We start from the raw sequence: 57,671 nt of genomic DNA, 5'->3' as shown, positions 1-57,671 counted from the left end.
CATTCCAGTACAGGGGATATACGGTGGTATCAATGCCCTTGCCCAGCAGTGGCGGCATTATTTTGCAGCAGTGCCTGAAAATGATTGAACAGCGGGATATCGGCAAAATGGGTTTTCATTCACCACAGGCCGTGCAGCTCATGACCGAGGCAGAAAGAAGGGCTTATGCAGACAGAGCCGCATTTATGGGCGATGAAGACTTTGTAAAAGTGCCTGTTAAAACCTTAACGGGCAACACTTACTTACAGGAAAGAATGGCAGACTATATACCAGGCAAAGCAGGTAGCAGTGAACGGGTGCACGCGGGAAAGCTGCCTCCCGAAAGCGAGGAAACAACCCATCTTTCTATTGCGGATAAATGGGGAAACGTAGTGGCCGTTACCACTACACTCAATGGGTCGTATGGCAGCAAAACGATCGTGAGCGGCGCGGGTTTTTTATTGAATAATGAGATGGACGACTTTAGCGTAAAGCCGGGTGTACCCAATATGTATGGCGCTCTGGGAACCGAAGCCAATGCCATTGAGCCCAATAAAAGAATGCTGAGTTCTATGACCCCAACAATTGTGTTAAAAGATAATGCTCCTTATTTGGTAGCAGGCACGCCGGGCGGCACCACCATCCCTACTTCTGTATTTCAAACCATTGTAAATATTATTGATTTCGGGCTAAGCGCTTCCGATGCGGTAAACAGGCCTAAATTTCATCACCAATGGATGCCGGACGAGTTATTTGTTGAAAATGATTTCCCTGCTGCGGTAACGGATTCTTTACAAGCCATGGGCTATACCATAAGCGCGAGGGGTAATATTGGCAGAACGGAACTGATTAAAATAGAAAAAAGTGAAACAGGCAGGGGATATACTTTTGAAGCCATTGCTGATAAATGCGGTGACGATTCGGCGGAAGGCTATTAAAGGATGCGCAGTAAAAGAAACCTGTGGTAAAATGCAGCGGAAAGGGGGCGTTTACAGGAGTGTATTACATTAAAATAATGTAACTTGCATTATTATGGCTCCGTCTAAGAAATACGAATATACCGGTCCGGAACCTAACATGCTGGAAGATCCCGCCGAAAGCTATAACGTAAAATCTTCTCAAAGTAAAGGTTTCGTTTTTGAATCGGAAGACGACCGGCTCATAACTGATGCCACAAGACCGGCTATTGAAAAATTACAACTCTTCACGCAAATGATACGCAGGAACACCATGTTCAACAAGCTCAGGCGTAAATAAAGTATACATATGCAATATAAGCGCTGATGTATGGACGTAATGGATGAAGCTTTAATGGATTTTTGGAGAAAACTAAATGAATCCCATGTTAAATTTATTATGGTGGGAGGATTGGCTACCCGTTTCCATGGCTACAATCGTACAACCGATGATTTGGATATGTGGATAGAAGATACTTTACAGAACAGGCGTAACTTAAGAAAAGCGTTCGCGGCATTGAATTACGGAGATTTTCCCACCATAGAAACTATGCCGTTTGTACCGGGGTGGACAAGTTTTCATGCCGCCGGAATTGTGCTGGATATTATGACCTCAATGAAAGGACTTGAAGAAATGTCGTTTGACGATTGTTATCAAAAGGCTGAAATAGCAAATATTGAAGATGTACAGGTACGCTTTCTTCACATTAACCACCTTATCCAGAATAAGAAAGCGGTCAATCGTTCCAAAGACCAGGTAGATGTTGAATATCTTGAAAAGATAAAAAAACTATTAGACAAATGAACGGGGTTATGAAATCTGCCGGTTTCACAAAAGCATGTGTAAGCCTGTACGGCATTTATTCCGATACTGTTTTTTGCTGGTAAATACTCAGTTCCGCAAGTTTTTGAAAGGGATCCATCATATAGGTGAGCAGGCTGTTGTCTTCCAGCAATTCCACTATCCTGAATCCGCGGTATGCTGTACCCCAGCTTCCACCAAAATGGCCATCAAACAGAAATGGTATATTGCCTAAAAATTTTATTCCATCCTGGTCGTGATCATGACCATTAAATACGGCGCTTACATGGGTTGAGTTAGACAGGAGTTTTTGGAAATGCGGACAGTCAACCGCATGTTCAGTCCACTTTACAGGAGTTATATGGAGAAAGATAAAAACATTCCGGGCATCCTTATATGCTTTCAATTTTGCAGTAAACCAATCCTGGTCCGGACATATATACTTTCCTTTTTCATCTGCCGTAGCGCCCAGCAATAACACGTTATCTTTCAAAACCACATCATGATTGATACCCATTTTCCAGGTTTGATTCCATAATTCCCCGCTTACCATATCATGATTTCCCTTAGTAACATACACAGGCATCCGGCATAGCTTTATTGCTTCCGAGGCAGGCTGCAAAAAGGCAGGATCATTATGGATGATATCGCCGTTAATAACGCAAAAATCTATTGGGTTCGTTAAATGAAAATTATTGAGCGCATTTGTCATGGTAGAAAAATATGCTTCAAAAGGCGTATTACTTTCGCCATAATGTCCATCGGAAGTTACAGCAAAGCGCAAAATACTTTTCTTACGAATGGCAGCGGCCTTTACCGGTGTAACCATTCCGCCTGGCATCAGCAATAGCATGGAGGCTGATATGTTTTGTACAAATCTTCTTCTTTTCATAGCCCGTGCAATATAAAAATAAAAGACATTTTCTACTGTATTGTAAAATAACAATACCTGTGGTTATGCGAAACAACCACAGGTGAACACAATATACAGTAAATGATTTTTATGATCCGAACAACCCTTTTACTTTATCCATTAAACCACCGCCGCTGTTACCGCCTTTATTGAAGACCGATAATAAATCCTGCAAATCGGTATCGCCATCCCCGTCAAGGTCGAGCGCGCCGCCTTTTACTTTTGAAAGCAGATCCTGCAGGTTGAGCCCTGAAGTTTTTCCGCCGGAAAGATTGTTGAATAAGCTTTGGATGTCGAAACTACTGTCGTTAGCATCGTTTGTTTTTTGTACCAGGCTGCTTAAAACACCGGGTACTACACTGCCGGCAATATTTCCTGCAGACTGGTTATCCAAACCAAACTTATCCATAAGATTTTGAACAAAACCACCTGAAATTTGCCGGGTAACATTGCTGTTTTCCACTCCCCCATCCTGGCCTCCGAACATTTTTAAAACATCTTTCAGTCCGCCCTGCGAAAGCAATCCCTGCAAGCCGCCGGTAATGGAATTAGATGCCTCTGCGATCACTTCATCATTTTTTTCATTTGGAATAGCCGGGTTGCTTACAATAGCATCTCCTGCATATTGTTTTACAAGATTCAAAAGATTGTCTAACATAATAATTGTTGGTTTTATGTTATTTAAGTTAGTGTTTTTAAGCTAAAGGTTGCTTGAACGGATGAATATTTCAGTTATTTTTTTCTGCCTTAATAAACCATCTGAAAAATATTTACTTCAACTTGCATATTAGTTATTTCAACCGGTTGTAATTTCAGGCTGCTTAATTCACTATAATATCTCATTATTATGGATACTACCGGCAGCGTTTTCCTGCAATCTGCCATAAAGCGGGTAAACTATTATAAACAACTTAGCGAACGTACTTTTGACCAGTTGGAAGAAAAGGATTTTTATTTTCAGCCTAATGGCATATCCAACAGCCTGGCGGTTATTATACAGCATATGAGCGGGAATATGCTGAGCAGGTGGACTCATTTTTTAACCGAAGATGGCGAAAAAAGCTGGCGTAGCCGGGATACGGAATTTGAAGACCAGCATTATTCTAAGCAACAACTCATGGTGCTTTGGGAAAAGGGATGGCTTTGTTTTACGGGAACATTAGAAAGTTTACAGGACAATGATCTTTTAAAAACAGTATATATCCGTAAAGAACCGCTGCTTGTAATAGACGCCATTAACCGGCAACTGGCACATTATCCGCACCATGCGGGGCAGATCATTTACATTGGGAAAATCATTAAAGGCACGGAATGGAAAAGCCTTTCTATTGAAAAAAACAAGTCGGAAGATTATAATGCCATGATGGCGCAGAAAGCCTGAATACGGTTCAACTGCCGGTATTTCGCCCGGTACAGGAAAGAACTGCAGGCTTTCTGTTTTGCGGAGCATCCATAGGAGGCTCTGAAAACCATAGCGGCTGCAATTTATACAGTAAAATTTCCATCTATACCTTTACATTTGCGCTCTAATTTCAGGTTTAGCCTTTATGAAGTTTACATTCAGTGTTTACGCCGTTCTTTTTTTCGTTACCATTTGCACCCGTGCCCAGGTTTCGTATGGCATATTTGGAGGAATACAACAAACAGATGCCCATGTTAAAATACCAGGCGGGCCTGCAATCCCGGCTGCTTCGGGCTATGGGTTCCATGCCGGGAGCATGCTAAAGGTTGGATTTGATAAAAATGTATACTTTTCGCCAGGGTTATTATACAGCCTTAAAGGAGTTACCATACATTTTAACAACATCCTGCAGGATTCTGTAACCTCTTCAAAGCTGCAGATACATTATATAGAAATACCGTTATTATTACGTTTTGATACCAGGGCAAACGGAAATGGCTTTTTCTTTTTGTTTGGTCCTTCGGCATCGGTGGCCATTACAGGAAAAGAAAGCAGTACCTATTTAAATAACAGTAAAAAAGACCGGCCCATGCGGTTTGCCAATACGGCTTATGGGCGCTTTGAAATGAACCTGGTAGCGAAAGCAGGATATTATTTTAAAAACAATGTATTGCTTGCAGGCGGCTACAGTTATGGATTGGGAAGCATCATTAATGATGATGGTTACGCAAGGATTGTTCCGCGAATGATTACCCTAAGCGTGGGTTATTTTTTCAGAAAAAAGTAAGGAAGCCTGGCGCATTGCTGTAAATTGATATAAGTTAACCATTTATTTATGGGCTGGCGCAGGAGCAACTGTTTCAGAAATGCAAATGTTGGGCTTTCCCGCTGCTATTGAATTTGCACATCAAAAGGGTTTACCTATTTTTACAAATCAATTTTCCAGCCTGAAAACTACGCGCAAAATATTAAAGGTTCTATTCCTGTCATTGCTGTTCCTGATTGTAATGACGGCTATCCTGATTAACGCTGCACCCGTACAAAACTGGCTGGTAAAAGCGGTTACACACAGGCTGTCGGAAGATATGGGTACTAAAGTCGCTATCCGGCACGTCAACTTCACCCTCTTCAATACAATGAACCTTGAGGGGGTATATATTGAAGATCAGCAAAAGGATACGCTTTTATATGCCGGAAAGATAGCGGTGCATATTACCGATTGGTTTTTTTTTAAGAACCAGACAGAGCTTAAATATATAGGATTAGAAGACGCGACCATTCATTTGCACCGGGCAGATAGTGTATGGAATTACCAGTTTCTGGCAGATTATTTTTCATCGCCGCCTTCTGCTCAAAAGAAAAAACAAACCACCCTGCTGTTAAAAAAAATATCGCTTAAAAATATTCATATAAGGCACAGGGATGAATGGCGGGGGCAGGATATGGAACTTGATTTGCACCAGCTTGCCCTGGAGGCAGACGAAATTAATTTCACAAAAAAACGGGTTAACATCAGCGTTCTTGAAATGGATGAGCCTGTTTTTACCATATATGATTATGCCGGGCGGCGTCCTGCCCTATCCATACCCATTGCCAATAATATACAAGATACTGCTGCAACACCTTTCAATGCCGGAGGATGGAAACTGCTCATTAATGAACTAACGCTGAACAATGGCGTGTTTAAAAGCAACAGGGATGTGCAGCGTAAAATATATGATTATTTTGATGCCAGCCGTATTCATTTTTACGCCATTAACGGGGCATTTAAAAAAGTGGCACTCATTCAGGATACTTTGTTTGCAAACATAAGCCTGAGTACAAAAGAGAGATCAGGCTTCGTGGTTAAATCGCTTACTGCTGCGTTCAGGATGCAACCCGGCGCCATGATATTCGATAGTCTTGATATCAGAACCCCCTTCAGCCATCTTACCCGTTATTATGCCATGCGGTATGATGATTTTAACGATGACATGAGCGATTTTATCAGCAACGTAAAATTAGAAGGCCGGTTTAAAAACAGCACCCTGCACAGCAAAGACATTGCCTTTTTTGCTCCGGAGCTTAAGGGCTGGAACCGGCAGATAAGAATAGGAGGAGATATTAAAGGCACGATAGATAATTTGAATGCTAAAAATTTTATTGTTGAATCGGGAAAAGACAGTTACCTCAACGGTAATATAAAAATGGCCGGACTGCCCGATATGGATTCTACTTATATTGATTTTAAAGCCAATGATTTTCGTACTACTTATGCCGACCTGACAGGCATTTTCCCCGATTTAAAAAATATTACCGATCCCCGCTTAAGCGAAATCCGTTATATCGGGTTCAAAGGAAACTTTACAGGCTTTATCCGCGACTTTGTTACTTACGGTACTATTCAAACGAACCTCGGCGCCATTACTTCCGATTTGAATATGAAATTTCCCGCTAAAGGAAATGCGGCTTACTCCGGGAAAATATCAACGGATAATTTTGATATGGGAACTTTCCTGGGCGTAAATAGCCTGGGTGCTGTTTCTTTTAATGGAAAAGTGAAGGGCAGCGGTTTTAGCGCTCAAACGCTGAATGCGAACTTAGATGGCATATTCTCTCATTTAGCATATAATGATTATGCGTATGAGAATATTGTAGTAAAGGGACACATGGATAAAAAACTTTTCCGTGGTGCTGTTCATGTCAACGACCCTAATGTGATTATTGCACTTGACGGCGATATTGATTTTAATACAAATAAACCTGAATTTAATTTTTTTGCCGATATACAAAGGAGCAATTTAAAAAAGATGGGATTTGCTAAAGAAGATGTGAATGTAATAGGCAAATTTGACATGAATTTTAACGGAGACGATATTGATAATTTTCTGGGTACCGTTTCTTTATATGATGTTGCCGTTACCAAGGGCAACCAAACATTTGTTTTTGATACCCTTACCTTAAGTTCACAGTTAATAGATCAGCAAAAAATATTACAACTGCGCAATACCGAAGCTTCCGCGTTTTTGATGGGAGACTTTACGATTCGCGAATTGCCCGAAGCGGTAAAACAATTCCTGAATAAATATTATCCCGCTTATATACCTCCGCCCAAAAAAGCAATAAAAGGTCAGAATTTTCTTTTCCAGCTTGATGTAAAAAATATAGACCAGTACCTGTCGCTGATCAATCCCGCGCTCAGAGGATTTAACAACAGCACCATTGTTGGCTCGCTTAATTCGGCAACCAATCTTATGGCTATCAGCACTATGATCCCTTATGCCGCCTATAAAAACCTTGCTGTACAGGATTTCCGGCTAACGGGTTTAGGCAATATGGACAGTTTGAAATTAACCGGCGTTATAGGCAATACCATTGTAAATGACAGTCTTCAATTTCCCGGAAGTAAAATATCCATTGCCTCCAGCAATAATGTTTCCCAGCTTAATATAAGCACTGCCGCAACGCAAACCATCAATGACGCGCGGCTTTCCGCGCAGATCACTAACCTGGAAGACGGCGTAAAAATACATTTTGATCCATCGAGCATTGTGCTGAACGAAAAAACCTGGAAAATAGATGAGGGAGGTGAATTAACGCTGAGCCGTTCTTATATTGATGCCAGAAATATTAAATTCAGCAATGGCGAGCAGGAAATTGCTGTGGTAAGCAAACACTCTGATATTGGAACATGGGATGATATTATTGTTGAAATGAAGAAAGTGAATATTGGCGATTTTATGCCCTTCATTGTGAAAGAACCCCGGATGGAAGGGATTGTGTCGGGAACGGTTACCATTGAAGACGCTTTTCGCGATATGTATATATCTTCCGAACTCAATGCGGAACAATTCCGGCTGGAAAATGATTCCATAGGAAAGATCACCATTACCGGCGCCTGGGACGACAACAATAAGAAAGCAACATACGAGGCGATATCGAACAATAAGAATTACCGGTTCAGCATTGCGGGCTCGTATGATATCGTAGATTCCCTGCACCAGCAAATTAATGCCAACGCCAATTTTGATTATACCAATATTCACTTCCTGGAAAAATACCTGGGTTCCATATTTGGTAGTATGAAAGGCTTTGCCACCGGCAATCTGCGTATGAAGGGCGATATTAATAAACCCGATTATACCGGCACTATTGATGTGAAGAATGCAGGATTAAAAGTATTGTATACGCAATGTTATTACACTTTTGATAGTGCAAGAATTATTTTTACCCCGGGCAAAATAGATTTTGGTACAATCTCTTTACATGATACGCTTCCTCAAAACGGTAAAAACGCGCTCAATACAGCCCAGCTCACCGGAGATTTACAGCATTCTAATTTCAACGATTTTGTATACAACATTTCTATCAATACCAATCGTTTGCTACTGCTGAATACCACAAGATCCGATAACAGTTTGTTTTACGGGAAAGCGATTGGCAAGGCCAACTTCAGGTTCAGAGGGCCGGAAGATGATATGAGAATGACCATAACCGGCGAACCTGTTGACAGCTCCAGCATTTATATTACATCGTCTTCCTCTAAAGAAAGCGGCAGTGCAGATTATATTATCTGGAAGCAATACGGAAGGGAAATGAATGTTGACTCTTTGGGCGCAGGCGCTTCACAGCTTAATATTGATCTTAACCTTACCGCTAATAATTATACCCGCATGTTCATGGTGCTTGATGAAGTAACCGGCGATATAATAGAAGCAACGGGCAGCGGCACATTAAAAATGCACACAGGCTCCAGTTCCCCGTTTACGATCAATGGCAAGTATACCATAGACAGGGGATATTACCGCTTCAGCTTCCAGGAGATATTTAAAAAACCGTTTGTGCTGTTACCCAATGAAGGAAGCTATATACGGTGGGACGGCGATCCTAACCAGGCTGAAATCAATTTAAAAGCAAAATACATAGCCAGTGATGTAAAGCTCAGTTCATTGTATGCAGAACAGGGACAAACTACAGATCCTGAGGTAGGCAGGTTGAAAAGTGAACGAACAGATGTGGATGTGCTTTGTACATTAAAAGGCTCATTAGGGAAACCCGATATTTATTTTGATATTGCCTTAGCCGCAAACAGCGATGTAAAAAACAGCCAGCGTTTGCTTGGCGATTTACAGCGTATCAATAATGATGATAATGAAAAGAATAAACAGGTGGCCTACCTGATCGTATTCAGGAGTTTCGCCCCCATTGGTCAGTATAATGTGCTGCAAACCGATGCCACTACTTTTGCTTTCAATACCATTTCCGAATACATTTCGGGGTATCTTACCAGTTCCCTTAAAACCATTTTATACGGCATCTTTAAAGACCCCACGCTTAGTGTAAATTTTAATTATACCAGGGCTTCTATTGACCCTGCAGGTACGTCTTCAGGTAATACCGTAAATCTTACGCGGGATAATATCAGCCTTCAATTCATTAAATCGTTATTGAACGATAAGCTGGTCATTACTTTTGGAAGCGATTTTAATTTCGTGAGCAGCGGTTCTCAACCTGCCATAAACGCGGAAGGCACTAATTTTCTTTTCCTGCCTGATATTACCGCAGAATATAAAATTACGCCCGACGGGAAATTCAGGGTAAGCTGTTTTTACCGGAGTAACTTCGATGCCTTATCTACCACAGGTAAAAGAAACCGGGCCGGTGGAAGCATTTCTTTCAGAACGGAGTTTGATTCTGACCGCATTCGGAGGAAGAAAATACAGATGAAAGAAAAGAATGAGGAGGGTAAAGAAAGCGATTCAACGGTGGTGAGGCTCAATTAAATGAACCGCTTATAAAAACCTTATTTCCGCTTCCCGCTCTTTTCTTTGCGGCTTGCTTTTTTGCCCTTCCGGCTTTTTTTTGTGAATCAATAATCCGTAAGATGCCAGTGAAACGGAAATAATGATGGAAATATAATAAATGAGAAAACTGTCATGCACATCGCTTCTGTCGGGGACTATATAGCTAAAAATAAAAGTAATAACCGATATGCCATATTCAAACAGCAGGGCAAAATAAATAAACTGCAGGGTATATTCTGTATTGTAGTGTTTTATCCCATTAATATAATGTATAATAATCCATATAATATACATCAGGATAATGATCAGCCCTCCCCCTACCATCAGGGTTTCAGCAAAATCCTGCAACCGGGTAATAACGGTTAACAGCAGCACCGCGCACAAAAAAGCCGGTAGCATTTTTTTTATACTTCTTCGTATGGTTTCTACCTTAACTGTTTTGTAAAGAATGAATAGCATAAAGGGGGCATCAGCAAGATTAAATACCCGCTCTGTAACAATCATTAAGTTGCTGTTGGTAAATGTTTCACTCATGAACAGCAAATTAACTGCGCCTGCCAGCACCCAGTACACCGCGAACCATACGAATGCCTGGTATTTTACCAGCCGCTTTACAATTAAAACAAAAAAGGGTATGAAAAAAGAAGCGGCTGCTATAGCAGCAATGATTTGATATATATAGGGTGCGTCTTTCACTTTTTACAGGGTTAATATATAAGCGGTAAAAGCTATTCTTTATTGCTATTATATATTATTGTAGCGTTTTTACCCAAGGATTGGATTGCGGGAATTACTATGCATCGGTGGATAATAACATAAAAACCAACAGGTTTTAAACTTCATAAACGGGCATACCCCGGTATGGAATGCGTTAACTTTGCTGCAAACTTCATGCATGGCAATATTAATTACAGGCTCAACAGGATATATTGGTTCAAAGCTTACTGCACAGCTTGCACGGCAGGGTAACGCTATACATCTTTTATGCAGAACAATTCCCGCTCTGCCCGGATCGGAAAAAGCCAATATCAAAATTTTCAAGGGTGATATTACCAATCCGGAGTCGCTTAAACCGGCGCTGGAAAATGTAGACCAGGTTTATCACCTGGCCGCTTATGCAAGGCTTTGGGCTAAAGACGCTTCCGTGTTTCAAACCCTTAATGTAAAAGGAACGGAAAATGTACTGGCTGCCGCAAAAGCTGCCGGCGTATTAAAAGTTGTATATACTTCAACAGCGGGTGTAATAGGCCCCTCAAAAGATAAGCCGATGACAGAAACCGACCCGCGGATCACCGGCTTTTTTAATTTGTATGAATCTACAAAAAGTGAGGCGGAAGCGGTGGCGCTGGACTATGCAAAACAGGGACTGGCTGTTTGTATTCTTAATCCCTCCAGAATATATGGCCCCGGTTATGATACAGGCAGCAACCCGGTAACCAAAATTGTTGAATTATATATGAAGGGAAAATGGAAAGTAATACCCGGTAACGGAAATGATATAGGTTCCTATCCTTTTATTGATGATGTGGTAGACGGGCATACCAGGGCCATGGAAAAAGGGCGAAGCGGTGAACGTTATATTTTGGGAGGGGTAAATGCAACGTTTAATGATTTAATGGCTATCATAAAAAAATATAGCGGCGTTGAAAAGCAATTACGCCATGTTCCCTTCTTTGTGCTGAATGCGCTTAGCCGCATAATGCTCTGGAATGCAAACATTACGGGAAAATATCCCATGATCACTCCCGATTGGGTGGCAAAATATAAATACCACTGGGCTTTAGACAGTAGTAAAGCCGTGAACGAACTGGGCTACAAAATAAGACCTCTTGAAGAGGGTATAAAAGAAACGGTGGAATGGATAAAACAAAACAGGCAATAAAGGGGAAGTATTTTTTGCATGCTTTTTGCCTTCTCTTTTAAAGGATTTTAATTTAAATTTGCGGGAAAATTCATTCCCTCCCTCCTGAAAAAAAGCTGGTCGTAAAAAACTGAGCAATGAGTACGGATATCTTAAAAGCGAAGAAGCCTTATTTTGCAAAAGACAGCGGAGATATTTTTTCCCGCCTCAGGCAGGAAGCTAAAAAAATAGTTACCCGCCTGTCTCCGCAAAGAAGAAAAGAAATAATATTCAAAGCCTTTCTTTTTCCTTTTGTATACTTTTTGTTTTGGGCACTGGCGTTGTGCTACGGAACCAACCTGTGGGTGCTGTTTGGCTGCTATGGGTTAATGGGTCTTACTATCGTTTTAAACTATCTTAATGTTATTCATGATGCGGTACATCATACTATTTTTAACAGCCGCCGCATAAATGATATGTACACTTACCTGTTTGATATCATGGGTGCTAATAGCTTTATCTGGAAAACACGCCATATCCGTTATCATCACAACTATCCCAATGTAAATGGATGGGATACCGATATAGATCAAAGCGCCCTTGTACGTATAGTGCCGCATGCTACGTTTTCTCCTATGCATAAATACCAGCATGTCTATCTCCCCTTCATTTACCCGCTGTTTTTATTTAACTGGTTGCTCGTTCGCGATTTTAAGGATTTCTTCAGCAAAAAAAGAACGGTACAAAAACTCGTAACCATTCCCCGTGCTGAGTATATAAAGTTATTGGCATTTAAAATATTTTTCCTGTTTTACTTAGTCATCCTTCCTAAAATCGTTTTAGGTGTTTCATGGCTGATGGTCGTTAGCGCATTTTGTGTACTGATTCTTTCTGCCAGTATTTTTGCACTTATGGTATTGCTTCCGCCCCATGCCAATACGGCATCTGAATTTCCTCTTCCGGACAGTGAGCAGCAATTACCCTATGGCTGGATGCTACATATGCTTAAAACAACAAATGATGTGAATGGTGAAAGCTGGTTTACCCGGTTTGTAATGGGTAATTATAATTATCATATTGCGCATCATCTTTTTCCCAATATCCATCATACGTATTATCCTGAAATCACCCGTGTTCTGAAGCAGTTGTCGGATCAGTACAACCTTCCTTACAGAAGTTATCCGCTGTTCACATCTTTAAGCAACCATTACCTGCTGCTCAAACAAAACAGGGTCGAATTTGACATTTGGGAGGAATCTATGTAAGCGAAACCCATTACCACTGAAAGAATTTTCCCTCAACTTACATTACACAATTGTTTGCCTGTAAGTTTGCTCAATTAAGTATTGTAATTTGTGCAAAAACAACCACTATGTACCTTGCATGGGAAAATCAGACAGCTATTATTACCGGAGCAGCTTCAGGACTGGGCCTGGCAATTGCCGGAAGGCTATCGGAACGTAAAGTAAAACTGGCGCTATTTGATAAGGAAGAAGATAAATTACGTATTGCTGCCAGCCAACTAAAATGTGAAACTGAACTATTCACTTTGGATATTACTGATGAAAACGCGGTACGGATGGCTGTTGACAAAGCCGCGAAGAGATTTGGGAAAATTGACATCCTTGTTAACAGTGCCGGCATTACAGGAGAAACCCATATTAAAAGCCATGAAATTTCCACCGCCAACCTTCAGATGGTTCTTGCGGTAAATTTTATGGGCAGTTTTTTTACTTCAAAATATGCGTTACCCTACATGCTCCATAATAATTACGGCCGTATTCTGCATATTGCTTCCATTGCCGGAAAGGAAGGAAATGCCGGCATGCTGCCTTATTCCGCATCAAAGGCGGCGGTAATTGGCATGACCAAGGTGCAGGGTAAGGAATATGCAGAAACCAATATTACCATAAACGCGTTAGCGCCTGCCGTTATCAGAACCGCACTGGTAGATGCTATGCCGGAGGCGCAGGTAAAATATATGACGGATAAAATACCAATGAAACGATGCGGTACCCTGGATGAAGCCGCAGATATGGCCTGTTTTATAGTATCTTCCCAAAATAGTTTTAGCACCGGTTTTACTTTCGATTTATCCGGCGGAAGGGCCACTTATTAATTGCTTTTAAAAACACATGATGAGAGATACACAACTAAATGCTGCTGAAATCAAAATTGGCGTAGTAGGCCTGGGGTTAATGGGATGCAGCATAGCCACCTGCCTGCTTATGGCCGGGCACCCTGTGGTGGCGGTAGCGCCCCTTCCCATTGATCTGAAGTTTGCGCTTAAGCGTATTACAAAACACCTGCAGAGGTCGCACAGGGAGAAGCTGGTTACCAACGCGCCGGATTTTTACTTGCAGCGTCTTATAATAACCGAAGACTATGCTTCATTAGAAGGCTGCGCATTGGCAATTGAATGTACGCTGGAGAGCCTGGATATAAAGAAGATTGTATACGGCAAAATTGAAGCGGTTATTGATAAGAATGCTTTACTGGCCAGTAATACATCGGCTATTCCCATAAGTATACTGCAGCAGCAAACCTCCCATCCTTCAAGATTCTTTGGTTTGCACTGGGCCGAACCATCGCACACCACCCGGTTCTTAGAAGTGATATGCGGTAATGAAAGCGATATAACCAAAGGCGAATATTTATATGAACTGTCTCACTTATGGGGTAAAGAGCCCACATTGGTGCGTAAAGATATCCGTGGATTCATTACCAACCGGATCATGTATGCTATGTACCGAGAGGCCATATCGCTGGTAGAGCAGGGTTATGCTACAGTAGAAGATGTAGACCGGGCCTGCCGGAATAATGCAGGCTACTGGATGACCTTAGTAGGTGTTTTTCGATGGATGGATCTTACCGGTGTGCCTGCTTACCATACCGTAATGAAAGACCTGTTCCCTACTTTAAATAATAGCACGGAGGTTCCAAAGCTTATTGACGATATTGTAAAAAGCGGTGGAAAAGGCGTTGCCAATGCGCATGGGTTTCACTCCTATACTCCTGAAGAAGCAAAACTTTGGGAAGAAACGTTTACCGCTTTCAGTTATGATATTAGGAAACTTGCTTTAAAATACCCGGAAGACGTGGTGAAAAAAAAACTAAAAACACTTCAAAAGAAAAATACAGGGCTTAAAACTTAACCACTCACTACTCACCACTTACTACTTACCACTCTTTAAAACCATATATATGTTTATCATAGACGCCCACCTTGATCTTTCTATGAATGCCCTGGAATGGAACAGGGATTTGAAACAACCCGTTGCCACTATACGGCAGCGCGAAAAAAATATGACGGACAAACCTGACCGTGGTAAAGGAATGGTATCCCTTCCCGAATTACGAAGCGGCAGAATTGGTTTGGTAGTGGCTACCATGATCGCAAGGTTTGTAGAGGTAAACAGCGCATTACCCGGATGGCACTCTCCCGAACAGGCCTGGGCGCAAACACAGGGTCAAAGGGCATGGTATAAAGCTATGGAAGACGGTGGTGAAATGATACAGATTACCAATGCGGGCGGGTTGGAAAAACATATTCAACTATGGAATGATACTGCGATACCCGACCATACCAAACCGGTGGGCTATATTTTAAGCCTGGAAGGGGCTGATTCATTAGTTAATCTTTCCTACCTCGAAAGATCATATCAATACGGGTTAAGAGCGCTTGGCCCCGCACATTACGGCCCGGGGCGTTATGCTCCCGGCACCGGCATGGAAGGACCGCTGACCAGGGCCGGTGTAGAGCTGGTTAAAGAAATGGACAAGCTGAATATGATCCTCGATGTAACGCATTTAACCGATGAGGCTTTTGTGCAGGCGGTTGAGCTGTATAAGGGACCGGTATGGGCAAGTCATCATAATTGCAGGGCACTGGTTCCCTACCAGCGGCAGCTTACCGATGAGCAAATAAAAATACTGGTTGACAGAAATGCCGTAATTGGCGGCGTACTGGATGCATGGATGCTGAAACCCGGATGGGTGAGAGGAAAAAATGACCCCCAAACAGAAAATATTACGCTTGATGTATTGATAGATCACTACGATCATATTTGCCAGCTTGCCGGCAATACGGATCATATTGCTATTGGAAGCGACTTAGATGGCATGTTTGGACAGGAACAATCACCGTATGATATGGATACAATTGCCGACCTTCAATTACTAAAGGCATTGCTAACAAAACGTGGGTATTCGGAGCAGGATATAGAAAACATCTTCTACAAAAACTGGTTGCGCTTTCTGCAAAAAGCATGGGGAGCGGGAATTTGAGATTTGAAATTTATGATTTGAGATTAAAAATATCCAATGCTTATCATCATTTCCGCACAACCTTGCACCCTGTAACTTGGAACCTGCAACTTGGTACCCTGCTTATAAAGTAATCGCCGTATTATCTATCACCTTACCTCTTTCGGTACGCATGGTTCTTGCCGGAAATTTGCTTATGACCCTGTAGTCATGGGTGGCCATAACAATAGCTGCGCCATAGTCTTTAGAAATATGAAAGAGCAGTTGCATGATTTCGTCTGAAGTTTCGGGATCAAGATTTCCCGTGGGTTCATCGGCTAATATAAGCTTGGGGGAATTCAGCAAAGCGCGGGCCACATCTACCCGCTGTTGTTCACCGCCGGACAGTTCAAAAGGAAATTTAAAGCCTTTTGTTTTTAAACCCACTTTATCCAGCACATCGTTAATTTTTTCTTCAATAAGCTTTTCGTCTTTCCATCCTGTAGCGCGTAATACAAATTTCAGGTTATCGTGTACATTACGGTCGGTGAGCAATTGAAAATCCTGGAATACAATACCCAGGTTTCTTCTTAAAAAAGGTATTTTTTTCCAATCCATGTCCCTTAACTTATATCCAACCACGCTCCCCTCTCCTTCTTTCAGCTTTAAATCGCCGTACAATGTTTTCAACAGGCTCGATTTACCGGAGCCCGTTTTACCCACCAGGTAAACAAATTCTCCTTTGTTTATACAAATGTTTACGTCCTGTAAAATAAGCGAGTTTCCCTGGTAGATATTCGCGTGTTCCAGCTCTAAAATAGTTTCTGCCATAATACAATCCTCAAAAAATAAAAGTTACCGTTTACTGCATTTTTGCAAAGAACGCATTCTTTACGCTAAGAACTAAGGTAAGAATTAATTTTTTTTGTATTAAACTAAAAAAATAGTTGTTAAACTAAATAATTAGTTTATCTTTGCTCCCGGTATTAAAAATAATTTCAGATTTTAAAATTATGAGTGCAGTTAAAAATCTTACAAAAGCGGAAGAGCAGATCATGCAGGTGTTATGGAAACTGGAAAAAGCGTTTCTGCGCGAGATCATAGATGTCATTCCGCAGCCGAAACCGCATCAGAATACAGTAGCAACCATATTAAAGATACTGGTGGAGAAGGAATTTGCAGGGATTGAGTTGTATGGGCGCATGCACCTGTATTATCCTTTAGTTAGCAAAGAAGCCTATTCTAAAAGCACGATCAAAAATATGGTTAAAGGCTATTTTGAAGGATCGTTCAGTAATGTGGTTTCTTTTATGGTGAAAGAAAACAACCTGAGCGTGGAAGACCTGGAACACCTGCTGAAAGAGCTGAAGAAGCAGGGAAAATAAACACTATACCATACACCATAAACTTCAAAACCTATGCTTGCGATAGCATACTACATCTTAAAAGTTATTATTTGCTCAGGAATTTTATATGGCTATTACCGCCTTGCCCTGCACAATAAGATATTTCACCGCTGGAACCGGTTTTACCTGCTGAGCGCAGTGGTTATCAGCCTGAGCTTTCCGCTAATCAAAATAAATATCTGGCGCAGCGCTGCCGAAAATGACGGACAAATCATACGCTTATTAAATGTAGTAACTACCGGTGACGAATATGTGCATGAAGTAAGCCGCAACGGTAGCTTCCATCTCAGTGGGGAAGCAGTGGCGATGATGCTATATATGGTTGTGTCGTTTGCTTTGATAATAGCGCTGTGCCATGCCTTAGTGAAATTAAACCGCCTGGCAAAACGCAATCCCTTACAAAAGATACATCAAATTAATGTGGTACAAACAGATGCAAAGGGTACGCCATTTTCTTTCTTTCGCTATATTTTCTGGAACCGGAATATTGATATGCACTCGGATGCGGGGAAAAAAATATTTACACATGAAATGGTGCATGTAACGGAAAGGCACAGCGCCGACCGGCTGTTTATGAATATAGTGCTCATTTTTTTCTGGTGCAATCCCTTTTTCTGGCTTATGCGGCGGGAAATGAATATGATACACGAATTTATAGCCGACAGCAAGGCTATAGAAGATAAGGATACCGCTGCTTTTGCCGCTATGATACTACATGCCGCTTATCCGCAGCAGGCATTCGGACTCACAAGCAGTTTTTTTTCTTCATCCATAAAAAGACGTTTACGTATGTTAACACAATTGCAAAATCCACGTATCAGTTATATTGGCCGCATACTGGCCCTGCCCCTGCTTGCTTTTATTTTTGCAGCCTTCAGTATTAAAACGAAACAACTGTTACCGGGCAGTAATGAAACAGCATCCCTGCCATTGGAAAAAACAATTACAGTAGTAATAGATGCCGGACACGGCGGAGAAGACGGCGGAGCCATTAGCATAGAAGGGATTCGTGAAAAGGATATTACACTTTCCCTTACGAAGAAAATAAAATCACTGAATACCAATAAGGATGTTAAGATAATTCTTACCAGAGACAGGGATATTACACAACCAGTGCGTGATAAGGTTGACTTTGCAGTGAAGCAAAAACCCGATTTGTTTATTTCATTTCACGTAGGCTGGGCAAACCCTAAATGGAGTGATCCGGCTACTTCCGGATTTGAAATATATCTCTCAAAAAACCAAACAGATTATACCAACCAGGCGCAGTTATTGGGAAGCCTGGTTGCCAATGAAATAGAAAAGAACTATGGCGTGGCTCCACAAATTAAACAAAGGACAGGAAAAGGTATCTGGGTTTTGGATGCGCCCACTGTTAATTATCCCTCATTACTCATTGAATGTGGCTATATGAGTAACCAAAATGATCTGGCTTTCATTACAAATGAAGCGAATCAGGAAAAAATTGCAAGAGATATTTTGAATGCGATTGAGCAATTTGCGAAAGCAAAAGAAGATGAAATAGTTGCCTTGCAAAAAGAATACCGATCTTCTATGCATACTTATCCGCCAAAGCAGGAAAACAATATCGTTGTTTTAAATAGTAATATTTCCATAAAAAAAGATTTGAAGACTGCTATAGACACGCTTCCTGCAAACATTAAATCGGTTGATATTACAAAGGATAACCAGGTTATTATTATTTATAAAAACAATAAGGCTGAAAAAATAACAAAAGCAGAAGCGATTAAACGGGGCGTTGTTCCTGTTGCCAAAAACGATTTGGTTGAAGTTCCTGTAGGCTCTGCTACTAATTTTGCAATTTCCCGTGATTCTGTTTTATATTTTGTTAACGAAGTAGAAATTTCCGGAGATAGCATAAAAATGATAGTTCCAGATGAAATCTACAGCATTGATGTATTAAAAGGAGAAAGCGCTGAAGCTAAATATGGAAAAAAGGGGAAAAATGGTGTACTTAAAATTACGATGAAAGATAAACCTGGTGCCTTGATAAATCCCCCGCAATCAGGTGGTAAAATATTTCAAAAAGTAGAAGTGGAAGCTACATTTCCGGGAGGTGATGCAGCATGGGTAAAATATATTTCCAGTGCAATTAACAAAGATACTGAAGCGCTGCAGAAAGAGAAAAAAACAGGAACCTGCGTGGTACAATTTATTGTAGATATAAATGGAACTATTTCCGGAGTTGAAGCTTTAACCATGAAAGGATCAAAACTTTCTGAAGTGGCAATGCGTGCCGTAGAAAGCGGCCCCAAATGGATACCTGCCATGCAGAACGGGCATAAGGTAAAAGCGTATCGCAGGCAACCAGTTACTTTTCAGCTTGCAGGTGAATAATATAATTCAGTTAATGCTAAGAAAGACAGCGTCCTCATCCCACCATTTCTTCCTTAGCTGTTTTATTATATTGTTCCGTTAGCTTTCGCTGTAATTCAAAAGGCACAGGCGTATATTCGTGAAACTGCATTTTAAACTTAGCCCTGCCCTGTGTTATTGACCGTAGTGAAGAAGAATAGTCGTTCATTTCGGCCAACGGCACTTTAGCAATTACTCTTGTAAAATTTTTTTCCGCATCTATACCTTCTACCAGGGCCCGGCGGGTTTGCAAATCGCCCATAACGGCACCTGTTATCTCTTCCGGGCATAATACGTCTACCTTGTAAATGGGTTCCAGCAGTTGCGGCGCCGCCAGTTGAAACGCGTTTTTAAAAGCCATCAGGCCTGCTATTTTAAAAGAAATATCATTGCTGTCAACCGGGTGCATCCTGCCATCGAATACCGAAACCCTGATATCTCTTACGTAAGCGCCTGTTAGCGGTCCTTCCTGCATTTTTTCCATTACGCCTTTTAGTATGGAAGGTAAAAAGCGCTGGTCAATAGCACCACCTACAATACAGTTGTAAAAAACCAGCTTACCGCCCCAGGGAAGCTGCTGCGTATCTCTTCCCCTTACATTCAACCCGGCTGGCTCGGGCATGCCTTCATACCAGGGTTCTATACGCATATGCACTTCTCCAAACTGCCCTGCCCCTCCCGATTGCTTTTTGTGCCGGTAAACAGCTTCTGCGGCAGTTCTTATCGTTTCCCGGTAAGGGATTCCCGGCGCTTCAAACGCAACGTCTACCTTATGCTGATGCTGTAGCTTCCATTTAATAACTGCAAGGTGCATATCTCCCTGGCAGTAAATAATCGTTTGCTTTAATTCGGACGAAACCTTAACAATAAGCGTTGGATCTTCTTCCCTTAACTGGTGTAAAGCGGTCGACAGTTTTTCTTCTTCTCCCTTTTTTACTGTTCGTACCGCGATACTCATATTAGGTGCAGGAAATTCAATGGGTTGTAATGCATAGTTTACATTCCGGTCATGCAATGTATTATTAACATGCGTATTTTTTAATTTCAGCGTAGCCCCTATATCGCCGGCGCTCAGCTCACTAACATTGATCCGTTTATTACCTTCCATCACAAACAACTGGTTCAGCTTTTCAGATACGCCGGTAGTTTCATTAATAAGATCCATGCCTGATTTAAGCGTACCTGAAAATACTTTCATAAAAGACAGTTCCCCAACATGGGGTTCTGATATCGCCTTATAAATAAAGGCACAAACCGGTTTGGAGGCATCACAGGCAATATCTTCTCCCCTCACAGAAATCTGCGGCGGCATTTCATTGGCGCTGGGACAAACATTATCAATAAAACCCATCAGGCGTCCGCTTCCCATATTGCGCTCTGCCGAAAGACAAAACAGGGGAAAGAGATCGTGATTGATCATGGCCTTCTTCATACCAGTTTTGATCTCATCTTCATCTAATTCTCCTTTCTCAAAATATTTTTCCATCAATGTTTCATCATTGCCGGCAACGGCTTCTATCAGTTCTTTATGCAATAGATCGGCTTTCTCCTTTTCTTCCGGAGGGATGGCCAACTTTTCTGGCTTACCCCCTGCATCTTTAAATACATACATCGTCATGCGCAGTACATCTATAATGCCATGAAAGCCTTCTCCCTGTTGCAGCGGGTACTGGATTACTGTTACATTACTGCCAAAATGATGTTTTGCTTCTTTTACCGTATTATCAAAATCCGCTTTCTCATCATCGAGGTGATTTACGGCGAAAATCATTGGTGTTTTAAACTGTTCGGTATACTGCCATAATACTTCAGTGCTTACTTCCACTCCCATAGCGGCGTTTAACAGCATAATACCGGTATCGGCCACACGAAGTGCGGAGAGGACTTCTCCCGCAAAATCGTCATAGCCGGGCGTGTCAATAATATTGATCTTGTACCCGCGCCATTTAGTGTGCATTAACTTGGAGAAGATGGTATTGCCCCTTTCCTGTTCCAGCTCGTGGTAATCTCCTACTGTATTCTTCTCGGCAATTGTTCCGCGGCGGGAGCTTAAACCGGCTTCAAAAAGAAAACATTCGGCAAGCGTTGTTTTACCGGAGCCGGCATGCCCGAGGAGCACAATGTTCTTTACATGAGAAGTGTCGAATTCGGCAGCCATGGCAATCGTGTTTTAAGGTGAATAACATATCAGCTGTAGTTTACCAGGAATTGCTTAAAATCATTTTTGATCTCGTGCAGCGTTTGCCGCAGATGCTGATATTCGGCCGCTAATTTTTCGTAACCGGAGGTGATGAATTCCGGCAATGCACTATTGCCGGAAACGGGCTGAAGAACGGGCATTTTGTTGAGAAATTTGATAGACTGCTTCAGGTCATGGATGTTGGCAAGCTGAATGTCGAACTGGTTCTCATAATGCTCAACATCTTTAAGTGCGTCTTTACTGGTAATGTGTGCTGCTGCCTGCTGCAACTCATTTTTCATGCGGGTAAACTCTTCGCGCTGTGAACGTAATACCTCCCTCCAGGTATTATATTCTTCCTGGAGCTGTGGAACGTCTGTGGTAACCATGGGCGTACAATTTTAAAGTGAAGAAGTGGATGAATTGCGCTTTAGCCAATGGGATCGGATCGTACACTTTAAAAGTACTAAAAAATATAAATATAAAACGGCTTTTGTGCATAAAAAAACCATCCGTGCAATATATAACTGCTCCGGATGGCGGGGTTGTCTATCAACTTCCAGAAAAGATTTTACTGGGTTATTAAAGGTATAATAATTCTTTTATCATCTAAAACGCATTCTACAAAATATTCTCCTTTCGCATAGGCAACAAGGTTAATGTCATTTACGGTATTGATCATTGTAGTAACCAGTATTCTTCTTCCCACCCTGTCATATACCGTTACTTTTATAGGTTTGGGAGGTATTTTAGAGAAGATCAGCTTGGCCAGCCCATTGCCAGGGTTTGGTGATATTTTAACCTTAATATCTCCAATATACGTGTGTCCTTCCGGCACAAAGAAATACGCACCGGATTCGCCACTACATCCTGTACTGGTGCTGGTAACAACCACTTTGTACTTGCCATACCCTCTCGGCTTGTATTTTTTGGCTATGGCTCCCGGAATCAACATGCCATTCTTATACCATTGGTAGGTATCCGCTTCGGAAGCGATCAGTTCATTTCCTGATTGAGTAACAGAAGGCAAGGGCAGGTTAGTTATTGCCAGGTAAATTTCATCACGCACGGTTACCGCGCAACGTGTTACGTCCACACTGTAAGTACCAGATACCATGGGGTATATAATTTGTGCTGTTTCCCCTGTACTCCATACATAGGTAGCGCCAGGGTTGCCCGCATCTAATACAACCGCGTTTCCAAAGCAGATGGTGGTGTCATTTCCAAGATTCACCGGCGTTGCTGCCGCCATCAGCGATACTTCAATTTCAGCTTTGCCTGCGCAGCCGCTATTGGTTACCGTAACCTTATATATTCCGGCATCCGTTACTGTAATAGCTTGTGAAGTAGCACTTGTATTCCATGCATAGGTTGCGCCGGGATAGCCTGCGTCAAGCGTAATGCTGCTGCCTGCGCAAATGGTAGTATCGTTACCTAATGACACCGGAAGTGTTGTGTTAATGTTCACCTGCATTGATCCGCTGCCGCTGCATGTACCCTTGTTCACAGTAACGCTGTATGTGCCTGCATTGGTTGCCGAAATGCTTCGGGTGGTTTCTCCCGTGCTCCATAGATACGTAGCGCCTGGGTTACCGGCATCTAATATTACCGGGTTACCCGGACAGATAGTGGTATCATTACCCAGGTTAACCGTAAGCGCCGGAACTACTGTTACGTTTATTGCATCTATCGTTCTGCAACCATCTTTGGTTACGGTAACAATATAGGTATCAGCTTTATCAACCGTAATGCTTCGCGTGGTTTCACCGTTGGGTGCCCATTCGTATGTTGCACCTGGGTGGTCTCCGGCATCAAGCGCGATCGTACTGCCCGCGCAAATGGTAGTATCATTTCCAAGGTTAACCGGTATTCCGGTTCCTGTTACGATGATGTTTTCTTCGTATGTTTTAGATTCCCCGCTGATTGAAACTGTTAATGTTACTTTATAGGGTCCCGGCTGATCATAATCGTGTTCCGGGTTAGGGTTATATCCGCTCAATACCGGTGAAGCATCACCAAAATTCCATTCGTAGTTGCTTATACTGCTGCACGCTTCTGTAGCATCGGTAAAGTTTACTTTAATTGGACTGCATGAACCCGTTTGCGTAAAAGTAAACTTAGGCGAAACTTTTGGCTTTTCAATAACCATAATCGTGTCGGTTACTGAACATCCGTCTTTGGTTACAGTTACCCAAAACTTTCCTGCCGTTAATGTCTGTACTGTTTTTGTGGTTTTATTAGCAACAGTAGGCACATAGGGATTGCTGCCCCATAGATAGCTGGCGCCTGTGATGCCTGCATCTAATTTTGTTGGCAGACCAATGGCGCACCTCTCTATGTCCGGACCTAAATTAACAACCAATCCTGAAGTATTTACGGTAACGGTTTTTGAACCGGTACCTGTACAACCGTCTTTGGTTACGGTAACGCTATAGTTTCCGGCTGTACCAACTGTAATGGTCTGGGTAGTTTGTCCGCCCGGGCTCCAGCTATAGGTGGCACCGGGGTTTCCTGCATCAAGGGTAATGGTGCTGCCGGCACAGATGGCTGCGGCAGGTCCAAGGTTGATCACAGGTGGTGTACCGCCTGTAACAACAATATCCTGCTCATATGTTTGCGAAACGCCACCACTGGTAGTTACAGTTAAGCTAACATGTTTTGTACCGGTAGTAGAATAGGTATGCGATAATGCCGGGTTATAGCCGCTGACAACGGGAGTTCCATCACCAAAATTCCATACAAAATTAGTTATGCTGCCGCTGCAGGGTATAGAGGCATCGGTAAAATCTACCGAAAGTGTACTGCAGAAACCGGTTTGTGCATAAGTAAACATAGGGTCAACTGCCGGCTTCGCGGTAATAACAATATTATCGTTTACTGTGCAGCCGTTTTTGGTAACGGTTACACCATAGGTGCCTGCGCCTAAGGCAATCACCGTTTTGCTTGTCATAGTTGCGTATGCCGGGCTATAGGTACTGCTCCATTGATAGGTAGCGCCGGTTACTCCTGCATCCAGTGTTAAGCTTCCGCCAGGGCACATGCTTTGATCGGGTCCCAGGTCTACAACGAAGGGAGGATTTACATTTACGGTTACACTGGCCGGTGCAGCGTCAACACCACATTTGGATTTAATAACAGTGTATGTGGTGGCTACTGATGGACTGGCAACAGGGTTATATACCGATGTGTTGCTCAAACCTGTGGCAGGTGACCAAACATAAGTAGCGCCCGGTTCCTGTCCGGCATCCAACTGTACACTGCTACCCATGCAAATATTTTTGTCTGGTCCCAGATTTACAGGAGCGGGGCCCGGTGTTGGATTGGGAAGGATAATAGTTGAATCTTTTACAGCTATTTCGCCAAGACCATTCTGGACGTAATAAGACACTTTATGGAATCCACCTGTTGTAAAGGAATAGGTAGGATTTTGTTCCCCATATTTACCGTTATCCCAATCATCATCCATTATCCACTCCCAGTAATCTGGCGGGAAACTGGGATCGCAGGAAACAGCACTATCATAAAACTGTACATCCACCGTTCCGCAAGTATTAATTATCTCATATCCAAACTTTCCGGTTAATCCTGTGATACCGGTCACTATCATAGTATCCCTTACAGTGCAGGTACCACTGGTTGCCTCTGCCCATAGTATATTCGTTCCTGTGCTGTAATTTAAACAGCCATAAGGTGTTGTAGCTGTTCCCTGACTCCATGCATAACTGTCGTAAGAGGGCAAAATAAAACATAAGGAGCCGGAACCACAAATTGCGGTATCATTTCCCAGACTAAACACAGGTTTTTCATAAGCGGTTATATAGTCTGCTTTGGAGGTTGAATGAGTACCTCCACTTTGTGAATTAACAGTAAGGGTAACGGTAAATGATTTAAATGGATCTGTTGTTGTATAGGTATGTGATGGATTTGCATTGGGCGTAGTAATAATGGTACCATCTCCAAAATTCCAGGTATAGCTTACAATAGGATCACCCGGGTTATTGGTAGATGTGCTGGTAAACTGCACTACCAAAGGCGCACATCCTGAAGTTACAGAAGCCGAAAAATCCGCTGTTAAAGCGGATGGCTCCCCTGCCGGGGTATTTCCTGCATTTGAATTGACATATGTCAATAGCAGCAGAGATACAAACAGTATAACTCTCTTCATAGGAAATCATTCTTAGTTAATCGAGGATATAGACAACAGGGGTAATAACGTATAATATATTTTTAAATTGTTGCAAACCATGCCCTTAAAAAAAAAACATAGAAAGCTTTGCAGGTGTTAACTTGTAGCAATAATCTTTAACTGATTAGGCATTGATTTCACAACTTACCATACAGCAAATCCTTTCCAGGATTGACATTATAGATATTGTAGGCAGCTTTGTTAAGCTTAAAAAAAGAGGAACGAACTACCTGGGTCAGTGTCCTTTTCATAATGAAAAAACACCCTCTTTTACCGTTTCGCCTGTCAAGGAAATTTATAAATGTTTCGGCTGCGGCAAAAGCGGCAATACCATCAGCTTTTTGATGGAGCACGAAAAATACAGCTATGCAGAAGCGTTGCGATGGCTGGCCAACAGGTATAATGTAGAAGTGGAGGAAACGGAGGTAAGTTCTGCCACCCGTGCGTTGCACCAAACAGCGGATAGCCTTTATATCATCAACAATTTTGCACAGCAATTCTTCAGTAATGTTTTGCTTCGGAGTGAAGAAGGACAGGACATTGGACTAAGCTATCTGAAAGAAAGAGGATTTAGTACAGCCATTATTGAAAAGTTTCAGCTTGGTTATTGCAGCCAGCAAAGAGATGCCTTTGCTAAAGCCGCTTTGCAGGCGCAATATAATCCTGAGAATCTGCAAAAAACGGGATTGGTTGTTATCAGAGATGAACAATTAGTTGATAATTACCGTGGGCGTATCATCTTTCCGATACATAATCAAACCGGAAAAATCATGGGCTTCGGAGCCCGCATCATTGGCAAAAACGACAGGGCGCCCAAATATATCAACACGCCTGAAAATGAAATTTACATTAAAAGCAAAATACTCTATGGCTCCTATTTTGCCAGGCAGGCAATTGATAAGGCAGATGAGTGCTTGCTGGTTGAAGGCTACACCGATGTAGTTTCATTACACCAGGCGGGCATTGAACATGTAGTGGCCAGTGGCGGTACATCATTAACGCCGGATCAGTTGAGGCTGATTAAAAAATATACCGATAATCTTACCATTATTTATGATGGCGATGCTGCCGGTATTAAGGCTGCGTTAAGGGGACTTGACCTGGCCTTAGAAGAAGGACTGCACGTGCAGTTGGTTTTGCTGCCCGGTAATGAAGATCCGGATAGCTATGTAAATAAAACAGGCGGCGAGGCCTTTAAACAGTTTATTGCAGACAATAAAAAAGACATCGTTCTTTTTCAGTTAGAAGTATCGCTGAAAGATGCGGGCAGCGATTCTAATAAAAAAGCGGCTGTGGTAAACCGTATTGCGGAAACCATATCGCGACTGAATAAAGCAGAAGATTTTACCAAACAGCAGGATTATATCAGGCAATGCGCCGGCTTGCTGAAAATTGATGAAACCGGGCTAAACACATTAGTTAATCAATTCATCAGGGAACGGATTACAAAGCAGGAAAACAAAATGGCATCGGAAGATGCAAAATTAACCGCTGAAACCGGGGTGCAGGAAACAGCAACCACAAATGAAGACGCCTTAACCCTGCTTAATAAAGATGAATTAATTGAGCGAAATATGGCAAGGGCATTAATTGAATTTGGCGGACATGCCTGGGATGATAAACGTAAGGTAGCGGAATATATTTTCGAAGAGTTTGAAACGAACGGGTTACATGAATTAATAGATGATAAGCAAATGCTTTGGATTATTGAAACGTATCAAACCTGGATTAAAGAAGGCGTTGATCCCAGTCCCCAAAGCTTTTTATACCATCCAGATATGCAGCTCAGCGCAGTTGTAGTAGGCTTAATGGATACCCGCTATGAATTAAGCCCTAACTGGAAAGATCATTATGACGGCCCTTTACTTACCCGTGAGGACAGATACAAAGAAGAAGTTTCTTCTACTTTGATTTACCTTAAACTCAGGAAAATAAAAAGATTGATAGCTGAAAATCAACGTGATCTGGAGAAAACAGGCTCCGCGGAAGAGCAACTTACCTTAATGCAAACACATCTGCATTTTAAACAGCTTGAAAAAACGCTTACAACAGAATATGAAACCGTAATTTTTAAATAGCCAGGTTTCAGGTTAGCATATATATGCAATAACCCACGCTCCATTCATTCAATAAAAATTGTTTGAACTGAAATTCTCAATAAGAATCTGTGAAGGTTTAGTTTATCCTGCGCTAAGTGCGGATTTGTAATTTATTTTCCTGCTGCTACATTCGCGGCTCTCCCTGAAGAAGCATAGCGGCTTGTGCGGGTTTTATTTTGAACCGGGGTTATTACGACCGCCGCATCTTCTTTAATGAGCGGAACCAGTTCCCTGGCATGTGCAGGTTTCTTAAACCGCAAAGCAGTCCAAACATGGTCGAGCGTTACCTGGTACTCACTTTCAAAACCGTTTTGATTCAGCATTTGCCAGCTACAATCCCTGTTCAGATCACTCACAATTTTAGAAGTGGTTTTAGGATACGCTATCCATAACTTCCCTTCTTCATCTAATGCGGGTAATACTTCTTTTAATATACCATTTAACTGCGTTTCGTTAACGGCAAATATGAGCGCGAAATCTATCCGCCTTGACTTGAGCAAAGGCGTAACATTTTTGGCAAACGCAATCTTGGCAAATTGTTTTTCGATGGAAGAAGGAAGACCCTGGATCAGTAAATTCTTTTCTTCAGTAAGTTGAAGTTTTTCAAACATAGTCTGCATCATGCTTCAACACAATTTTTAAATGTTGCAAAAAGAGTTGCAAGATAGTAAAATTATGCCGCATAACCAACTTATTGTAGTAATGCGGCTGCTAAGAGAAAGTGAATGCTCTAAAACATTATGGGAAATATACCCTGCCCGGTATTATTTTACTGGCTTATAATACTTCATCGCGTCTTCTGCATAGCGCTTAACTTTTTCAATACGTGTTGCATCAGAAGGGTGCGTACTTAAAAATTCAGGTGGTTTTTCTCCTCCCCCTGCTTTTGCCATTCTTTCCCAAAAGGGAACGGCCTCGTTTGGATTATAACCGGCCATTGCGGCAAAAATTAACCCGTACTGGTCTGCCTCTAATTCCTGCTTACGGGAGTTGGGCAACAACACTCCAATTTGAGTACCCGGCGCATATACCGTATTAAAAATATTATTTACGGTGGGATTACCCGAGGTTAATACGCTACCCACACTGCCCAGCCCTTCTGCAAGGAGTCCCTGGCTCATCCGCTCATTACCATGCTGCGCAATGGCATGTGCAATTTCGTGTCCCATTACTACCGCCAGAGCCGCTTCATTTTGTGTAACAGGCAATATGCCCGTATACACTACCACTTTTCCCCCGGGCATACACCATGCGTTCACATCTTTCGAATCTACCAGGTTAAACTCCCACTGGTAACCCTTCAGAAGATCGCCTTTGTTTTCAGCAGTATAATAGGCAGTAATAGCTTTTGCAATACGGTTACCCACACGTTTAACCATTTCAGCATCCTTGCTTACCGTAGTGTTTACAATTTTGTTCTGGGAAAGAAAAGTCTGGTATTCCGTTTTAGCCATAGATTGTAATTCGGCTTCCGGTAATAATTGCAACTGGTTTCTTCCTGTTATAGCGTTTCGGGTGCAGGATACGGTTAAAAAAGCCAGGCCTATAAAAAGAAATGATTTTGGACTCATGTGTTTTTGATTGAATCAATATTGTTAGCTGATAGTTCAATTCTTATACCAAAAATAATTGAATCTGCTATTTTTTGCAGCGGTAAAACGCTTCAACGCCTTATTTTTCTGCGATCCCGGTATTTCAATATCGGCGCCTTGTTTTCACTTCCCTTTAAAAGGCGGGAAATATTTTTTTGGTGTGTAAGCATTACCAGTAACGCAACAGCCACTGCAAAAATACGGTAGGCATGATTATCTACATTAAAAATAACGAGAATAAATACCGGAAAGGCCAAACTGGCCAGGATAGAGCTAAGCGATACAAAACGGGTAAGAAATAATACGAGCAAAAAAACGCCTATACAACATAAGGCTGTCCAGGGAGAAATGCCAAGCACCAGTCCGAATAGCGTGGCTACCCCCTTTCCTCCCCTGAACTGAGCCCATATGGGATATATATGTCCCAGTACAGCGCAGAGGCCCAGTCCTATCTGAAAATTGGTTCTTGCAAATTCATCAATAACATAGTAAGGCAGCAGGTAGGCAAGTTTTACAGCGGCAAAACCTTTGATCATATCTACAATCATTACAACGGTACCCCATTTATACCCAAGTACCCTGTACGTGTTGGTAGCGCCTGCATTGCCGCTTCCGTAATCTCTTATATCAATATTAAAAAAGTACCTGCTTACCCATACAGCCGTAGGGACAGAACCTATCAGGTAAGCTAATATAACCAATGTAAGTTCGTTCATCAGATATCAGGTTGAAGTAGGCTGCAAATATATTTATTTTCTTGCAACTGAAGCCAGTTTTTAAACAGCAGCCTTTTTTCTAAACGTTATACAAAGCCAGTTATTTTTTTGCCTTATGCCATCCGTTAAAAATAAAAGACTACCGGCCAAAGATTCCACTTTATTTTTGTCTTCCTGCAATATACCGCTAATAATTAATAAGCCGTTATTATTTAAACTTTGATGAAAACCCTGCATATTAGCGAGAATAACATGAAGATTGATGTTAGCCAGTATTATATCCCATTTTTTTTCACCGGGAAAATGATCCGTTTGCGTGAGGCGGATGCTTTCGCACTTGTTTCTTTGAATATTTTCCAACGCGTTCTCTATACTCCAGTCATCATAATCTATAGCCAGTATTTCCGCAGCCTTCATCTTATGGGCTAAAATGGCTAATATGCCGGTTCCGGTTCCAAAATCAGCTACCTTTTTCCCCGAGCAGCCATACTGGTACAGGCTTTCCACCATCATACCGGTAGTGGCGTGGTGCCCGGTACCGAAACTCATTTTAGGCGTAATCACAATTTCATATGCAACATGCGCTATATGTTTATGAAAATCGGCCCTGATGGCTACCTTATTGCCTATAATTACAGGTTCAAATTCGTTTTCCCATATGGCGTTCCAGTTTTTATTTTTAATAACGGATGGCGTATATTTTATATTTCCCGGAAGCGGGATCTGCTTAAAAAGTGCTTCATCGTATTTTGTTGCAGGAATATATGCTTTTACAAACCCATCGCCTTCTTCAAAGCCTTCCATTTCCATGGCATCATTTAAGCAGGCAATCAGTATTTCGCCCTGTTCCCTGCTTTCCGTTTCAAATAATATTTCGATATAATTTTCTTCCATCGGTTAACAAGTAAAAAGCTACCTGTGTGATGCAGGTAGCTTTTATGAATGTATGAATACAATAAGATTAATTATGAGGCGCGTTAGATTCCGGTCCGCGTTCCTGGTCTGTGGCAGGACGGGGTTTAGGAGCAAAATCAGGCTTAGGCATCAGCGCTTTCCTGCTTAATTTAAACTTCCCGGTTTTGTGGTCTACACCTACTAATTTCACTTTCACCACATCGCCTTCTTTCAGCACACCTTCCATAGTTTCCAAACGTTTCCAGCTAATTTCACTGATGTGTAAAAGCCCCTGTTTGCCGGGCAAAAATTCTACAAAAGCGCCAAATTCCTTTATTCCCTTTACGGTTGCTTCGTATACCTCGCCAACAGAAGGAACGGCAACGATGCCCTTTATCCAGGCTACGGCTTTATCCAATCCTTCCTTAGCCGGAGAGAAAATACTTACTTCCCCTACCGTACCTACTTCTTCGATATTGATGGTTGCCCCGGTGGTTCTCTGGATTTCCTGTATTACTTTACCCTGGGGTCCGATTACGGCACCAATGAATTCCTTATCAATAAAGAGTTTCTCCATTCGCGGCGCATGCGGCTTCACTTCTTCGCGTGCGGCACTTATGCAGGCATACATGGCGTCTAATATATGCAAACGTCCTTTGCGCGCCTGTTCTAATGCCTCGCGCATGGTATTCATACTCAGTCCGTCTATCTTGATGTCCATCTGTACGCCACAAATCCCTTCCCGGGTTCCGGTAACTTTAAAGTCCATATCGCCCAGGTGATCTTCATCGCCCAGGATATCGGTTAAAATAGCGTATTTATTATCCGTTCCTCTTGTAATTAATCCCATAGCCACACCGCTTACATGCTTGGGAATAGGAACGCCGGCATCCATTAATGCCAGAGAGCCTGCACAAACAGTTGCCATGGAAGAGGAGCCGTTTGACTCCAGGATATCACTCACCACCCTTACCGTGTAGGGGTAATCATTTCCGGGCATCATTTGCTTTAATGAACGCAGGGCCAGGTTTCCATGCCCGATTTCCCTTCTGCCCGGCGCACGTAAAAACTTAATTTCGCCGGTTGAGAAAGGAGGAAAATTATAGTGCAGGATGAATTTTGAATAATCAGATTTCGCAGCGCTTTCAATAAGCAGCTCATCCAAAGGAGTTCCTAAAGTAACCGTAGTGAGCGATTGCGTTTCTCCCCTGGTAAACAATGCGGAACCGTGTGGCGCTGGTAAAAAATCAGTTTCCATAGCCAGTGAGCGTACTTCATCTAATTTTCTGCCATCAAGGCGGGTACGGTCATCGAGGATCATATTCCTCACCAGTTCCCACTGCAGATCTTCAAAGTATTTGCCGGCGAGCTTTACATGCTCTTCTTCGGCTTCTTCACCCAAACTGGCAACCAATGCTTCTTTAAGCGTTGCAAAGGCTTCGCTTCTCTCGTGTTTGTCTGAAGCCGCTTTGGCAATTTCAATTATTTTATCTGTGGCAAAGGCTTTTACCTTTTCAAGAATATCTTCGTTTTGTACAGGCTTGGGATAATCTCTTTTTTGTGTAATTCCTTTTTTACCCCTGAGTTCCTGTTGTGCTTTAATTTGAAGTTTTATGGCTTCATGGGCCACTTCAAGGGCTTTCACGAGGTCTTCTTCGGCGCATTCTTTAGATTCGCCTTCCACCATCATCAGGTTTTTTTCTGTAGCCGCTATTATAAAGTCCATATCGGCTTTGGCTAATTGGGTGCGGGTAGGATTAACAATATATTCATTATCAATTCTGGCTACCCTTACTTCAGAAATAATTTCTTTAATGGGAATATCAGAAACCGCTAATGCGGCAGACGCAGCCAAACAGGCTAAAGCATCCGGCATTACTTCAATATCACTCGAAATAAGTGTTATAATTACCTGTACCTCACACAGATAGTCATCAGGAAACAAAGGGCGTAATGCGCGGTCAACAAGGCGGCTTGTTAATACTTCATAATCATTGAGCCTGGCTTCCCGTTTAAAAAAGGATCCGGGGATACGCCCTGCCGATGAAAATTTTTCCATGTAATCTACGCTCAGCGGAAAAAAACTTTGCCCCGGTTTGGGTTCTTTGTTAGCTACTACGGTAGCCAGCATCATACAATTACCCTGGCGTACAACCACAGCCCCGTCTGCCTGGCGTGCAAGTTTGCCTGTTTCAATGGTTATGGTGCGGCCATCACCAAGGTCAAATGATACATCAATGAGTTGAGAGTGCATAAAGTGATTTGAATTTAGGGCCTGCAATTGTAAGTATCAGGGAGGAGGGATACCGTGGCATTGCAAGCCGTGTAGTTAAATAAAATAATGAAAAACGATCGTCATAAAACTACTATTCCCAACATCAGGGTTGGGAATAGTTATACGTAACGAATACGTTATTTTCTGAGTCCTAGCTTTTCGATAAGTCCGCGGTAACCCTGCAGATTATGCTTACTAAGATAAGTGAGTAAACTTTTTCTTTCTCCTACTAATTGCAGCAGACCCCTGTTGCTGGAGAAATCTTTTTTGTTTTGCTGCAGGTGCTTGGAAATGTGGGCAATGCGTTCTGTTAATAGTGCTATTTGCGCTTCAATAGAACCTGTATTGGTTTCTTTTCCACCAAATTCTGCGAAAATCTTTGCTTTTTTGTCGGCGACTAATGTTGGCATCTCAATTTTTTTTTAAAACATCCAATGATATCTTCTTCTTATTTGGCCGCGAAGGTAGTAAAAGATCGTAAAAAAAGGAATTATTTATTGAATTATTTTTCAGCGTAAATGCTTTACATTCAGTCCGTATAGTATCACAAAAAAAAATCCGATAAAAGCTATGAAGGAGGATGATAGTATAGTGATGAAGTTTCCTCCGCCAAAAGCTATAAAAGGTCCGGCTATACCAATGGCCGTACCCAGCACATAGCTGTAGAACCCCGCTTTTTTTAAGCCAAACATCAGTACGCCTCCCAGAAGTGTGAAAACCGAAGCAATAATACTGAACAAGGCACTTTTTTTGAGGTTTTCCGGCTGAAGCATTTCACTGGTACCGGATAATATTTTTTCGGCAAATTTTGATCCGGTGTTCGCTTCGTCTTCTATCTTTTCCTTCGCGTCCTGCATGGCCGCCCGGGCAATGTGTGAAGTAACATTGGCTGAAAGGTAGCTGGTTATGCCGCTTATTATTCCCCATCCGCTTCCGATAAAGGTAAGAATACACAAAACAGTAAGAAATACCGGCCTTGCAGGCTTAGCCGTAACAATTGGCTGATTGGGCTGAAAAATTTCCATAGCTGAATATGTTTTAACGTTACAAGAATAATAAAAAAAAATTATACCTGAAAGCTATTTAAATATTCAGAATCGAAAATACTTTTGATAATCAGTAATTTCCCGGAAAAATTAAGTGGTTTGAGAAAATTATACAGTTTTGCATTGATTGGCTGTGGGCAAATAAGTACAAGGCATGCAGCGCAGATAAAAAAACATGGAATTATTGGGGCGGTTTGTGATATCAACAGGCAAAAAGCAGACCACGCGGCTGCGCTGTACCACTCAAAAGCATATTACGATATAGCGGATATGCTGCAATTGGAAAAAGAGATTGATGTGTCTGTAGTTTGTACCCCAAATGGATTGCATGCCGCGCATGCCATCGCATCGCTCGAACACGGCATGCATGTGCTTTGTGAAAAGCCGATGGCTATTGTGGTTAAAGATGCCCGGGATATGCTGCAGGCCGCCAGTGCAAACAAGAAAAAATTGTTTATAGTAAAACAAAACAGGTATAATCCGCCAGTAGCTGAACTAAAAAAAATAATGGACGAAAACAGGTTGGGCGATATATCCAGCTTCCAGGTTAATTGCTTCTGGAACAGGCCAAAATCGTATTACCAGAATTCCTGGAGAGGTAGTAAGGCATTGGATGGAGGAATTTTGTTTACCCAGTTCAGTCACTTTATTGATTTACTGTACTGGCTGCTGGGTGATGTAAAAAGTATAAATGCTATTGGCCGTAATTACCAGCACCGGGATTGCATTGAATTTGAAGACACGGCTGTTGTGCAACTGGAAATGCAAAGCGGGGCAATCGGCTCACTGCATTTTACTATAAACAGTTTTCAGTCTAATATGGAAGGATCCATTACCCTGTTTGGAGAAAAGGGAACGATCAAAATTGGGGGGCAATACCTTAATGTACTGGAGTATCAGCGTATTAAAGATTACCCTGTTCAGGAATTACCGCAAAGCAAAGGCGCCAATGAGTATGGATCTTATACAGGAAGTATGAGTAACCACGACAAAGTATATGAAAATCTTTTAAACAGCCTTAACGGAAAAGCGCATGATGCTGTTATGGCTGAAGACGGAATAAAAACCGTGGAAATAATTGAGCAAATTTACGCGGGCATACGCACCCATATAATATAACTATTTTTGAAAACCATTTATTTCACTGTTATTAATGAGCTGGTTTACGACCAGCGGATGATAAGAATATGCACCACGCTTGCACGTGAAAATTATGATATTGTGCTGGTTGGCCGGCAGTACAAAGGAGTTGCAAACCTTCAGCCTCACTCCTTCCGGCAGGTGCGGCTTTTTTGCTGGTTTACCAAGGGTAAATTATTATATATTGAATTTAATACCAGGTTATTGTTTTATCTCCTTTTCAAAAAAATGGATGGGATTTGCGCTATTGACCTGGATACTATTCTTCCCTGCTGGCTGGTCTCCCGCATTAAAAAAATACCCCGCGTATATGATGCGCATGAACTGTTTTGCGAGATGAAAGAGGTGCGTACCCGCCCTTCTATTTATCGCTTCTGGAAAAGAATAGAACGGTTTGCAGTACCCAGATTTACTTCGGGATATACGGTTAATTTGCCGATAGCTAAGGAATTTAAAAGAATGTATGGTGTAGACTATTCCATCATCAGGAATATTGCGGCTTTAAATAACCTGCAGCAACAGCCGGCAAAAACGGAAATCTTTCTTTTATACCAGGGAGCGGTTAATGAAGGCAGAAGTTTTGAAACACTTATCCCTGCCATGCAATATATTAATGTGCCCCTGGTGATCTGCGGCGATGGAAATTTTATGCGGCAGGTAAAAACACTGGTTAAAAAATACGCAGTGGAAGATAAAGTTATTTTTAGAGGAAGAATTGCTCCTGATGAATTAAAAAAAATTACAGCATTAGCCACCATTGGCATTACATTATTTGACAGGGAAGGTTTGAGCAATTATTACTCCCTTGCCAATCGTTTTTTTGATTACCTACATGCAGGCGTACCTCAGCTTTGTGCAGATTACCCGGTATACAGGGAAATTAATGATCAATTTGAGATTGGCCTCCTGGTAGCCGACCTGTCTGCAGAGAATATTGCCAGGCATATTAATATTTTATTAGCCGATACCGCACTATATAAAAAACTCCGGCAAAACTGTTTAGCCGCAAAGCAAGTATACAACTGGCAAAATGAAGAAAAAAAGCTGGTAGAATTTTACAGGAACCTATTACTATAAGATTGGAAAAACATATACATATCGTTTGTTTGGATGTGCCTTACCCGCCTGACTATGGCGGCGTGTTTGACCTGTATTACAAGTTGAAATACCTATATGAAAACGGCGTGAGTATTCATTTACATTGCTATGAATATGGAAGGGGTGAGCAAAATGCTTTGCTGGAATATTGTACAACGGTTCGGTATTATAAACGTTCCAAAGACTGGCGGGGTCTGGCGGCAGGAATACCTTATATTGTTAGCTCAAGAGCCGACCCGGAATTATTACAACATCTTTCTGCAAACAATTACCCTGTATTGCTGGAAGGCATACACAGCACTTACCTGTTGCATAAAAACAAACTGGCAGGAAGAAAAGTTATGGTAAGGCTGCACAATGTTGAATACGCATACTACCGCCAGTTATTGCACCATACCAGATCGCTGTTTCATAAAATATATTATACAGTAGAAAGTGTTTTGCTGAAGCAATATGAAAGAAAGATTGCTATAAAAGCCGGTCTTATTATTGCAGTAACAGAAAAGGATGCCGCGACTTATTTGCATGAATTTGGTGTAACGAATATCCGTCATCTTCCTGTTTTTACCGCATGGAATACCGCAACATGCCGGGAAGGGAAAGGCGCTTATTGCCTGTACCAGGGTAATTTATCGGTAAGTGAAAATGAACAGGCCGCATTATGGCTTATTAAAAATGTATTTTCAACTCTGAAGATTCCCCTTATAATTGCAGGAAAAAATCCTTCTCGTACATTAAAAAAAGAAGTACAGCTTTATACGCATATCAGTATAACCGAAAACCCTTCACAAGCAGAAATGCAGCAACTCATTGAAGATGCGCAAATCAACCTGTTACCTTCTTTTACCACTACCGGCATTAAATTAAAATTGTTGCATGCTGTTTTTTGCGGGAGGCATTGTATAGCAAACAAAGCTATGGTAGCCGGAACCGGTATGGAAAGTGGCTGTGTAATTGCGGAAAATGATAAGGACTTTAAAGCCGCTATACAAACACTATACCAGCAGCCATTTACAAAGGAAGGAATAGCCTTCCGGCAAATGTTGCTTGAGCAGCATTTTAATAACCGGTGCAACGCAGCGCAGTTGGTGGAATGGATATGGGGCCGGATATCTGCAGATTGATTATCATTTTTTTATTGTTTCAGAAAAGTGGCCGCTGCATTTACTTTCTGGGTCACCTCCAGTTCATCGTTCCCCTGTTTGATAATTGTTGACCTGTTTACGGCTGATTTTATGACGAGCGTATCGCCGTTTATAGTAAACCTGGCCCCTGCCGGATCAGAAGGGCCCGGCGGTTGTTGGCCGTTAGTATCAGGAATGTCAAAAATGGAACCGTTGGGGAAATAGAGAGAATCGCTGCCTGCCTGTTGGTAATTGCTGCTGGCACTGCTGGGTGGCATCTCGAAATCAAGTTGTTCATAAAGAGGCTGATCAACCGGGTTCCCTCCCAAATAAGTAACCATCTTAACTTCCGCTGTTAGTGTATAACCCAAATCGGTTGTTTTCATTTTATCGGTGGTAACGGTAAGAACGCCCCTGTTGTTTTGCGTAGTGGCAGTATATGTGGCTACCATCCTTCCAGGAACACCATAATTATCAAAGGTAGAGCCTGATTCTACCGCTACTTTAAGCTCTATAAACTTCCAGGTACCCAGTAATGCAGCCGGGTTATTGTTGCCGGGTGAAGAATTTTCAAACGATAATTCTTTTTGGCACGACAGAAGGGAAAACGCCAATAAGAGTAGTAGTATGCAGGGGCTACGCCACATAGAATTTAGCTTATTAAGATACAAATATATATCAGAATTATATCTTTTTTGGGGTTGCTTTATCGCCATATAAAAGCAAAGCCTGCAAGACAACTTTGGGCTATCTTACAGGCTTCCTATACCAGAAAAAAGATTAATCTTTTAAATTCAGGTATTTTTTAACCTGGTTATAGTCGTTCCAGTCAACGGCTGGTCCTGCTTTGCGGGCGGCTGTACCTCCGGGAATGAGGATATAACGGTATTGCTGATATTTTACACCTTGGAATGTAATTGTTCCCGCATCAATATTTGAATACAATTCTACCGTATTCAGGTAATATACAGGTTCTATACTCACTCCATCGTATATGCTAAAATAGGGCAGTGGCGAAATAAACGGTTCGTCTGCTGTATTGGTATTCACGTATAATTTAATTTCGCCGGAGGTTAAAATTTCATTATCTAATTTAGGTATATCAATAGAGGCAAAATAGCCAATTGTGTCAATTACGCTTCCTATATGTACTGTATCCGCACTAAAACCTACATCCAGCCAGTCTGAATAAATTACATTGGCTGTTCCCTCATTGCCTTTAGGACCCTGTGCTCCTGCCGGTCCTGCTGCTCCGGCAGGCCCGGTTGCACCGGCGGGACCTTCTTTTGAGCAGGATGCCAATAATACATTTACTGCCACAAACGCGATAGCAGTTATTTTAAGCGTCAATTTTTTCATACCGAATAAATTTTAATTAGTTAGATCATTAAAAATAATGAATTAATAATTAGTCCTGCATGCTACGGCAGCATTTATCTTTTGCGATACACAGGCATTACATAATTGCCTCTCTCTTTTTTATACCATAAGCTTAATAGCTCCATGTAATCCATGTTTTGGCATTATCCGCGCTAACCATATCGTAAGTAGAGGCGCTGGTTTGAATAAAATAATATCCCTGCGGAATTAATAATTGCCCCAGGCTTTCCGCCGCGGGTCCGGTAGGCGGATACGGCCCATAAGTACCCAATATAGGAAACACGGCTCTGCCATCTGGAGTAAATTCCGGGGTACTAATAGCGCCACCGTAATGTGGTTCAAGCCCTGTGCCAGCCGCGTTAATAAACAGCGGCGCGTACAAATCAACACCCGCTTCGTATTCAGGCGCATATATCAGGGAATAAAACTTACTCAGGGTACCTATTCCAAAAGCGTCATCAACGCCATTTACATGAAAGCCTGCAAAAGATTCCCAGTATGCTCCGTCATTTACAGCAGTTTGCCACCATCTTTGCGGGGCGTTTACATCAATTACCAGCGGCCTGGCAGCGCCTTTAATGGTTGCCGGCGTATTGCCTGCGGTCAGGTTAAGCGTGCCGGTACCGCCTGACCATAAAAAATCTGAAAGTCCGGTTATACTTGTACTCCCCAACACAAAAGGATTTTGGAAACGAACCCCTTCTAATGTATAATAAAATGCAGTGGTAAATGTTTGTACCTCTCCATTGGCATCTGACCATGTAAAAATTATTATCCTGGTAGAAGGATTCACGTTAATATCGTATGTATCTCCCCCTATAGTAAAGCGTTTAAAATACTGCAGTATGGGAGACAGGTTTTCACTCAGCACGCTTACATCAAATGCCCCGCCTGTATAGGCCTGTGCTTCCTCCTGGGTGGCTTTCACTAAAACGGCTTTGCTGCCGTTTACTCTTCCTGTGAGCTTAATCGTATCTGCAGTAGTGGAATCATTAAAATAAAATTCAAAATCCGACAGTAAGCCCTGCCCGTCAGTTCCACCGTTTACGCTTCCATCCGGATCGGCAAGTATATGCAGGTAGGAGTAGGTGTCGAACAAAAGACTGGGCTGTTGCAGCGCTTTTAAACGATAGCTGCTTTCTTTAACCGTTGTGGCGGACGCGGTATTAATATCTGCAATCATCTGCACCCTGTTGGCATCATTAAATTTGAAGTAAAATGCGTATGCGCCACCACCTTTTGGATACAGCACGGCATTCCATCCGTACGGCGCCCCGGCTAATGTTGCCTGGTAGCCTGCCAGCGCTTCATTCAGCCGTTCATCGGGTGATTTGTTAAAAATGTGGTTATTATCTTTTTTACATCCCGCAACAGCGGCAATAACAAAAAGACTAAAAAGTATTTTTTTCATATCACTGATCATATAAAAAATTTCTAATAAAGCATAGAAACTACAGCGGCGCGAACGCTTGTTTGCAGTTCATAAAAGTTAATGCCCCATACCTGTTTATAATAATTAACTATAATGGCTTCTTTTGACCGCAACCGGGCAATAGCCTGCGCTTTTGTAGTGCCGCGGTCTGTTACGCCATCGGGAATAGAAGCTATCAGGTTTTCAAAACCTGCTTTGCCATTCACCAGCATGTGAGAAATCATTTCAACAAAGTCATCATCGCTGTTATTCATAGCATATGCTGTTATAAAGCCATCGCTGAGCGCCTGGGTATCCGTATAATCCGTCCAGTTGGTAGTTAGCAGGCTTGGATTAAGATTTTTAAAATCCTGCGGATATAATACCGCCTGGTGAAGAATATGGCCGAACTCATGATGGATGGTCAAAAACATTTGTTTAATCCACATACTATCGGCGGGATTATAATCAGCCATACCTTTGGTTTTAGTATAGTTAACGGCCAGCAAAATAATTTTTCTCCCTCCCTCCGCTACGCCAAGCTTTATCGTACCATTATCGCCAAAAGCAGGGCTGCCAATCATATAAAAATATTTAGGAGCATTCTTTTTAAAGAAATCTTCTCCCGCTTCCGCTATATAAGGGTTGATCCAAACTTGCCGTACCGCGCTGAGTATGGGTATAATATATTCTTCTTTTGGCGGCACAAGAATAGAGGTAATATCAGCGGCGTCTTCAAACTGGTTCCATTTGTATTTTACGCTAATATTGTATGGCGTGGTGAGCGTATCATTGATCCAGTTATCAATAGGCCCGGGTACCCAGGTATCACCACCCAGCCCATTAATATTTTCAGCATCTGCAGGATTGATACCATCTTTACTGCAGGATGCAAGCGCTAAACAAATAAAACAAAACGCGGAAACAACTGTACGTTTTTTCATAACAAAATTTTTAACCATTATCTGTTTAAATCGGTTATTCCGGAAAGTTTTACTCCGTCAGGAAGTTTTAGCTGCCGCCGTTTATCTGTAGCGTCAATAGTAACTGATCCTGTTACCACATCGCCACTGCCTGAAAAATGATGGGTTACCGGAATATCATACCTCAGTATATCAAACCAGCGCATTCCCTCATGTATAAATTCAGCGCGTTTTAATTCCAGGATATATTTTACCAGCGCGTCCTGTATACTCAATGTATTATTATAGTGCGCTCTTATTTTTGATTGGGTAATTCTACGGTTTGAAGGTAAACTACCCGGGGTAACGCCTATTATACGGGTACTCATATAGGTATTAAGATCGCTAATGGCAAGTTCATAATTACCAAGGTATGTATTGGCTTCGGCCTTGTTGAAGAGTACTTCCTCTACCGTAAAAAGACAAGTAGTGCCATAAGCGAGCCCATAATCTGCAGTGGGATTAGCCAGCGCAAAATCGGTATAGTTAAGCTTGGGAATCCCGGGATTTTTTTGTGACCCTACATAAATGCCCATGTCAAGCGCCCAGTTGCCGCCTGTTACCGCTATAGAAGTATTCAATATTTCATCCTTGATAGCCGGTGTTAACGCATAGCGGTATCTTACATAATTAAGACCATAACTATAAGTGCTTACACAGGTCATTAATAATAAGTTGGCAGCTTCAGAAGTTTTCTGATATTCGGCGGGTAAATTATTAATACCAATGGTAAGATAGCTTGTATTCCATGCGCGAAGGCCGGGTAAAAAATCAGGAACGGCCGCACCGGCGTACTGAACCGCTTTTTCGTAATCTTTTTTATACAAATAAAACCGGCAGGCAAATGCATTGGCAGCGCTAATATTGAAGTGATAACGGGGTACGGTATACGCCGCATCGCTAATCAAAGGTATCCCTTCCAGCAAATCCTTTTCTATCATTTCATATACATAGGAAACTGTTTTACGCTCATATTGTTTAGATACTACGTTTTCGGGTTCCGTTACGTAAGGTATACCCGGATCGGTAGCTGATGAAGACGCGTTATAAGGTTTTGCGTACAGGGTTACCAGCATAAAATGCGCGTAAGCTCTTGCAACCAGCGCTTCACCTTTTTGATTTTGATAACCGGAGGGATTAGCCGCATTGCTGCATGCTTCCAATGCCTGGTTAGCAGCCGCTATCGCTTCATAGCATGCGTTCCAGTAAAAATCGGGGGAATCCTGGTCGGGACTGGCCTGGTTATCGAAATAATAGGGATCCCTGTTGGTTGGATCAAGCTCACCGGTTCCTTTATCTCCCGCATTGTCAGACATTGCTTCGTTAAATGCCATATAACTTGCCGCGGGATAAGCGGAAGCCAATAGCTGCGACACTTTTTTCTGATCCGTTAATTTTGCCCTGTTATCCGGCTCTTTTTCAAGATATTTTTTACACCCGCCAGTTAAAACAGCGGTACATAAAAAGATATATACAGGTAATTTTTTCATACTATTTTTTATTACAGTCCTGCTTTTAATGAAAGGGTAATCTGTCTTTGTATAGGTTGCGCTACGCCGCCGGCATTAAAAAATTCCGGATCCTGTCCCTGCAATTTTTTATCCGCATATATCAACCAGGGATTGATAGCAGCAATGGTTAACGCGGTTGATTTCAAAAAGCCGGTTTTAAGGGTAATGGATTCCGGCAACCGGTACGTAAGGGAGATCGTTTTTAACCGTATAAAATCTCCTTTAGCCACCCTTTCAGTAGAATAGTTATAATTGTTGTACGGATATGCCGAAGAGGCATTGTTAGTTAGCATAGCCTGGTAAAAATCCATTATTGAAGGAATATTGGTAACCTGCTGGTCACCGGGCATCTCCCACCTGTCATAAAATTCCTTCGGACTTGCATCCCATTCCGTATACCTGTTTTTGAAGGCAGGGTATAATCTTATTTTATTGCCGGCCTGGTAGGTAATAAATATATTGAGTGAAAATGCCTTATAGGTAAAAGTATTATTGAATCCCCCTGTAAACATAGGATCAACGGATCCTTCAAATACCAGGTTTTGCACACTATCAGATTGCATGTAAACCGCCGGGGATTTTTCTCCCTTTTCGTTTAAAAATTCCGGTATGCCTGTATCCGGGTTCAATCCTGAATATTTTATAGAAAAGAGTCCGTTTACAGGATACCCTTTAAGATTACCACCTTCCGCTTTTACAAGATCAAAAATACGGGGCAGGTTTTCCGCATTGGTAATCCTGTTAACATTATACCCAAATGTGATGTTGCTTTTCCAATCCCAGTTTTTGCCACCGGTTACGCTTCCTCCCAACAATACTTCCACTCCATGTGCCGTCATGTCTGCATAGTTTGCAGCCTTTAACGATTCACCGCCAATACCGGAAGTACGGATCTGGCTGATGAGATCAAAGCTCTTCCGCTGGTACAGGTCTATACTTGCCGTAAGCCTGTTATTGAACAACCTGGCATCCAGCCCAATGTTTGCGGTATAATTCTTTTCCCAGGTAAGCTGTGTATTGGCCAGGTTAGCTATGTAAATGATGGTTTCTACATCCGATAAATAAGGGCGGTGTATGTTGATGTTGCGCAGAATGATATTGGAATTGGAAGCAGGTCCTAAGCTGGCTGTGAGTCCATAGCTGGCACGGAGCTTCAGCGTGTTAATAAATGAAAGATTTTGAAGAAAGTTTTCCCGGTCTATATTCCAGGCGCCGCCAAAACTCCATGTAGGCAGCCAGCGTGCAGTAATAGATGATCCTAATCTATTGGAGCCATCATAGCGTACCGTTCCGTAAAAGTTATACTTATTATTATACGTATACTGCGCATTAAAATAAAACGCGGCAAAACGATCAAAGTCCTTACTCATGCCATAATACGGAAAGTTCTGCTCAATCATTTGTTTAAGAATGCGGAAGTCGGGCGTTGCTACGCCCCCGCTTTCATACTGGTAACCATAGCCGGTAGAGCTCGCATTTTGCCTGTCGGTATACTTTATTTGCTGGCCAATCAAAAGATTAACATCATGCTTTTCGCTAAATGTATTTACATACGTTACACTGTTTCGTACATCAAAATTGAGCAACTGGTCTTCAGTGCGGTTATAAAAGCCGCCGTAGGGTAAAACAACAATTTTTTCAGCGCTGGGGTTTTCCGGATCCTGGTAAAGAAACTTGTTATTCTGCCGCATTTCAGCATTATCCGCAGCCCTGTAAGCGTTTGCCATATTGGAATTTTCAGTTACTTCCTGTTCTCTTGTTGAACGCACATAACGCAATGCACCTATAAATTCATAACGAAGCTGCTTTGTAAATTTATATCCTGCTTCACCCTGTAATTTCAGGTCTATTACATTGATCCTGATTTTATTATTTTCAAGTTCGGTAAGGATATTAAAAGGCGCAAAGTTTCTCGTAAAATATTCCCGTTCCCCGTTTTCATCGTAAGCGGTTAACACCCTGCTGCTGTTTAAAGCATAGCTGAAAGGGTTGATGTCAAAATCGCGCTCAAAACCGCCACTTACCACGTTTGCCCTGCGCTCAACTGTTCCGGGTACTTCCTGCTGCCTGTAAGATCCTGTTGTTAAAAAACCAACGGTAAACTTATCAGAAAGATTATAGTTATTACGGAAGTTCAGCGTATAGCGTTTTACGTTATCGGCAACGGTCCATCCGTTATCGTTATAAAAGCTGGTAGAAAAAAAGGATTGCATTTTATCTGTTCCGGAAGCAATGCTTAAAGAATGCTCCTGTATAAAGGATTGCCTGAAAAGAATATCGAACCAGTCGGTATTGGATTTGGCATAACGCAGCAGGTAATCCCTTTTGGCTTCGGGGGTATTGGGTATTTCAAAACCTCCGCCAGGTGATGGCGTATTTACCAAATCAAAATATTTCCCATACACGCCATAATCGCCGTCACTAAGAATATTGGTAGTAAGCCATCCTTTACGATCCAGTTCCGACAATACAGACATCTGGTCAACAGAATTCATAATATTGAATTGGTTATAACCTGGCTTGAACTGTGTGCTGAAATTGCCGGTATAATTGATGATATGCCTGCCTGCACGGCCTTTTTTAGTAGTAATTACCACAACGCCGTTCATGGCTCTTGCTCCATACAGTGCCGTTGCTGCGGCATCTTTAAGGATGTCAAAACTTTCAATATCGTTTACATTAATACCTGCAACCGATGATCCCAGTAGCGTGGTTGGATCTCCGCTTGACAACTGGTCGTTTGAAATATTCACAATATCCTCCAGCACTACCCCATCTACCACCCATAAAGGTTTGTTTTCTCCATTGATTGATGTTGCGCCCCGGATCCTTATTTTAGGCGCAGCGCCAAATGTTCCCGACACATTTTGTACAGATACGCCGGCGGCACGGCCTTCAAGCATACGGCTTACATCGGCAACACCGTCAATTTTTACATCAGCAGCTTTGAATGAAGCAGCGGCGCCAGAAAATTTCTTTTTATCGAGATTCTGAAAACCTGTAATAACTACTTCTGACAATGCACCTTCACCCTTAGTTAATACAATATCTAAGAAGCTTTCTCTCCTGTAAATAACAATTTTAGGCGCTCTGCCTATATAAGTAAACTGAATTTGATCTCCCACTTCAGCATATAGTGAAAATTCACCGGCCGCATTGGTTATCGTACCCATCTTGCTTCTTAGGTTTTCAACAGATACGCCACTTAAAGGCGTATTATCATCCAAATCGGTTACTTTTCCGTTTATCCTTATAGAATCCTGCATAGCAGCCTGAAAAAGCAATTTGCCATTATTGGAGTATCCGGCCTGTGAGGCAGTATAAAAGAAGCAGAGTACAATAAACGGGAAGCAGCGTGCTTTTGAAAATTGCCCGAAGTACCCTGTAATACCAGGGTACTTTTTATGAAAAATCATATCAGTTAGTTTATGCATTATTTAATGAGGACAATTATTTGAAGTAAAACGTTGATTGAAAACGCTTTATTTTAAAAAAAAATTTAAATAAAGTTACGTGCAAGATAAATAAATCTATCCTATCGGTTTTAAGGGATATTACTATATACGTAAATGCCCTGGCAAAAGGCAGCGCCTCCTTGCGGTTAGCAGCCACAAAATACCAGATTGCCGGAAGAAATTTTATATGAAAACGAAGTATATTATCTTCGCGGCGCTTTACAGCCTTGTTTCGGTTGTTGGGAAATGTCTTTTAATGATTAAAAAAATAAATACATAAATATGAAAAAGTATAGAGCCGGAGTGCTTTTTGGCGAAGAACTGGAAGCGTTATATAAAGATGCCAAAGAAAATCAATTTGCTTTGCCAGCCATTAATTGTATTGGAACCAACACCATTAATGCTACCCTTGAAACCGCAGCAAAGGTTAACTCGCCTGTTATTGTACAGTTTTCCAACGGCGGCGCACAATTTATTGCCGGAAAAGGAATGCCGAACGATAAACTGCAGGCCAATATATCCGGAGGTGTTTCAGGCGCGCTGCATATTCATAATGTAGCTAAGTATTACGGTGTACCTGTGGTATTGCATACCGACCATGCCGCCAAAAAGTGGCTGCCCTGGGTAAGTGGCTTATTAGATGCGGGAGAGCAGTATTTTAAAGAAAAAGGACAACCGCTTTTTAGCTCGCATATGCTCGACCTGAGCGAAGAGCCTATTGAGGAAAACATTCAAACTTCTGTCGCATTTTTTAAGCGCATGCAGCCACTGGGCATGAGTATTGAAATTGAACTGGGTGTTACCGGCGGTGAAGAAGACGGGGTAGATAACAGCAATGTGGATAATGATAAATTATATACACAGCCGCAGCATGTAGCTTATGCCTATACCGAATTAGGCAAAGTGGGCAACCTGTTTACCGTAGCAGCCGCTTTTGGTAATGTGCATGGCGTATACAAGCCCGGAAACGTAGAACTACGCCCGGAAATTTTAAACAACAGCCAGGTATATATTCAAAAAGAATTAAGAACCGCGGCCAAACCCGTTTACTTTGTATTTCATGGCGGCAGCGGCTCGCCCCAGCACCAGATCCGTGAGGCCATTGGTTATGGCGCTATTAAAATGAACCTTGATACCGACCTGCAATGGGCATTCTGGGAAGGCGTTCTGGACAATTATAAAAAAAGTGAAGCTTACCTGCAGGGACAGTTAGGCAACCCGGAAGGCGCAGACAAGCCCAATAAAAAATATTATGACCCCCGCGTATGGCTGCGCAAAGGCGAAGAAACTTTTATTAAAAGATTAGAAGTAGCATTCAATGATCTGAACTGCATTAACAGGAACGCGTAATTTTTTTTGCTTCCCGGCTATTGCCGGTTAAAATAACAGGGTTGACATCCACTTAAAGGATTGTCAACCTTTTTAATTTTACGGAAATCCTGCCATGCCTCATGTATACTGGCATATCTTCTGTACCGGCCCTTTTGAGGCGTTCTCAATTAACATTATTCCATTTTCTGTAACCTTTTTCATTTTACATGATCTAATCAGCGTAAGTAAGTTTTTCAATTAAAACATAATAAACATGAAAGCTAATACATTAGTGAAGCCGCTTTTTGCAACTGCAGTGGTATGTGCCGCTACTTTCTTTACGTCCGTTTTTTCGCAGAATAATCCCAAACTTTCGGATGCGGAAGTGGCTTCCGTTGCTGTTGTAGCCAACCAGATTGACATTAATTACGCAGCCATTGCGAAAGAAAAATCAAAAAATGAAGACATCATACAATTTGCCAATATGATGGCCGATAACCACAAAGCGGTGATTGATCAGGCGGCGGCACTGGTTAAAAAATTAAGCGTTACGCCCAAAGACAACGCCGTTAGTCAGCAGTTACTGGCAGATGCCAAAAAAACAGAAAAAACATTGCGTTCAAAAAAAGGCAATGCATTTAATAAGGCATATATAGATAATGAAGTAACTTATCATAAAGCCGTAATTGGCGCAGTAGAGGGGCTGTTAATACCTGAAACAGAAAACGCAGAATTAAAAGCATTATTACAGAATGTTGTTCCTTCATTAAAAGCGCATCTTCAGCATGCTGAAATGGTGCAGAAAAAATTTAAATAGTAAAAAAGTTTCTATACCCTGGTGATTGAAGTAACATTCACCAATGTTAGCGCTAAAGCATGGAGGCTGATAACCAATTTATAAATGGTTGCCAGCCTTTATTGTATTATGCCCACCCCTTCCATCGCTGGTGAAAAGACACAATAACAGCGTTGGCATTGCCGCCAGTCCGGCAAAAGCAGACTACACCGGTACAGTTTTTTTTGTTTCCTATCTTTACAAAAAAACTGAATCTTCCTGCGCTATATAAAAAGGTACAATTCTTTTCTGCGAAACTATACTGGAGAGAAATACTGGCGGCGTTAATGGTACTGCTAGCATTTGTTTTCTTTAGGAGTGAAAGGAAGGAACTGCTGGAAATTATCCCCCGTATTAAAGATGCTGATGTTAGCTGGCTGATTGCCGGCACGGGACTTACCATTCTTTATATACTTCTCCAAAGCGGCATGTATATAAGCAGCTTTGCCGCTATAGGGTCGCCGTTAAAACTGATTGACGCCACCGAACTTTTTTTGAAAAGGAATTTTTTAAGTATTTTTTTACCGGCCGGGGGCGTAAGCGCTTTGGCCTATATGCCATCGCAATTTAAAAAAAGAGGATTTAATAAAACACAAGTACACCAGGCTAGCGGGTTGTATGCTTTTGCGGGATTATTCACCGTTTTCCTTGTTGGCTTTCCGGTAATCATCCTGTTTGCCTTATCGGCCAACCGGCACTTATGGAATGTGTGGATTAGCCTGCTGTTTGTTATTCTTATACTGGCAGGCATTACCCTTATTGCAAAATTGCTTAAAGCAAAAGGAAGGCTATACGGGTTTATTAAAAATAAATTCCCTCGTATAGCCCCTGTAATTGACGAACTTTTTGCAGCTAACATCAATAGCAGGAAATATGGCGGCGCTATTTTATTTTCAACCGGTGTGGAGTTTAGCGGAATATTTCACATTTTTATTGCCATGCTGGCATTGGGGCTGCCCGCCTCGCTTCCCATTGCCGCCACAGCATATATTGTTTCTGTATTATTAATGATAAGCTCCCCATTTTTAAGAGGGCTTGGCGCGGTAGAAATATCATTGGTTTATATTTTAGAAATGTACGGCTACTCAACCATTCAGGCTTTATCTGTAACGGTTTTATACCGGGTCTTCGAGTTCTGGCTTCCTATGATTTTTGGAATGCTGGCATTTGCATGGAGAGGAAGACAATTATTTGTCAGGATTGTTCCCGCCTTATTTATTTTCACGCTGGGGTTAATCAATATTATATCTGTGGTAACGCCACCGTTGCGCCCGCGCCTCAAATTGATAAGGGCCTTTATTCCGCTGGAAGCGATTAACGCCTCAAACGTGCTGGTGTTGTTTATAGGACTGACCATGCTGATTACCGCGGCATTTATGTTTAAAGGGCTAAAGAACGCCTGGCGTTTGGCACTGCTGCTTTCTGCTTTATCGCTCATTGGCAACCTCACAAAAGCGCTGGATTATGAGGAAGCTATTTTTGCCGCAGTAATTATTATTTTATTATTAATCAGCCGCAGCCAATACCCGGTGCGGAGCAGCCTTAAATGGATCCGCTTTGGGCTGTTATCGGTTGCCGGTATTTTTTTGGCGGTACTAATTTTTGGGTTTGTAAGTTTTTACTTCATAGATGTTAAACATTTTGGTATAGATTTTACCTGGCGGCAATCACTGGTTTATACGATCAAAAGTTTCCTATTCACCAACGATAATCCACTCCACCCCCTCACTCCTTTCGGCCATCAGTTTATACAAATAATTCATTTATTAGGCTTTGCAGCCTGGGGATTTCTTTTGTTTACGCTTATTAAACCATTTTTAAAAACAGAACCCATCAATGAAGCAAGCAGGCAAAGGGCAAAATACCTGTTGGCGGCGTATGGAAATTCTTCCATGGATTATTTTAAAATAGCTGCAGATAAACTTTTTTTCTTTTCTAACCTGCACGATGCTTTCGTATCTTATCGTGTTGCCAACGGTTTTGCCATAGCACTGGAAATGCCTGTGTGTGAAGAGGAAAATACACTGGATGTGTTAGCAGAATTTTATAAACAGTGCGGCCATATAGGATTAAAAACCGCATTTTACCGGGTAGATGAAAGCGGTATTTTGTGGTTTGACCAGCTTGGAAAACAAAAAATGATTATAGGCCAGGAAGCCATATTAAATACGGAAAACTTTACATTAGAGGGAAAGGATAAAAAATCATTAAGAAATGCTTTGAACAGCCTGCAAAAAAAAGGGTTTACCACCACGGTTCATAAAGCGCCACAGGAGATTAGCCTGGTGCTTGCACTCGAAAAAGTATCAGAGGAATGGTTATCCTTTTTTGGCAAAGATGAACAGGTTTTTTCGCAAGGTATGTTTAATGCAAACGAAATAACACAGCAGGATGTAATTACGGTTACCGATGCGGAGGGCAACATCGCGGCGTTTCTGAATATTGTACCCGATTACGCGCCCGCCGAATGTACATACGACCTTATTAGAAAAACCGCTGAAGCGCCGGGGGGATGCATGGATGCGCTTATTATTAAACTCATAGCGTATGCAAAAGAAAATAAATTTCAGTTTATAAACATGGGGCTTGTGCCTATGACGGGCATTGCTGATCCCAAAAATCCGGCCGAGCAACTTTTTAAATATGCCGGGGAGAGATTAAAACGCTTTAAACATTATCATGGATTACGCGATTTTAAGCAGAAGTATGCCAGCACATGGAAAGATAAATTTCTGGTATTTGAAACGGATTACGACCTGCTGCAATTACCTGCAGCCTTAAATAAAGTGATGAAACCCGGATCGTACTATGAAGCATAAAACACTCCTGCTGCTTGTTTTTTTATGGACATTCTTATTGCCGCCAACCCTGTTTGCACAAAACCTGCCGGTACAGGAGTGGGCTGCAGCCTCCCGCGATAAGCCTTTCATTTTCTATATATCAGGCGATGGAGGCTTAAATACATATTCCACAGATTTGTGTGCTGCCCTGAATAAAGAAGGATATGAAATTGCTGCATTAAATGCAAGAACCTATTTCTGGGATAAAAAAACACCTGGAAAAACAGCAATGGATGTGAATAATTATTTGAGCAAAAAAACAGCGGGCAGAAAAAATAAGCAGGTTGTATTTATCGGCTATTCTTTTGGCGCCGATGTACTGCCCTTTATTATTAGCAGGCTTTCAAAAAGCATTCATGACAATCTACGGGTTTCTTTTATGATGGCTTCTTCCGGAAGCACCGATTTTGAAATCCACTGGTCTGATATTTTGGGAGAAAACAAAAGAAGAAGTATGGATGTTGTATCTGAAATAAATAAACTTGTTGAAGATAACCTTGTTATTGTTACCGCCAGCGATGAGCATACGCCTGACTTAAAAGAAATTTCTTTAAAAAAATACACACATGAAATACTTCCCGGCGGTCATCATTTTGATGGAGATACGGAGGAAGTTGCCAGGGTGCTGCTCAAGCATATTAACTGGGAATAGTTTGTACAATAAAATGCCGGGGGAGATAGGCTATATGGTAATGCCCTTTCCTTTCATTTAAACCTGAATGCACTCATCATTTTATCGAAAATGGTATTGTTTTCATATATACCACCAAAAGCTTCGGCGCCCGGTCCGTAGGCAAAAACAGGTATCATTACAGCGGTATGTCCTTTGGTAGTAAATTTCGCATCCACTTTACCAGCCTTTATATCGCCTCCGGTTAAAGAAAGTCCGCCGGTTTCATGATCTCCCGTAACAATAACCAGTGTGTTGCCATCTTTAGCTGCAAAATCAAGCACGGCGCCAATGGCTTTATCAAAATCAATCATTTCAGTAGTAATGTAGTCTATATCGTTGGCATGACCGCCCCAGTCAATCTGCGAACCTTCCACCATTAAAAAAAATCCATTCTTATTTTGTTGCAATAGTTTTAATGCCGTGTGCGTTGACTGGAGCAACTGGTCACCCCTGCCCTCCGATACTTTCGGCGGTTCACCATCGGCTATAAAGCCGGCTAATTTGCCGGAGTTCACTTTTACAATATCTGTTAATGTATCCAGCACCTGGTACCGGCGCGCTTTAAGACTATCTATAAGATTACGTCCATCTTTACGCTGGTTAAAATATTTTCTTCCCCCGCCGATGAAAACATCAATATCTGTTTTCAGAAAGTCCGCCGCTATTTCTTCCTGCATACCGCGCGAAGGCTGATGGGCTATAAAAGAAGCCGGCGTAGCGTGGGTAACCGCACAACTCACCACCATACCCGTTGCCAGTTTGTTCCGTTCGGCTATCTGCAGAATAGTAGGCTGTGCCAGCTTTGTGGCATCTACACCAATAGCGCCATTGTATGTTTTTTTACCTATAGAAAAAGCGGTAGCGCCGGCACCTGAATCTGTAACGTACCCCTCTGAAGGCTGGCTTTTGTGAAAACCGCTAAAAGGGAATTTTTCCAAGTTAAGCGTTCCTTTATTGGCAGTTAATCCGGCAAAAATCTGTGCCGTTCCCATCCCATCCCCTATCATTAGGATAATATTCTTAGCTTTCTTTTTGCTGCTGTTTTGCTGGCTGAAAACAACTGAACTCATTAGTAAAAGCGAAAGGACACAAATGCAGTTTTTAATCATGAACTTTATATTATTTGCTATAAATACATTTTCCAACTCAAAACTCCGGATTATAAACGACAATATGCACCAGTTCACAAATAGTTAATATGGCATGAACAGACCGGGTAACCTTTAATGGTTTACCCGGCCGTTTCAATAGCGAATAGTTTTATTGGAAATCCCATTTCTGTCTTACCAACTTATCACTTACTACTTACTACTTACCACTCCCACTACATCCCCTTCACTTCCCAGCCTTTGCGGTAGCGGCGGCGCAAATATTTTTCAGCACCGGGGTGGTTGGGAAATTTCAGGTTCACCGCATCCCATTCCAGCAATTGGCCGGGTACTCTTATAGCTACAGTACCAAGAATAATAGCCTCGGTCATTGGCCCCGACTGTGCAAAATGCGATTCGGTTTTGGATCCGCCCAGGCAGGCGTCAACAAAATGGTGATAGTGATTACGTTCTTCTAATTGGGGAAGCGTATGCGCTTTAAATTTATCTTCCGGCAGCAATACCGGCATTCCGCCATGCGGTATCAGCAGGGCGCCTTCTGTTCCTATGAGCATGGCACTCTCTGCAGGATATTCTTTACCGGCATACAGGGATCGTATTTCCTGAGGCGGATAAAATAAGCCATCGAACCATTCTAACGGCAATACTTTACCCTCCGTATAATCATTTCCCGGGAACATCCAGGTAATATGGTCGCCCTGCGGCCAGGTATCCGCTCTTCTTTCAGGTGAATCCTTCCACGATGCCTGCACTTCCGCAACAACAGATATAGGGGCCTTTAACCCAAGCCCTTTCCACACCGCATCGAAAATATGGCAGCCAATATCGCCCGACCAGCCGGTTCCAAAATCCTGCCATGCCCTCCATTTGGTAGGATGGTATATTTCAGGCGCATAAGAACGCTCAGGTGCTGTGCCGATCCACAGGTCCCAGTTAAGATGTGCAGGTGGCTCCTGTTTTTGCACCGGGCGCGGGCCAACCAGCCGGTAAGTATCAATGGCTCCGGGGCGGTTAGAGCACAGGTATGCATGTTTGATTTTGCCAATGGCTCCTTCTTTGATCCATTGCACTGCCGTACGGTCACCCTTACCCGAAGCAATCTGTGTTCCCAGTTGGGTAACAACACCCGCCTTAACTGCTGTTTGCGTAAGCATTCGCACTTCCGCAACGTCATGGCACATAGGCTTCTGGCAGTATACATGCTTGCCGTTTCGTAAAGCCTGCATGGCTATGGCAAAATGATTATGATCCGGAACGGTTACATTTACCGAATCTATTTTCTTTCCTTCTTTTTTAAAAAGTTCCCGCCAGTCGCTGTATAAACGGGCGCCGGGAATAAGCTCCGCTGCTTTTTTAAGGTTATTAGCGTCTACATCGCACAACGCAACGATTTGCGCATTGGGATGGCTTTTGAATTGCTGCAGGTCGTGAAAACCCATACCGCCCACGCCAATACAGGCATGATTGAGCTTTCCATTGCGGGAAGCAGCCTGCGCCGCTTCACCAAAGATCAGGGGGCCTGCAAGCGTAGCGGTTGCTGCGGTGGCAACAAATTGCCTGCGGGATATTAAACGGTTTTTTTCTTTCATAATATGGTGCAATTGTTTATTTGTGTATACCTGCTTTCGGGCGGAAAATTGAAAAATAGCCAAATATTCGCTTTTGCCAAGATATTTTTTTAACCGGTAATAAAAGGAAATTAAATCATTTTAAAATTCCTGACCGATCTGGAGGATCCAATATGTTTGATTGTGGGGAGGGATTTGGCGGAGTTATTTTTCAACGCCAATAAAAATATCTACTTCCGTATTGCTCCAATCCTTACTTCTTTCGTCGTACAGTTCAAAATCGAACCGGTATGCCCTGGAAATATCAGATTGCCATATTGCGCTCCAAGCGTTGGCCACACAATCCGGCATCTTTCCTTTGGTGATGATTTTTTGATACTGTGCTGCAGGGATAATTAAACTGTCCATCCCGGGAGGGATCGGCGTATTGGTGTTTACTTTGCAACCTATGAAATAAGAATAGGGCTTAGTATGATCGCCTTCATATTGGTGATACACGGCGAGTATATCATGGCTTAATTTACCGGGAACCTTATCAGCATAGTTTCCATTTGTAAAATCCTGCCACAGCTTTCCGCAATCAATGGCAGACTGTCCGTTTGCATTAAATGTTTTTGTTTTTAAAGCCAGGCCTATCAATCGTATTTCTTCCAGTTCAAATTTATTCATAAATAGTGATGTGTTTTATTCTGGCAAAATTTTTAAATCCCGATCATGTCTTAATTTTTCTCCCAGCTTAACCAATTTCCAAAAGCCAATGGCGTCTTTGGGATAAGGTATGACCACAGGACCGGTTTCCGGTAATGGTTTAGGGTGGGCTGTATATGAGTGGTGCAGTGCAGCTGAGATATAATCCGATAAGTCAACCGGCGCGAAACTGAGTTTAAATTCCGGCCGTACTTCTTCACTATTAATAAAACAAACTTCGCCTTCCTTTTCTTTTTCGGGTACAAAGGATAAGCCAAGGTCTGTGGCTATTTTTTGAATAACTCCCGGATCAATGGTGGATACTGCCTTCCTGGCAAAATCAATATATGCACCGGTGTTCATCGAAGAACCGGGGTGAAATTCTAAAAAGGATCGGGGCACAGAGAAGCCACTGTTGTATTCCCCGTCAATATTGATATCTGATGTTGCCATAGTATTCTTTCGGTTGTTTGGATTGTTACACCTTTTGCTGTTTCAAATTAGGAAGAAACCCGGTAAGCAAACCAATCAGCGGTAAAAAGGAACATACTTTATATACATATTCAATACTGGTGATATCAGCCAGCTTGCCCAGCAGCGCCGACCCGATGCCTCCCATACCAAAAGCAAATCCAAAAAACAGGCCCGACACCATACCCACTTTGCCCGGTAATAACTCCTGTGCATACACGAGGATAGCGGAAAAAGCGGAAGCCAGTATTACGCCAATAATGAATATCAGTATGCCTGTCCAGAAAAGATTAGCATAAGGTAGTACTAATGAAAAAGGCGCTACGCCCAGTATGGAGCCCCATATCACGTATTTGCGGCCGATCCTGTCGCCTATAGGTCCCCCGGCCAATGTGCCCGCGGCAACCGCAACCAAAAATACAAACAGGTAGAGCTGCGATTGCTGAATACCCACACCAAATTTATCTATTACATAAAAAGTAAAATAAGAACTGATGCCGGCCATATAAAAATACTTGGAAAAGATCAGCAGCAAAAGAATAACAATAGAGCCGTGGACTTTAGCTTTTGACAGGTGATGAGGGATCGTTGCACCGCTTGTTTTTTTGCTGATGTGCAGGTAACTGGCACTATACCACAAGCCAACCCTCCACAAAACAAAAATGGCCAGGAGGGCAATAATAGAAAACCACGAAATGCTATGCCTGCCATAGGGAAGAATGATGAAAGCCGCGAGCAATGGGCCAATAGCGGAGCCGGCATTGCCGCCCACCTGGAAAATAGATTGCGCCAGCCCGCGCCGTGGGCCGGCAGCCATATAGGCTACCTTGGATGCTTCCGGATGAAATACGGATGAGCCGATGCCAATGAGTCCAACGGATAGCAATACCCCATGAAAGCTGCCCACGTTTGCCAGTAATACCAGCCCTGTGAGGGTAAAAGTCATGCCCGTGGCCAATGAAAAGGGCTGCGGCTTTTTATCAGTATATAATCCAACCAGCGGCTGCAGCAATGATGCTGCCAACTGAAAAGTAAGCGTTATCAGCCCAATTTGTACAAAGCTTAAAGAAAAAGTATCCCTGAGCTGCGGATATATGGCCGGGATAATAGATTGTATAGTATCGTTTAACAGGTGCGAAAAACTAATGGCGAAAAGTATGGGAAAAACAGTTTGCTGTACTCCCCGGTCCATGCTGATAACCATTCCCTTTGCTTCATTACGCTTCATATTAACTAACTCCTTTGAGGATGCAAAATTAGTTCTTCCGGATTTACTTAGTTGCAAATAGCAGAAATATAGCGATTCTGCGAGTAAATTATTTCAACCAGCTTTGATAGTCTTGAAAACTCTGGGCAAGGCTTCGTTCATCAGCACTTATGTTAATAATACGGCTGTTATTTGTTCCC

The 57,671-nt window shown here is 42.2% G+C and carries 46 protein-coding genes (1 of these 46 running past the window's edge); 21 read left to right on the top strand and 25 right to left on the bottom strand.

All coding sequences use genetic code 11. The annotated features are described in order from the left end of the window. The 3 genes from ggt to VL121_RS11755 all read left to right on the top strand — a co-directional run. Positions 1-917, top strand: the 3' portion of a protein-coding gene (gene ggt, locus VL121_RS11765; protein WP_325405478.1) for a gamma-glutamyltransferase. Its footprint begins 814 nt before the window's first position; the window shows 917 of its 1,731 coding nt (coding positions 815-1,731); its start codon lies off the left edge, out of view; it ends in the stop codon at positions 915-917. Positions 918-1,011: 94 nt separating this feature from the next. Continuing rightward, positions 1,012-1,236, top strand: coding sequence for a hypothetical protein (locus tag VL121_RS11760; RefSeq protein ID WP_325405476.1), 225 nt, complete (start codon positions 1,012-1,014; stop codon positions 1,234-1,236). Positions 1,237-1,266: 30 nt separating this feature from the next. Continuing rightward, positions 1,267-1,740 carry a hypothetical protein gene (locus VL121_RS11755; RefSeq protein ID WP_325405474.1) on the top strand — a complete coding sequence of 158 codons (474 nt, stop codon included), beginning with the start codon at positions 1,267-1,269 and terminating at the stop codon, positions 1,738-1,740. Between the two features lie 55 nt (positions 1,741-1,795). On the opposite strand, the gene VL121_RS11750 is transcribed toward VL121_RS11755, so the two are convergent. After that, a complete protein-coding gene (locus VL121_RS11750; protein WP_325405471.1) occupies positions 1,796-2,629 on the bottom strand; it encodes a metallophosphoesterase family protein in 834 nt (277 codons plus the stop codon). Between the two features lie 109 nt (positions 2,630-2,738). After that, the gene (locus VL121_RS11745) at positions 2,739-3,308 is read right to left on the bottom strand and encodes a hypothetical protein (RefSeq protein WP_325405468.1); all 570 of its coding nucleotides are present in this window, start codon (positions 3,306-3,308) and stop codon (positions 2,739-2,741) included. A 189-nt stretch (positions 3,309-3,497) separates the two neighbouring features. On the opposite strand from VL121_RS11745, the gene VL121_RS11740 reads away from it, so the two are divergent. From VL121_RS11740 to VL121_RS11730, 3 genes are all read left to right on the top strand, one after another. After that, on the top strand, positions 3,498-4,031 hold the full coding sequence (locus tag VL121_RS11740) for a DUF1572 family protein (RefSeq protein ID WP_325405466.1): 534 nt from the start codon (positions 3,498-3,500) through the stop codon (positions 4,029-4,031). 166 nt (positions 4,032-4,197) lie between these two features. After that, complete coding sequence (locus VL121_RS11735; protein ID WP_325405463.1) at positions 4,198-4,839, top strand: porin family protein; 642 nt, start codon at positions 4,198-4,200, stop codon at positions 4,837-4,839. Between the two features lie 79 nt (positions 4,840-4,918). Beyond that, positions 4,919-9,814: a translocation/assembly module TamB domain-containing protein gene (locus tag VL121_RS11730; protein WP_325405461.1), complete on the top strand. Its 4,896-nt coding sequence runs from the start codon at positions 4,919-4,921 to the stop codon at positions 9,812-9,814. 9 nt (positions 9,815-9,823) lie between these two features. Here the strand turns inward: VL121_RS11730 and VL121_RS11725 are convergent, their stop codons facing one another. Continuing rightward, positions 9,824-10,531, bottom strand: a complete 708-nt coding sequence (locus VL121_RS11725) for a hypothetical protein (RefSeq protein ID WP_325405457.1) — start codon at positions 10,529-10,531, stop codon at positions 9,824-9,826. Between the two features lie 199 nt (positions 10,532-10,730). Between VL121_RS11725 and VL121_RS11720 the strand changes: the two genes are divergently transcribed. From VL121_RS11720 to VL121_RS11700, 5 genes are all read left to right on the top strand, one after another. After that, positions 10,731-11,717, top strand: coding sequence for an NAD-dependent epimerase/dehydratase family protein (locus tag VL121_RS11720; RefSeq protein WP_325405454.1), 987 nt, complete (start codon positions 10,731-10,733; stop codon positions 11,715-11,717). Between the two features lie 116 nt (positions 11,718-11,833). Then, positions 11,834-12,940 carry a fatty acid desaturase family protein gene (locus VL121_RS11715; protein ID WP_325405451.1) on the top strand — a complete coding sequence of 369 codons (1,107 nt, stop codon included), beginning with the start codon at positions 11,834-11,836 and terminating at the stop codon, positions 12,938-12,940. A 107-nt stretch (positions 12,941-13,047) separates the two neighbouring features. Then, complete coding sequence (locus VL121_RS11710; RefSeq protein ID WP_325405448.1) at positions 13,048-13,794, top strand: SDR family NAD(P)-dependent oxidoreductase; 747 nt, start codon at positions 13,048-13,050, stop codon at positions 13,792-13,794. 16 nt (positions 13,795-13,810) lie between these two features. Then, entirely contained in the window at positions 13,811-14,830 is a 1,020-nt protein-coding gene (locus tag VL121_RS11705; protein WP_325405445.1) for a 3-hydroxyacyl-CoA dehydrogenase family protein, read from the top strand. A 49-nt stretch (positions 14,831-14,879) separates the two neighbouring features. After that, the gene (locus VL121_RS11700; protein WP_325405442.1) at positions 14,880-15,962 is read left to right on the top strand and encodes a dipeptidase; all 1,083 of its coding nucleotides are present in this window, start codon (positions 14,880-14,882) and stop codon (positions 15,960-15,962) included. Between the two features lie 102 nt (positions 15,963-16,064). Here VL121_RS11700 and VL121_RS11695 read toward each other — a convergent pair whose 3' ends face one another. Continuing rightward, a complete protein-coding gene (locus tag VL121_RS11695) occupies positions 16,065-16,751 on the bottom strand; it encodes a cell division ATP-binding protein FtsE (RefSeq protein WP_325405440.1) in 687 nt (228 codons plus the stop codon). 182 nt (positions 16,752-16,933) lie between these two features. Here VL121_RS11695 and VL121_RS11690 point away from each other — a divergent pair, with 182 nt between their 5' ends. Both VL121_RS11690 and VL121_RS11685 read left to right on the top strand, forming a co-directional pair. Further along, a complete protein-coding gene (locus VL121_RS11690; protein WP_325405437.1) occupies positions 16,934-17,305 on the top strand; it encodes a BlaI/MecI/CopY family transcriptional regulator in 372 nt (123 codons plus the stop codon). A gap of 33 nt (positions 17,306-17,338) precedes the next feature. Then, the gene (locus VL121_RS11685) at positions 17,339-19,684 is read left to right on the top strand and encodes an N-acetylmuramoyl-L-alanine amidase (RefSeq protein WP_325405435.1); all 2,346 of its coding nucleotides are present in this window, start codon (positions 17,339-17,341) and stop codon (positions 19,682-19,684) included. A 34-nt stretch (positions 19,685-19,718) separates the two neighbouring features. Here VL121_RS11685 and VL121_RS11680 read toward each other — a convergent pair whose 3' ends face one another. The 3 genes from VL121_RS11680 to VL121_RS11670 form a co-directional block, all read right to left on the bottom strand. After that, a complete protein-coding gene (locus VL121_RS11680; protein WP_325405433.1) occupies positions 19,719-21,860 on the bottom strand; it encodes an elongation factor G in 2,142 nt (713 codons plus the stop codon). A 29-nt stretch (positions 21,861-21,889) separates the two neighbouring features. Then, entirely contained in the window at positions 21,890-22,270 is a 381-nt protein-coding gene (locus VL121_RS11675; protein ID WP_325405431.1) for a hypothetical protein, read from the bottom strand. Between the two features lie 182 nt (positions 22,271-22,452). Next, a complete protein-coding gene (locus VL121_RS11670) occupies positions 22,453-26,046 on the bottom strand; it encodes a PKD domain-containing protein (protein WP_325405429.1) in 3,594 nt (1,197 codons plus the stop codon). A gap of 152 nt (positions 26,047-26,198) precedes the next feature. Here VL121_RS11670 and dnaG point away from each other — a divergent pair, with 152 nt between their 5' ends. Further along, positions 26,199-28,145, top strand: a complete 1,947-nt coding sequence (gene dnaG / locus VL121_RS11665; RefSeq protein ID WP_325405427.1) for a DNA primase — start codon at positions 26,199-26,201, stop codon at positions 28,143-28,145. 131 nt (positions 28,146-28,276) lie between these two features. Here dnaG and VL121_RS11660 read toward each other — a convergent pair whose 3' ends face one another. The 7 genes from VL121_RS11660 to VL121_RS11630 all read right to left on the bottom strand — a co-directional run bounded on the left by VL121_RS11660 (position 28,277) and on the right by VL121_RS11630 (position 34,668). Then, positions 28,277-28,789 carry a hypothetical protein gene (locus VL121_RS11660; protein ID WP_325405425.1) on the bottom strand — a complete coding sequence of 171 codons (513 nt, stop codon included), beginning with the start codon at positions 28,787-28,789 and terminating at the stop codon, positions 28,277-28,279. Positions 28,790-28,930: 141 nt separating this feature from the next. Then, the gene (locus VL121_RS11655; protein ID WP_325405423.1) at positions 28,931-29,737 is read right to left on the bottom strand and encodes a M48 family metallopeptidase; all 807 of its coding nucleotides are present in this window, start codon (positions 29,735-29,737) and stop codon (positions 28,931-28,933) included. 92 nt (positions 29,738-29,829) lie between these two features. Then, positions 29,830-30,474: a glycerol-3-phosphate 1-O-acyltransferase PlsY gene (plsY, locus tag VL121_RS11650; protein ID WP_325405421.1), complete on the bottom strand. Its 645-nt coding sequence runs from the start codon at positions 30,472-30,474 to the stop codon at positions 29,830-29,832. 60 nt (positions 30,475-30,534) lie between these two features. Then, positions 30,535-31,368: a 50S ribosomal protein L11 methyltransferase gene (gene prmA, locus VL121_RS11645; RefSeq protein ID WP_325405419.1), complete on the bottom strand. Its 834-nt coding sequence runs from the start codon at positions 31,366-31,368 to the stop codon at positions 30,535-30,537. Between the two features lie 67 nt (positions 31,369-31,435). Then, the gene (pnp, locus tag VL121_RS11640; RefSeq protein WP_325405417.1) at positions 31,436-33,622 is read right to left on the bottom strand and encodes a polyribonucleotide nucleotidyltransferase; all 2,187 of its coding nucleotides are present in this window, start codon (positions 33,620-33,622) and stop codon (positions 31,436-31,438) included. Between the two features lie 158 nt (positions 33,623-33,780). Beyond that, a complete protein-coding gene (gene rpsO, locus VL121_RS11635; protein ID WP_325405415.1) occupies positions 33,781-34,053 on the bottom strand; it encodes a 30S ribosomal protein S15 in 273 nt (90 codons plus the stop codon). Positions 34,054-34,152: 99 nt separating this feature from the next. Continuing rightward, on the bottom strand, positions 34,153-34,668 hold the full coding sequence (locus VL121_RS11630; RefSeq protein WP_325405413.1) for a hypothetical protein: 516 nt from the start codon (positions 34,666-34,668) through the stop codon (positions 34,153-34,155). A 120-nt stretch (positions 34,669-34,788) separates the two neighbouring features. Between VL121_RS11630 and VL121_RS11625 the strand changes: the two genes are divergently transcribed. From VL121_RS11625 to VL121_RS11615, 3 genes are read left to right on the top strand one after another with little or no spacing between them, the layout of a single operon-like run. Then, positions 34,789-35,808: a Gfo/Idh/MocA family protein gene (locus VL121_RS11625; RefSeq protein WP_325405411.1), complete on the top strand. Its 1,020-nt coding sequence runs from the start codon at positions 34,789-34,791 to the stop codon at positions 35,806-35,808. Between the two features lie 6 nt (positions 35,809-35,814). Further along, on the top strand, positions 35,815-36,906 hold the full coding sequence (locus tag VL121_RS11620) for a glycosyltransferase (RefSeq protein WP_325405409.1): 1,092 nt from the start codon (positions 35,815-35,817) through the stop codon (positions 36,904-36,906). Positions 36,907-36,908: 2 nt separating this feature from the next. Then, positions 36,909-38,051 (top strand): glycosyltransferase, encoded by a 1,143-nt coding sequence (locus VL121_RS11615; RefSeq protein WP_325405407.1) that lies wholly within the window; start codon positions 36,909-36,911, stop codon positions 38,049-38,051. Between the two features lie 11 nt (positions 38,052-38,062). Here the strand turns inward: VL121_RS11615 and VL121_RS11610 are convergent, their stop codons facing one another. The 6 genes from VL121_RS11610 to VL121_RS11585 all read right to left on the bottom strand — a co-directional run bounded on the left by VL121_RS11610 (position 38,063) and on the right by VL121_RS11585 (position 46,731). Beyond that, on the bottom strand, positions 38,063-38,665 hold the full coding sequence (locus VL121_RS11610; RefSeq protein ID WP_325405405.1) for a hypothetical protein: 603 nt from the start codon (positions 38,663-38,665) through the stop codon (positions 38,063-38,065). Between the two features lie 166 nt (positions 38,666-38,831). Next, complete coding sequence (locus VL121_RS11605; RefSeq protein ID WP_325405403.1) at positions 38,832-39,410, bottom strand: hypothetical protein; 579 nt, start codon at positions 39,408-39,410, stop codon at positions 38,832-38,834. Between the two features lie 133 nt (positions 39,411-39,543). After that, positions 39,544-40,842, bottom strand: coding sequence for a DUF4302 domain-containing protein (locus VL121_RS11600; protein ID WP_325405401.1), 1,299 nt, complete (start codon positions 40,840-40,842; stop codon positions 39,544-39,546). A gap of 23 nt (positions 40,843-40,865) precedes the next feature. Beyond that, positions 40,866-41,786 carry a substrate import-associated zinc metallohydrolase lipoprotein gene (locus VL121_RS11595; protein ID WP_325405399.1) on the bottom strand — a complete coding sequence of 307 codons (921 nt, stop codon included), beginning with the start codon at positions 41,784-41,786 and terminating at the stop codon, positions 40,866-40,868. A 17-nt stretch (positions 41,787-41,803) separates the two neighbouring features. Continuing rightward, positions 41,804-43,294 (bottom strand): RagB/SusD family nutrient uptake outer membrane protein, encoded by a 1,491-nt coding sequence (locus VL121_RS11590; RefSeq protein WP_325405397.1) that lies wholly within the window; start codon positions 43,292-43,294, stop codon positions 41,804-41,806. 11 nt (positions 43,295-43,305) lie between these two features. Further along, positions 43,306-46,731, bottom strand: coding sequence for a SusC/RagA family TonB-linked outer membrane protein (locus VL121_RS11585; protein WP_325405395.1), 3,426 nt, complete (start codon positions 46,729-46,731; stop codon positions 43,306-43,308). Positions 46,732-47,052: 321 nt separating this feature from the next. Between VL121_RS11585 and fbaA the strand changes: the two genes are divergently transcribed. The 4 genes from fbaA (at position 47,053) to VL121_RS11565 (ending at position 52,408) form a co-directional block, all read left to right on the top strand. Continuing rightward, complete coding sequence (gene fbaA / locus VL121_RS11580) at positions 47,053-48,120, top strand: class II fructose-bisphosphate aldolase (RefSeq protein ID WP_325405393.1); 1,068 nt, start codon at positions 47,053-47,055, stop codon at positions 48,118-48,120. A gap of 235 nt (positions 48,121-48,355) precedes the next feature. Then, positions 48,356-48,898: a DUF4142 domain-containing protein gene (locus tag VL121_RS11575; protein WP_325405391.1), complete on the top strand. Its 543-nt coding sequence runs from the start codon at positions 48,356-48,358 to the stop codon at positions 48,896-48,898. A gap of 305 nt (positions 48,899-49,203) precedes the next feature. After that, positions 49,204-51,735, top strand: coding sequence for a phosphatidylglycerol lysyltransferase domain-containing protein (locus VL121_RS11570; RefSeq protein ID WP_325405389.1), 2,532 nt, complete (start codon positions 49,204-49,206; stop codon positions 51,733-51,735). Continuing rightward, the gene (locus tag VL121_RS11565) at positions 51,725-52,408 is read left to right on the top strand and encodes an AcvB/VirJ family lysyl-phosphatidylglycerol hydrolase (RefSeq protein ID WP_325405387.1); all 684 of its coding nucleotides are present in this window, start codon (positions 51,725-51,727) and stop codon (positions 52,406-52,408) included. The genes VL121_RS11570 and VL121_RS11565 overlap by 11 nt, the downstream gene beginning before the upstream one ends. 53 nt (positions 52,409-52,461) lie before the next feature. Here the strand turns inward: VL121_RS11565 and VL121_RS11560 are convergent, their stop codons facing one another. The 5 genes from VL121_RS11560 to VL121_RS11540 form a co-directional block, all read right to left on the bottom strand. After that, positions 52,462-53,499: an alkaline phosphatase gene (locus tag VL121_RS11560; protein ID WP_325405385.1), complete on the bottom strand. Its 1,038-nt coding sequence runs from the start codon at positions 53,497-53,499 to the stop codon at positions 52,462-52,464. Positions 53,500-53,753: 254 nt separating this feature from the next. Next, positions 53,754-55,127, bottom strand: a complete 1,374-nt coding sequence (locus VL121_RS11555; RefSeq protein WP_325405383.1) for a Gfo/Idh/MocA family protein — start codon at positions 55,125-55,127, stop codon at positions 53,754-53,756. Positions 55,128-55,310: 183 nt separating this feature from the next. Continuing rightward, on the bottom strand, positions 55,311-55,775 hold the full coding sequence (locus VL121_RS11550; protein WP_325405381.1) for a GyrI-like domain-containing protein: 465 nt from the start codon (positions 55,773-55,775) through the stop codon (positions 55,311-55,313). 15 nt (positions 55,776-55,790) lie between these two features. Next, positions 55,791-56,246 (bottom strand): hypothetical protein, encoded by a 456-nt coding sequence (locus tag VL121_RS11545; protein ID WP_325405379.1) that lies wholly within the window; start codon positions 56,244-56,246, stop codon positions 55,791-55,793. Between the two features lie 25 nt (positions 56,247-56,271). Next, on the bottom strand, positions 56,272-57,492 hold the full coding sequence (locus tag VL121_RS11540) for an MFS transporter (RefSeq protein WP_325405377.1): 1,221 nt from the start codon (positions 57,490-57,492) through the stop codon (positions 56,272-56,274). Positions 57,493-57,671: the final 179 nt, after the last annotated feature.

This window comes from Agriterribacter sp. (genome assembly GCF_035497235.1).
GTDB lineage: Bacteria > Bacteroidota > Bacteroidia > Chitinophagales > Chitinophagaceae > Agriterribacter.
This window is presented reverse-complemented; position numbering and strand designations above follow the sequence as displayed.

Bases quoted from the DNA above. Each gene is read 5' to 3' on its own strand.
- VL121_RS11760 (WP_325405476.1), top strand. From the start codon at position 1,012: ATGGCTCCGTCTAAGAAATACGAATATACCGGTCCGGAACCTAACATG.
- VL121_RS11755 (WP_325405474.1), top strand. From the start codon at position 1,267: ATGGACGTAATGGATGAAGCTTTAATGGATTTTTGGAGAAAACTAAAT.
- VL121_RS11750 (WP_325405471.1), bottom strand. From the start codon at position 2,629: ATGAAAAGAAGAAGATTTGTACAAAACATATCAGCCTCCATGCTATTG.
- VL121_RS11745 (WP_325405468.1), bottom strand. From the start codon at position 3,308: ATGTTAGACAATCTTTTGAATCTTGTAAAACAATATGCAGGAGATGCT.
- VL121_RS11740 (WP_325405466.1), top strand. From the start codon at position 3,498: ATGGATACTACCGGCAGCGTTTTCCTGCAATCTGCCATAAAGCGGGTA.
- VL121_RS11735 (WP_325405463.1), top strand. From the start codon at position 4,198: ATGAAGTTTACATTCAGTGTTTACGCCGTTCTTTTTTTCGTTACCATT.
- VL121_RS11730 (WP_325405461.1), top strand. From the start codon at position 4,919: ATGCAAATGTTGGGCTTTCCCGCTGCTATTGAATTTGCACATCAAAAG.
- VL121_RS11720 (WP_325405454.1), top strand. From the start codon at position 10,731: ATGGCAATATTAATTACAGGCTCAACAGGATATATTGGTTCAAAGCTT.
- VL121_RS11715 (WP_325405451.1), top strand. From the start codon at position 11,834: ATGAGTACGGATATCTTAAAAGCGAAGAAGCCTTATTTTGCAAAAGAC.
- VL121_RS11710 (WP_325405448.1), top strand. From the start codon at position 13,048: ATGTACCTTGCATGGGAAAATCAGACAGCTATTATTACCGGAGCAGCT.
- VL121_RS11705 (WP_325405445.1), top strand. From the start codon at position 13,811: ATGATGAGAGATACACAACTAAATGCTGCTGAAATCAAAATTGGCGTA.
- VL121_RS11700 (WP_325405442.1), top strand. From the start codon at position 14,880: ATGTTTATCATAGACGCCCACCTTGATCTTTCTATGAATGCCCTGGAA.
- VL121_RS11695 (WP_325405440.1), bottom strand. From the start codon at position 16,751: ATGGCAGAAACTATTTTAGAGCTGGAACACGCGAATATCTACCAGGGA.
- VL121_RS11690 (WP_325405437.1), top strand. From the start codon at position 16,934: ATGAGTGCAGTTAAAAATCTTACAAAAGCGGAAGAGCAGATCATGCAG.
- VL121_RS11685 (WP_325405435.1), top strand. From the start codon at position 17,339: ATGCTTGCGATAGCATACTACATCTTAAAAGTTATTATTTGCTCAGGA.
- VL121_RS11680 (WP_325405433.1), bottom strand. From the start codon at position 21,860: ATGGCTGCCGAATTCGACACTTCTCATGTAAAGAACATTGTGCTCCTC.
- VL121_RS11675 (WP_325405431.1), bottom strand. From the start codon at position 22,270: ATGGTTACCACAGACGTTCCACAGCTCCAGGAAGAATATAATACCTGG.
- VL121_RS11670 (WP_325405429.1), bottom strand. From the start codon at position 26,046: ATGAAGAGAGTTATACTGTTTGTATCTCTGCTGCTATTGACATATGTC.
- VL121_RS11660 (WP_325405425.1), bottom strand. From the start codon at position 28,789: ATGATGCAGACTATGTTTGAAAAACTTCAACTTACTGAAGAAAAGAAT.
- VL121_RS11655 (WP_325405423.1), bottom strand. From the start codon at position 29,737: ATGAGTCCAAAATCATTTCTTTTTATAGGCCTGGCTTTTTTAACCGTA.
- plsY (WP_325405421.1), bottom strand. From the start codon at position 30,474: ATGAACGAACTTACATTGGTTATATTAGCTTACCTGATAGGTTCTGTC.
- prmA (WP_325405419.1), bottom strand. From the start codon at position 31,368: ATGGAAGAAAATTATATCGAAATATTATTTGAAACGGAAAGCAGGGAA.
- pnp (WP_325405417.1), bottom strand. From the start codon at position 33,622: ATGCACTCTCAACTCATTGATGTATCATTTGACCTTGGTGATGGCCGC.
- rpsO (WP_325405415.1), bottom strand. From the start codon at position 34,053: ATGCCAACATTAGTCGCCGACAAAAAAGCAAAGATTTTCGCAGAATTT.
- VL121_RS11630 (WP_325405413.1), bottom strand. From the start codon at position 34,668: ATGGAAATTTTTCAGCCCAATCAGCCAATTGTTACGGCTAAGCCTGCA.
- VL121_RS11605 (WP_325405403.1), bottom strand. From the start codon at position 39,410: ATGAAAAAATTGACGCTTAAAATAACTGCTATCGCGTTTGTGGCAGTA.
- VL121_RS11600 (WP_325405401.1), bottom strand. From the start codon at position 40,842: ATGAAAAAAATACTTTTTAGTCTTTTTGTTATTGCCGCTGTTGCGGGA.
- VL121_RS11595 (WP_325405399.1), bottom strand. From the start codon at position 41,786: ATGAAAAAACGTACAGTTGTTTCCGCGTTTTGTTTTATTTGTTTAGCG.
- VL121_RS11590 (WP_325405397.1), bottom strand. From the start codon at position 43,294: ATGAAAAAATTACCTGTATATATCTTTTTATGTACCGCTGTTTTAACT.
- VL121_RS11585 (WP_325405395.1), bottom strand. From the start codon at position 46,731: ATGATTTTTCATAAAAAGTACCCTGGTATTACAGGGTACTTCGGGCAA.
- fbaA (WP_325405393.1), top strand. From the start codon at position 47,053: ATGAAAAAGTATAGAGCCGGAGTGCTTTTTGGCGAAGAACTGGAAGCG.
- VL121_RS11575 (WP_325405391.1), top strand. From the start codon at position 48,356: ATGAAAGCTAATACATTAGTGAAGCCGCTTTTTGCAACTGCAGTGGTA.
- VL121_RS11570 (WP_325405389.1), top strand. From the start codon at position 49,204: ATGGTACTGCTAGCATTTGTTTTCTTTAGGAGTGAAAGGAAGGAACTG.
- VL121_RS11565 (WP_325405387.1), top strand. From the start codon at position 51,725: ATGAAGCATAAAACACTCCTGCTGCTTGTTTTTTTATGGACATTCTTA.
- VL121_RS11560 (WP_325405385.1), bottom strand. From the start codon at position 53,499: ATGAGTTCAGTTGTTTTCAGCCAGCAAAACAGCAGCAAAAAGAAAGCT.
- VL121_RS11555 (WP_325405383.1), bottom strand. From the start codon at position 55,127: ATGAAAGAAAAAAACCGTTTAATATCCCGCAGGCAATTTGTTGCCACC.
- VL121_RS11550 (WP_325405381.1), bottom strand. From the start codon at position 55,775: ATGAATAAATTTGAACTGGAAGAAATACGATTGATAGGCCTGGCTTTA.
- VL121_RS11545 (WP_325405379.1), bottom strand. From the start codon at position 56,246: ATGGCAACATCAGATATCAATATTGACGGGGAATACAACAGTGGCTTC.
- VL121_RS11540 (WP_325405377.1), bottom strand. From the start codon at position 57,492: ATGAAGCGTAATGAAGCAAAGGGAATGGTTATCAGCATGGACCGGGGA.